Origin of the sequence: Silanimonas sp., assembly GCF_027531545.1 — a bacterium.
Lineage (GTDB): Bacteria > Pseudomonadota > Gammaproteobacteria > Xanthomonadales > Xanthomonadaceae > Silanimonas.
The window spans coordinates 112085-168357 of record NZ_JAPZSC010000016.1; the positions used below are offsets into that span (position 1 = coordinate 112085).

A 56273-nucleotide genomic window follows, 5' to 3' on the forward strand; every position below is an offset into this window, starting at 1 on the left:
ACCGAGGCCGCCGACCGCGTGCAGCATCGGCTTTGGGCGCTGCTGTTGGGCATGGCCGGCCTCTGGGGCGCTTTGTGCTGCTGGGCGTGGATCGATCCGGCCTTCGCGGCATCACGGATGATCACGGCGCTCGGCGTCGTGTCGCTCGCGACCGCCTACTCGCAGCTTTACGCGGTGCGTCGCGCCCAAGCCTTCACTGGCGTCGCGCTGATGATGCTGCCAACGATGACGGCGATCGCGCTCGAAGGGGGGAACAACGGCCTGTTGCTGATGATGGCCGTGAACCTGCTGTTCCTGGTCGCCGTGATCATCCGTTCGAACCGCGAATACGAAGCCAAGCTCGACCTCGAGATCGAGTTGCGCACCGAGCGCGACCGCTACGTGCGGCTGAGTCGCGTCGATGCACTCAGCGGCCTCGCCAACCGCGGCCATTTCCAGACCGTGTTCGATGCCGCCACCGCCAGCCGCGAGGCCGGCGTGGTGCTGCTGGTGCTCGACGTCGACCGCTTCAAGCAGGTGAACGACCGTTTCGGCCACGTGGCCGGCGACCGCGTGATCATCGGCGTCGCTGAGGCGCTGCGCGGCGCCGTCGAAGCCGTCCGCGGCATACCGGCGCGCTTGGGCGGCGAGGAATTCGGCGCGGTGCTGCGTGACATCGACGCCGCGCAGGCGCTCGCCGTGGCGGAAGACCTTCGCCGCCGCATCAATGCCCTGCGCTTTTCGCTGCCCGACGGCAGCGATTTCAACGTGACCGCGAGCATCGGCATCGGCGCCCTCGACCCGAAGAAGCATCGCGACGGCGACGCGCTGTACCGCGAGGTCGATGCCGCGCTCTACAAGGCCAAGGCGGGCGGCCGGAACCGCGTCGTCGCGATCCAGTAGCCGGGGCCGGAAACGACGACGGCGCCCGAAGGCGCCGTCGCGTGCATCGAATGCAGGCCCCGGCGAACCGGGGCGCGCGATCAGTAGCGGTAGTGCTCGGGCTTGTACGGGCCTTCGACGTCGACGCCGAGGTAGGCGGCCTGCTCGGCCGTCAGCGTGGTCAGCTTCACGCCGATCTTTTCGAGGTGCAGGCGCGCCACTTCCTCGTCCAGCTTCTTCGGCAGGATGTAGACCTTCTTCTCGTAGGTGTCCTTGTTGGCCCACAGGTCGATCTGAGCGAGGGTCTGGTTCGAGAACGAGTTCGACATGACGAAGCTCGGGTGGCCGGTGGCGCAGCCGAGGTTCACCAGGCGGCCTTCGGCCAGCATGAAGATCGCGTTGCCCTTGGCAAAGGTGTACTTGTCGACCTGCGGCTTGATGTTCAGGCGGACGGCGCCCGAGCTGTTCAGGCGGTCGATCTGGATCTCGTTGTCGAAGTGGCCGATGTTGCAGACGATGGCCTGGTCCTTCATCTGCTGCATGTGCTCGAGCGTGATGACGTCCTTGTTGCCGGTCGTCGTCACGTAGATGTCGCCGCGGCCGAGGGTGTTCTCGACGGTGTTGACCTCGAAGCCTTCCATCGCGGCCTGCAGGGCGTTGATCGGATCGATCTCGGTGACGACCACGCGGCAGCCGTAGGCGCGCAGCGAGTGGGCCGAGCCCTTGCCGACGTCGCCGTAGCCGCAAACGACCGCGACCTTGCCGGCCAGCATCACGTCCATCGCGCGCTTCAGGCCGTCGGCCAGCGACTCGCGGCAGCCGTAGAGGTTGTCGAACTTCGACTTGGTGACCGAGTCGTTGACGTTGATGGCCGGGACCAGCAGCTTGCCGGCCTCGAGCATCTGGTACAGGCGGTGCACGCCGGTGGTGGTCTCTTCCGAGACGCCCTTCCAGTCTTTGACCACGTTCGTCCAGAAGCCCGGGCGCTCCTTGGCGACTCGCTTCAGAAGGTCCTTGATCACCTGCTCCTCGTGCGAGCCCGAGGGCGAATTGACCCACGTGGTGTCGCCCTTCTCGAGCTCGTAGCCCTTGTGGATCAGCAGGGTGACGTCGCCGCCGTCATCGACGACCAGCTCCGGGCCCTTGCCGCCCGGGAAGGTGATGGCGTCGAGCGTGCAGTCCCAGTACTCCTCAAGCGTCTCGCCCTTCCACGCGAAGACCGGCGTGCCCGACTTGGCGATGGCGGCGGCGGCGTGGTCCTGCGTCGAGAAGATGTTGCACGAGGCCCAGCGCACGTCGGCGCCGAGGTCCTTCAGCGTCTCGATCAGCACGGCGGTCTGGATCGTCATGTGCAGCGAGCCGGTGACGCGAACGCCCTTCAGCGGCTTGGCCGAGGCGTACTTGTGGCGGATCGACATCAGGCCGGGCATTTCCTGCTCGGCGATGTCGATTTCCTTGCGGCCCCAATCGGCCAGCGAGATATCGGCGACCTTGTAGTCGACGGGGAGGTTCACGACAGCATTCATTTTGGATCTCCGGGATTTGCGTCCGCGCGGTGCGCGGGGCGGTGGTGGCAAATCGGGCGCGGTTTCGAGGGTGTCTGTCCCGTGGGACGTCCGCCGAGCCTGAGCCGGCGATGTGCCCGGCATGCAGCGCCCCTCGGCGGGAGCGGGTGGATTTTAGCGCCTTCGGGCGACGGTGGCATGAAACCCGCCTTGCCGGCCTGTGAGGCCCGCTACACTTCGCCCATGCGGATCGGTATTGATTTCGGCACCAGCTATTCCGCTGCGGCGGCATGCGTTGAAGGCAGGCTTCAGCCCGTGCGCTTCGGCGATGCGCATCAATTCCGCACGGCGGTGTATTTCCCCGAGCACATGCCCGATGGCGACAGTGTGCGGCGACACCGCGATGGCTCGGTGGCCACGGCCAGCCAAGTGGCCGAGGCGCTGTTCGGCGACGAGGCGATCGAGGCCTACCTGCTGGAAGGCGACGGCCACCTGGTGGAGTCACCGAAGTCCATGCTCGGCTACCAGTTGCACCCGCGCGCCAAGGACACCATCGCGGCGATTTGCGCGCGCATTCTCGGGCATATCCGCGAGCAGGCCAGCGCGCAGTTCGGCACCGAGGTGCGCGAAGCGGTGCTGGGCCGGCCGGTGCATTTCCGCAGTTCCATGGGCGAGGCCGGCGAAGTGCAGGCCCTCGCCCTGCTGCGGGAGGCGGCGGCGGTGGCCGGTTTCGAGGCCGTGGCGTTCCTCGAAGAGCCCGTGGCTGCGGCGCTCCAGCACCACGCAGCGAGTACGAAACGACACGCGGCCTTGGTGTTCGATATCGGCGGCGGCACCACCGACATTGCCTGGGGCGAGTTGGGCGGCGCGGAAGCGCCCCGCATCCTGGGCAGTTGGGGCGTGGGCCTGGGCGGCACCGATTTCGACCTAGCACTGAGCTTGGATCGCGCCATGCCGCTGTTCGGCCGCGGCGTGAGCCGCGTGCCCAATCATCATTTCGTCGAAGCGGCAATGGTGCAGGACCTGCCGCGCCAGCGCAGTTTTCGCAAGCACGATTACGACGAGGCGCCCGAGCCGTTTCGTTCGCGATTGATGGCCCTGCAGGCCGAGGGCGCGCCCACGCGCCTGCATCGCGACATCGAGGGCTTGAAGGTGCGCTTGAGTGACGCAGGCGCCGCAGCCTTCGCTCTCGATTGGATCGAGGCGGGCTTGGGCGTGGAGGCCACTCGAGAGCAGTTGGCCGAAGCTGCCGAAGCGCCGCTACGCCGCATGCGCGCGCTGTTGGAACAGATTCGCGACGAACGCGGCGTGCCCGATGCCATCGTGCTGACCGGCGGCATGTCGCGTTCGCCCTTGCTGCGTCTGTTGGCGAGCGAGGTGTTTGCCGGCGTGCCGCAGGTGGCGGGGGAAGCGTCGTTGGGCGTGGTGTCGGGGTTGGCGCGGGCGGCGGCCGAATAGCAAACGGCCCGCTTGCGCGGGCCGTTTGTTCTTTCAATGCACCGAAGACTTACTTCTTCTTCGACTTCGCCTTGGCGGCCTTGTTCAGGCCCGCCGCGTCCTTCAGCGCCTCGGCGCGGTCGGTCTTTTCCCACGAGAAGGCGGTGGCGGTCTTCTTCTTGCCGTCGGCGCCCGTGTAGGTCACTTCCTTCGGCTTGCGGCCGAAGTGGCCGTAGCTGGCGGTGGCCTGGTAGATCGGGTGCTCGAGGTCCAGCATCTTGGTGATGCCGTACGGGCGCAGGTCGAAGTTGGCGCGGATCAGCTTCTCGATGACGGCGTCATCGACCACGCCGGTGCCGAAGGTGGTCACCGAGATCGAGGTCGGCTCGGCCACGCCGATGGCGTACGAGACCTGCACTTCGCACTTGCGGGCGAGGCCGGCGGCCACGATGTTCTTGGCGACGTAGCGGGCAGCGTAAGCGGCCGAGCGGTCGACCTTCGACGGGTCCTTGCCCGAGAAGGCGCCGCCGCCGTGGCGGGCCATGCCACCGTAGGAGTCGACGATGATCTTGCGGCCGGTCAGGCCGCAGTCGCCCACCGGGCCGCCGATGACGAACTTGCCGGTCGGGTTGATGTGCATCTTCGACTTCGGCAGCTTCGCCAGCCACTCCTTCGGCAGCACCGGCTTGAAGATGTGCTCGATGACGCCTTCGATGATGTCCTTCTGCTTCACGCCCTCGTCGTGCTGCGTCGACAGCACCACGGCGTCGAGGCCGAGGATGGTGTTGCCGTCGTAGCGCAGGGTGACCTGCGACTTCGCGTCCGGGCGCAGCCACTTCAGCTTGCCGCTCTTGCGGACCTTGGCCTGCTGCTCGACCAGGCGGTGCGAGTAGTAGATCGGCGCCGGCATGAACTCCGGGGCTTCGTCGCAGGCGTAGCCGAACATCAGGCCCTGGTCGCCCGCGCCCTGTTCTTCCGGCTTCTTGCGGTCGACGCCCTGGTTGATGTCCGGCGACTGCTTGCCGAGCATGTTGATGATCGCGCAGGTGTGGCCGTCGAAGCCGACTTCGGAATTGTTGTAGCCGATGCCGTTGATGACGTTGCGCGCGAGCGCTTCGATGTCGACCCACGCGGAGGTGGTGACTTCGCCGGCGACGATGGCCGCACCGGTCTTCACCATCGTTTCGCAGGCGACGCGGGCGCGCGAATCCTGCGCGATGATCGCGTCGAGCACGGCATCGGAGATCTGGTCGGCGATCTTGTCCGGATGGCCTTCCGACACCGACTCGGACGTAAAGAGGTAGCTGCTCACTCGCTTATATCCCTTGATTCGGATGGAAAGATGGGCGGCGGATGATACACCCCCGCGCCCCGGGGTGCATCTTGGTCCCGGACGCGTTGCCGATGGTTAAGCGGGTGCGACGCGTCGGCCCCGGTGCGCCGTGGTTCGCCGGGGGCGAGTCACGCGGATGCAACCGCAGGGAAACGAGGGCGTCGCGAAGGGTCGCCAGCATTGGGCAAGCCACCGCGGAGCCCCCAGGGTGATCCAGCTCGAACAGCGCCTCGTTGAACGTTACCCCCACTGGTTCGAAGGGCCGAAGGCGGTCCTCGCGCAGGGCCTCGCACGCTCGATCGCGAAGTTCGGGAGGCTCGACGACATCAACGCCTGGCTGGCGGCGAATGGCCACCGCACCGGCTTCGATTTCGTCGAAGGCGTCCTCGACCACTTCGGCACCCGCTACACCGTCGACCAGGTCGAGCGCGGCCGGATCCCGCAGACGGGCCGCCTGATCATCGTGGCCAACCACCCGCTTGGGGCGCTCGACTCGCTGGCCCTGCTGCATCTCGTGGGCGGCGTCCGCCGCGACGTGCGCATCCTCGCCAACGATTTCCTGATGGAGTTCGAAGGCCTCCGCGAGCTGTTGCTTCCGCTGCGCATCCTCGGGGGCAAGCCGAGTGCGGAGAGCTTGAAGGCCGTCACGGCCGCGCTCGAGGCGGAGCAGGCGGTCATCGTCTTCCCGGCCGGCGAGGTGGCGCGCTTCGGTTGGCGCGGCGTGCAGGATGGCCGCTGGCGCGCCGGCTTCGTGAAGTTCGCTCGCGAGAGCGGCGCGCCGGTGCTGCCGGTGCGCATCAAGGCGAAGAACTCGGCGCTGTTCTACGGCCTCTCCAGCCTGTACAAGCCGGTCGGCACGGCCTTGCTGCCGCGCGAGATCTTCAAGGCGCGCGGCCTGCGCATCGACCTGCGCATCGGCCTGCCGCGGCGGATCGATGCGGAAGCCATCGAAGGTGGAGGCCTCGACACCGCCAAGGCGCTGGCGTCGATGCGGCAAGCCCTCCAGGCCATCGGCACCCGCAAGGAGACGGCGCCGCCCGGCCCGATGCCGCTCGCGCACGCGGTGGATCGCGGTGCGCTGCGGGCCGAGATCCTCGCCATGCGCGAGCTTGGCCGTACCCCGGACGGCAAGCAGATCCGCGTCGGCCGCCTGCGCGCCGACAGCCTGCTGCTGCGCGAACTGGGCCGCCTGCGCGAGCAAAGCTTCCGTGCGGTGGGCGAGGGCACGGGCCGCGCCGTCGATGTCGATGCCTACGACACCTGGTACGAGCACATCGTGCTGTGGGACGCCGACGCGCTGCAGATCGCCGGCGCCTACCGCGTGTGCCGCGGTGCGGACGTGCTCGCCACGCGCGGCCTGAAGGGCCTGTACACCGCCAGCCTGTTCGACTTCGGACCGGAGGCGCAGGCGCATGTCGCCCAAGGCATGGAGCTCGGCCGCAGCTTCGTGGCGCCGGCCTACTGGGGCTCGCGCAGCCTCGACGACCTGTGGATCGGCATCGGCGCCTACCTGCGCGCGCACCCGGACGTGCGCTACCTGTTCGGGCCGGTGTCGATCAGCGCCGAGCTGCCGATCGCGGCCCGCGAACAATTGGTGGCCTACTACGGCCAGCATTACGGCGCGCCGGGCGTGCTGGCCCCGGTCGAGGCCGCGCCGCCGGCACGCGCGCGGCGACCCTTCCAGTTCCTCGCCGACGCCCCCTGCTACCGCGGGCTGGACGCCGAACAGAGCTTCCGGGTGCTGCGGGCCAATCTCGACGCCCTCGGGGCCAAGGTGCCGGTGCTCTACAAGCAGTACACCGAGCTGTGCGAGCCGGGCGGCGCACGCTTCCTGGCCTTCGGTGTCGATCCGGATTTTGCCAACTGCGTGGACGGGCTGATCGAGGTCGACCTGCAGCGCATCAAGCCGAAGAAGTTCCAGCGCTACATCGCCGGGGAGATCGCCGCATGACGCGCCGTCGCGCCGCCTTCGTCTCCGACGTGCACCTCGGCTCGAAGCATTGCCACGCCGAAGAGCTGGCCGCCTTCCTGGGCACGCTGGACGTCGAGCGCCTGTACCTCGTCGGCGACATCGTCGACCTGTGGTGGATGTCGGCCAAGCGCGCGGCCTGGGGGCATGGGCAGAACCACGTCGTGGAAGCGCTGCACCGCCTCCGCGCCGCCGGCACCGAGCTGATCTACGTGCCCGGCAACCACGACCGGCCCATCCGCCGCTTCTGCGGCTTGATGCTGCCGCGCATGAGCGTGCGCCGGCGCGTGATCCATACCACCGCCGACGGCCGTCGCCTGCTGGTGGTGCATGGGGACGACTACGACAGCGCCACGCAGTTCGGCGGCTTCCAGGAGGAGCTCGGCGACTGGCTGTACGAGCGCATCCTCACCGGCAACCGCATCGCCAACGCGCTGCGTCGCCGTTTCGGCTTGCGCTACTGGTCGCTGGCGGATTTCCTGAAGCGCCAGAGCGGCGCGGCCGAGCGCTACATCGCGCGGTTCATCGAGGCGGGGCTCGATGACGTGCGTCGCCGCGGCCTCGACGGCATCGTCTGTGGCCACATCCATCGTCCGGCGCTGTTCGAGCGCGATGGCCTCGTGTACGCCAACGACGGCGACTGGGTGGAGAGCCTCACGGCCCTCGTGGAAGACCGCGACGGCACGCTGCGACTGCTCGACCATCGCGGCGAGACCTTGAAGCGTCTCGGTCCCAAGGTCTGCTGGATCGACGAGCGCCGCGAGGTTCCGGCCCGCGCGGCCGCGCCCGAGCCGCTGCACGAGGCCGCCTGAACCGGGCGAGGAACGCTGCTGGCTGAACCAAACGGCGCGGCGCTCACCCCGCGCCCACGGATCGTGCCTACGCTTGGCGCATGGATTCCTTGAGCCAACTCGTCCTCGGGGCTGCCGTCGCCGCGGCTTGCGTACCCGCCCGCCACCGCCGCAAGGCGCTCCTCGTCGGTGCGGCCTTGGGAACGCTGCCCGACCTCGACGTGCTGATCGACTACGGCGACGCGGTCAGCAACATGACCTTCCACCGCGGCTTCAGCCACTCGCTGTTCGTGCTGCCGGTCGTTGCGCTGCTGCTTTGGGCCGTGTTGCGCCGGTTCTGGGCGCCGGTGCGCGAAGCCCCCCGGGCTTGGGGCTGGGCGATCCTGTTGCCGCTGGTCACGCACCCGTTGCTCGATGCCCTCACCGTCTACGGGACGCAGCTGTTCTGGCCGCTCACGACGCCGCCGGTGATGGGCGGCAGCCTGTTCATCATCGACCCGCTCTACACCCTGCCGCTGCTGGTGGCCGTCCTTGTCGCCGCCCTCGCCGGTGAAGCGCGCCGCGCTGGTGCCGCGGTGGTGGTCGGCCTCGCGTTGAGCACCGGCTACGCCGGCTGGAGCCTTGTCGCACAGCGTCACGTCGATGCGATGGCCGAGGAAAGCCTGCGCGGGACGCCGCATGCCGATGCGCCGCGATTCGTCGTGGCGATGCCCTTCACCACGCTCGCGTGGCGGGTGGTGGTGGTGACGCCGGAGGGCTACCTCGAAGGCGAGCGCTCACTGGTGGCCGACCGCGGGCCCATCGACTTCGTCGAGCACCGTTTCGACCGCCGTCTGCTGGAGGAGGCGGGCGGGCTGTGGGCGGTGCAGCGGCTGCTGTGGTTCAGCCACGGCTTCCAGCGCGCGGACGTGGTGGATGGCGAGCTTCGCCTCGCCGACCTCCGCATGGGCCAGCACCCCACGTTCTTCTTCACCCACGTGGTCGGGCGTCGCGAGGGCGGGGCCTGGGTGCCGGCCGACAACCGGCAGATCGAACAGCCGCGCGTGCGCGAGGGCCAATTGGCCGGGCTGTGGCGCCGCGTGTGGTTTGGCGAGCCGATTCCCGGCACGCCCTTCGCCGAGCGTGCCTCGGCGCGTGCTCAGGCCGCGGAGGCGAAGTCCGGCGCGACGCCGGCGATCAACGCGTCGAAGTAGTCGCGCGTCAGGGCGATCTGCCGCTCGCCGGTCTCGGCGGCGTTGACGACCGTGCGGAACGCGGCCTGCTCCGGGTGGTCCTTGGCGTACCAGCCGAGGTGCTTGCGGGCGATGCGGACACCCTGCGGCGCGCCGTAGAACGCGTGCAGGTGCTCGAGGTGGCCGATCAGCACGTCGCGCACCTCGGCGAGCGTGACCGGCGGCAGCTCGGTGCCGGTGGCGAGGAAGTGGGCGATCTCGCGGAAGATCCACGGCCGGCCCTGCGCGGCGCGGCCCACCATCACCGCGTCGGCGCCGGTGGCCTCGAGCACCGCTTTCGCCTTGTGTGGGGAGCTGACGTCGCCGTTGGCGATCACCGGGATGCGCACGGCGGCCTTCACCGCGGCGATGGTGGCGTATTCGGCCTCGCCCTCGTAGAAATCGTTGCGCGTGCGGCCGTGGATGGTCAGCGCGGCGATGCCACTCTGTTCCGCGATGCGGGCGATCGTGAGCGCGTTGCGCGTCTCGCGGCACCAGCCGGTGCGGATCTTCAGCGTCACCGGCACGTCCACTGCGCCGACCACCGCCTCGAGGATGCGCGCCACCAGGGCTTCGTCGCGAAGCAGGGCCGAGCCCGCCGCGACGTTGCAGACCTTCTTCGCCGGGCAGCCCATGTTGATGTCGATGAGCTCGGCGCCGTGCGCCGCGTTGTAGCGCGCGGCCTCGGCAAGCTGGCTGGGCTCGGTGCCGGCGATCTGCACCGAGACGGGTTCCGGTTCGCCCACGTGGTCCATGCGCCGCAGCGACTTCGGCGTGTTCCAGAAGCGCGGATCGCTGGTGGTCATTTCGGAGACGCACAGGCCCGCGCCCAGACGCTTGCACAGCATCCGGAACGGCTTGTCGGTGACGCCGGCCATGGGGGCCAGCACCACGGGCGCGTCGATGCGGTAGGGGCCGATCTGCATGGGTGCATTCTCGCAGGCCGGCTCGTCCGGCGCAGGAACCCGGGCTGACCGTGGTCAAACGCCGGGGCGCGTTCCCGCGTCAGGATGGGGCATCGACGGAAAGGGAACCGACCCATGCGCATCGCCGTGTATTCGCACCGTGCCTACGAGGCCGACACCCTGGACAGCGCCCTGCGCGAAGCCGGGATCGACGCACTGACGCTCGAATCCCGGCTGGACGTGCGCACCGCCGCGCTCGCGGCCGGGACGGAGGCCGTCTGCGCTTTCGTGAACGACGACCTTTCCGCGCCCGTGCTCGAGGCCCTCGCCGCGAGCGGCGTACGCGGAATCGCCCTGCGCTGCGCCGGGTTCAACAACGTCGACCTCGACGCCGCGCGCCGGTTGCGGCTGAGGGTGCTGCGCGTGCCCGCCTATTCGCCCGCCGCGGTGGCCGAGCACGCGCTCGCGCTGATGCTCACCCTCAACCGGAAGACGCATCGGGCCTACCAGCGGGTGCGCGAAGGCAATCTGTCCCTCGACGGGCTGGTGGGCTTCGACCTCGAGCACAAGACCGTCGCCGTGGTGGGTGCGGGCCGCATCGGCACGGCGCTCGTGCGGATCCTCGCGGGGCTCGGCTGCCGGGTATTGGCCGTCGACCCCCAGCCCGAGCCGGCCCTGCGGGCTCGCGTCGAGGCCCTGGGCGGCGTGTTCCTGCCGCTCGACGAGGCGCTGCCTCAGGCCGATGTGGTCAGCCTGCATTGCCCGCTGACGGCCGCCACGAAGCATCTGGTCGATGCCCGCCGGCTCGCGGCCATGAAGCCCGGGGCCATGCTGATCAACACCAGTCGCGGTGGCCTCGTCGATACGAAGGCGCTGATCGCCACGCTGAAGCGCCGCCATCTCGGCGCCGTGGGGCTGGATGTCTACGAGGAGGAGGCCGGCCTGTTCGACCGTGACCTCTCGGAACGCGGCATCGACGACGATGTGTTCGCGCGCCTGCTCACCTTCCCGAACGTGTTGGTCACCGCGCACCAGGGCTTCCTGACGCGCGAGGCGCTCACGCAGATCGCCGCCACCACCGTGATGAACCTGCAGGCCATCGATCGCGGCGAGCCGGCCGCGGAGCGCGAGCTCGGCTGAGGCGGCCCGCGATCCTCACGGGCTCAGCCCGCGGGCGGTGCTTCCGCTGATGAATCGGCGGGCGCCTCGGCGGGTACCGCAGCGCCGTCGCCTGCGTCATCCGTAGCACCTTCCGCCGCGGCATCGGCTGGCGCTTCCCCAGCCTCGGCGTCGGCATCCGCTGGATCCTCGTTGCGGCCCAGCGCCGCATCTTCCGTCGCCTTGTTCATCACGATGATGCTGATGCGGCGGTTGATCGGGTTGGTGGGGTTCTCTTTGTCGAACAGCACTGAGTCGGAGACGCCGACCACGCGGGCCATTTTCTCCATCGACACGCCACCGCTCACGAGCGCGCGGCGCGCGGCGTTGGCCCGGTCGGCGGAGAGCTCCCAGTTGGTGTAGCCGCTGTCGCCGCCGCCGAAGGGCGTGGTGTCGGTGTGGCCGGTGATGCTCAGGCGGTTCGGCACGCCCTGCAGGTAGGGCGCCAGCTCGTTGAGGATGTTGATGGTGTAGCTCTGCAGGCGGAAGCTGCCCGAATCGAACATCGGCCGGTTCTGCTGGTCGACGATCTGGATGCGCAGGCCTTCCGGCGTGATGTCGAGCAGCAGCTGCTCCTTGAAGGCCGCCAGCGACGCGCTCTGTTCGATGGCTTCCTCGAGCTGTTCCTTGAGGTCTTCCAGCCGCGCCTTCTCGATCTCGCGCGCTTCGGCTTCGATCTCCTCGTCGGTCATCGGGGCCGCGCCGCCTTCGGCGGGGTCTTCCGTCTCGCCGTCGCCCGGATCGCCGTCCGGCGGCTTCACCGCGTCGAAGACCTGCACCGGCGCATCGCCGGCGCCGCCGGGGCCCATCGATCCCGGCACCGTCGATACCGACATGCCTTCGAGGATCGACGGGTTCTTGAAGTACGCGGCCATGCCGCCGAGCTGCTCCTGCGGCATTGTCGCCGAGAGCCACATCACCATGAAGAAGGCCATCATCGCGGTGACGAAGTCGGCGTAGGCCACCTTCCACGCGCCGCCATGGTGGCCGCCCGCGTTGATCTTCTTCTTGACGATGATGATCGGCTGTTCTTCTTTGCCGGCCATGGTCGAGCCTCCGCCGGAGCGCGCTTACTTCGCGCCTTTGAGTTCGGTTTCGAGGTCCGCGAAGCTCGGGCGGATGTCGGAGAACAGCTGCTTGCGCGCGAACTCGATCGCCACCGGCGGCGGGTAGCCGCGCACCGAGGCGAGAAGGGCGATCTTCACCAGCTCGAAGGGCTTGCTGTCCTCTTCCGCGCGCACCGCCATGGCCGAGGCCACCGGGCCGACGAAGCCGTAGCCGAGCAGGATGCCGAGGAAGGTGCCGACCAGCGCCGCGGCGACCTTCTGGCCGATGACTTCCGGCGGCGCATTGCCGACGTACTCCATCACCTTCACGATGCCGAGCACGGCCGCCACGATGCCGAAGGCCGGCAGGCCGTCGGCCACCACTTGCACCGAGTGCGAGGGGGCGTGGCCTTCCTTGTGGTGCGTGTCGAGCTCAGCCTCCAGCACGGCTTCGAGCTCGTGCGGATTCATGTTTCCGCCGATCATCAGGCGCAGGCAGTCGGTGATGAAGTCGAGCAGGTGGTGGTCGGCCAGCACCTTCGGGTATTTCTGGAAGATCGCGCTCGCCTCGGGGTTCTCCACGTGCGATTCGACGGCCATCAGGCCTTCCTTGCGGATCTTCATGAGCAGCTCGTAGAGCAGCTTGAGCAGCTCGACGTAGTCGGCCTTGCCGAACTTCGGGCCCTTCAGCAGGCCGAGCGCGCCGCTGATGCTGCCCTTGATGTTCTTCATCGTGTTGCCGGCGATGAAGGCACCGAGTGCGCCGCCGCCGATAATGAGCGTCTCGACCGCGGCGGCCTTCACGATGACCATGATGTTGCCACCCGCGAAGATGAAGCCGCCGAACACGCAAGCCAGGATCACGACGTAGCCGATCAGTACGAACACGGGCTCCCTCCAGGGTCGTTGGCGTCAGCGAGCGGCCATGCTAGCCGAAGGTCGAGGACGCTGTCGCTTCGACCATGGTGAAACGTGGGCCCACTTCACACGCCGGGCCTTGCGGCGCGTGTCAAGGGCCAAACCGGGCGACGACCTCGTCGCGGTTGGGCATGGCCGCCGCGGCTCCGGCACGCTCGGTGGACAAGCCTGCGAATCGGATGGCGAAGGGGAGCAGGGTGGCGGGATCGGCCTCGGCACGTTCGGCCCAGGCCGCGGCGAGCGCGCCGTTGAACGCGTCGCCAGCCCCGGTGGTGTCGATGGCCCGCACGAGGGCCGCTGGCGCGCGGGTGACCGTCGCCGGCCCATCGCCGCGAAGGCCGCCCGGGGCAAGGAAAGCGCCCGCGTCGCCCAGCGTGATCAGCACGGCCCGCACGGGCAGGCGGGCGCAGAGCGCTGCGAGCTCCGCATCGGCGAAGTCGCGCAGGGTCTTCGCCTCGACGTGCCCGGCGCCGAAGCGCGCGAGCAGCTCGGCCATTTCCGTCTCGTTGGGCGTGAGCAGGTCGATGTCGGCCAGCGTCGCCGCATCGAGCCCGGCATGCATGGGGGCCGGATTGAGGATGGTGCGGGCGCCGGCGGCGCGGCCGAGCCGCATCGCCGCACGCACGGCGTGAAGGGGAGACTCCAGCGGCGCGAGGACGACGGTCGCCCCGCGGAACGACTCCGCCTGCGCCTCGACGTGGGCGATGGTCAGGCGCGCGTTCGCGCCCAGCGCCACGACGATGCTGTTGCGGCCCTGCGCATCCACCAGGATGCCGGCGGTGCCCGTGGCGGCATCGGGGATGGTCTCGAATCGCGCGTCGATGCCTTCGGCCCGGGCCAGCGCGCGTGCGCCTTCGGCCAGCGTGTCATCGCCGAGCGCGCCGATGAGGGTGGTGGTGGCCCCAGCGCGTGCCGCGGCCACGGCCTGGTTGAAGCCCTTGCCGCCCGGGCCCGAGCGGAAGGCGAGGCCGGCGCGGGTCTCGCCCGGCGACGGCAGCGCATCGACCTCCCAGACGAGGTCCTGATTGTAGCTGCCGACGACGAGGACGCGGCCCATCGACGGATTAGAGCTGGCTGATCACGCCGGCAATGGTCGCCGTCATCATCGTCGCCAGCGAACCACCCAGCACGGCCTTGAGGCCGAAGCGGGCGAGGTCGCCGCGACGCTGCGGCGCGATGCTGCCGATGCCGCCCAGCTGGATGGCGATCGAGCTGAAGTTGGCGAAGCCGCACAGCGCGTAGGTCGCGATGAGCACCGAAGTGGCGGAAAGCGTCACGCCGGCGACGTTGCCGGCGAGGATGTCGGAGAGCTGGCCGTAGGCGATGAACTCATTCAGCACGATCTTGCTGCCGATGAGGCTGCCCACCGTGGTGGCTTCGCTCCAGGGCACGCCGATCACCCAAGCGAGTGGCGCCATGATCCAGCCAAGGATCATCGAGAGGCTCAGGCGCTGGACGGCGCAACCATTCGCGGCATCGGCGGCGAAGGCGCCATCGGCGAGGCAGCGCGGGTCGGCACCGGGGTTCATCCATGCCGTGAGGCCGGCAACGTCGGCGATGCCGCCGATCACGCCATTGAGCAGGGCGATGAGCGCGGTGAAGGCCAGCAGCATGGCGCCGACGTTCAGGGCCAGCATCAGGCCGTCCGAGGCGCCTGCGGCGGCGGCATCGATGACGTTGGCTGCGGTCTTTTCCACCGGCACGGTGACGCTGCCCGCCGTCTGCGGCGTTTCGGTTTCCGGCGCCATCACCTTCGCGACGAGCAGCGCGGCGGGAGCCGCCATGATCGAGGCGGTGAGCAGGTGCTTGGCGAACTGCCGCTGCGATTCGGGATCGGCACCGCCCAGCATCTGCACGTAGGCCGCCATCACGCCGCCGGCAATCGTCGCCATGCCGCCCACCATCAGGCAGAACAGCTCGGACTTCGTCATGCCTGCGACGTAGGGCTTGACCACCAGCGGCGCTTCGGTCTGGCCGATGAAGGCGTTCGCGCAGACGGACAGGGTCTCGGCGCCCGACACGCGCATTACCTTCATGATGACCCACGCCATGCCCTTGACCACGGCCTGCATCACCCCGAGGTGGTAGAGCACGCTCATGAAGGCGGCGAAGAAGATGATGGTGGGCAGCACCTGGAAGGCGAAGATGAAGCCGAACTTCTGCGGCGTGCCCATGTCGCCGAAGATGAGCGAAGCGCCGGCCCCGGTGAAGCCCAGCAGGGCCACGAAGCCCGCCGAGATCCAGCTGAACACCGTCTCGCCCCAGGGTGTCACCAGCACGAAAAGCGCAAACGCGATCTGTAGCGCGAGGCCGGTGCCGACCAGCCGCCAGTCCACCGCACGCCGGTTGCTGGAGAAGAGCCAGGCGATGCCGATGAGCACGGCGAGGCCGAACAGGCCGAAGAGGATCTGTGACATCGGGATGACCGGGTTGGGAACCGGGGCAGGGTAGGGGGTCGGGGCGGGGCGGGCAATGGGCGCTGCAGCTGCCCGGGGCTCAGCCGCCCAGTCCCTTCACCGCCACCCACACGGCCAGGACCGCGAACAGTGCCGCCGCGGTGTAGCGCGCCGCCTTCAGCGGCAGACGGTCCGAATAGCGGTGGCCCAACAGCACGACAGGCCCATTCGCCAGAAGCATGCCGAGGCTGGTGCCGGCCACGACCTGCCACAGCGGGTGGTACTTGGCGGCCAGCACGACCGTGGCGATCTGCGTCTTGTCGCCGATCTCGACGATGAAGAAGGCGACCGTCGTGGCGAGGAAGGCTCCGAAGCGCGAGGGCTTGGGGGCTTCGTCCTCGTCCATCTTGTCGGGGATCAGCGTCCATGCGGCGACCGCAGCGAAGCAGGCGACGACGCCCCACTTCAGCACCTCGGGCGAGACCATCGAGGCCACCCAGGCCCCGGCCCAGCCGGCGAGTGCGTGGTTGGCGAGCGTGGCCACGGCGATGCCGGCGACGATGGCCCAAGGCTGGCGATAGCGCGCCGCGAGGATCAGCGCGAGCAGCATGGTCTTGTCGCCGATCTCAGCGATCGCGACGGCGGCGGTGGAAACGAAGAGGGCGTCCATCGGGGGCTCCATTCGACCGGGCAACAGGGCGGAAGACAACGAAGACCGCGCAGGCGGCCCGGTCACAGGCGCCCGCGGGGTCTCCGGTCTTGCCCGCTGCCGCACGGTGTGGCCGTGGCGGAGGTCGCGCGCCATGGCCGGTGCAGGCCAAGCATGTTGACGCGCGGTGCCGATGGATTGGCAGGGCTACTCCCCGAAGGGATGCGTAGGCTACCGCTGGGGCACCGGGCTGTCGACCGCGGGTGGGGCGGCAGGCCGAGGCGTGCAGGGCGCGGGTTTGGTTTCGCCGTCGTGGATGCTCGATTGCATGATCCTTATCCCAGCGCTGAGGTAATAGCTCGGCTTGCCCATGGGGCGGCCCGCGTAATGCCGGGCGTAGAGCGCCTCCGCCTGCTGGCGGGCGCGAGCCTTGATGTCGGCGGGGACCTTGGCCAGCTGCTGCTCCGCGAACTCCGGCTTTCCCATCAATCGGGCGTTGAGGAGCAGGTAGGCTGTGGCCCGTTCGAGGTCGGTGTCGTACAGGCCGCCAAGCCACGTCTGGCCGCTGTAGGCACCGGCGAGCAGACCGGGCGCTTCTGGATGGCCCTCGTCGAGCATGCGGGCGACCACCATCGGTGCCTCGCGACGCCACTGCTCGAACTCCGGCCGGCCCATGCCACCGGGGATCGTCAGGAACCAGCCCTCGCCAGCGGCATACACGGCTTGGGCGTCGGGCTGGCCGGCGAGGGCGGCCGCGCGCAGCAGAGCGAGGGCTGTATGCGTGCGCTCTGGTGACAGTCCCTCGCAGTGTCGGGTGGCTGCATTCGTCCTTCGGTTCACGTCGTCGAGCGCTGCTCGGGTGTGCGGGCCTTCAGGTTCGGCAGCGCGCCCGAAGGATGACGGGGAGTATTCGAAACTCCTCAGGGCGTTCAGTTCGCCGGGCTCCCCTTGGGCTGAGTGGCTCAGCGCGGTGGTCATTCGTATCGCACCGACACAGCGAACGGTCTCGATGGCCAAACGACACGCGGCGCCGGCGTCACCCGCCTGCGCCGCGCCTTGCAAGGTGGGCCATAGTCGATCCAAGGCCATGTTCCGCGGCGGCAGTGCCACGGGCGTATCGGCGGCTTGGTCTGGTTCATCGAACGTCGAGGTCAATACCGATGCATCGGCCTGAGTCGTCGAAGCCTTGTCATCGCTCGATGAGGCTGTCGGCGCGGGGCTGCGTTGCAGCAACCACCACGCCAGGGCGGCGGCAACGAGCGCGGCAGCGGCTGGCAATGAGGCGCGAAGGATCAGTCGCATGCCAACTCTCTTCCCGTCAGCATTCCATCGGTGACGTCCTCCGCGCGCCGCCCGCGCTCGCGGGCCCGTGCCGCCCACGCGTCGGAGCGACGATCTGCCTCGGCAGCCTGTTCGAGCGGCAGGCCGAGGGCCGCCGTGCTCTCCGGCGCATGGCCGCCGATCACCGCGGCATAGGCGCGCAATGCCGCGGCCGAATCGATCGGATCGGCAGGCTCGATCAGTCGAAGGCCAGCACGGTCGGAAAATGCGAACTCGAACCAGAGCATTTCCGGATCGCCGCGCTCGAGCGCCGCGCGACGCACCGCGGCCGCTTCGCGACGCCATTGGTCGAACCCCGGCGAGCGCAGCCACCCCCCGCCCGGACCGCTTCCGCCGAAGCCGCTCACGAGATTGAAGATCGAGAAATCTCCCATCCAAAAGCCTGAGGCGTAACTCACCATTGATTCCGGCTCGCCGGCGAGCGCCGCCTGGCGCAGCGAGGCGAGGATTTCGTCGTGGGATATGGGTGGTATGTCGGCGCAACGCCGGCCCCAAGCGTTAAGGCTCTGGAATCGATCCATTTCCTGCAGGGCCTCGGTGTCGAGCCGCCGTTGCGCGTAGGCCCGATAGGGCTCGGGCAAGCCCTCCAGGGAGAGTTGGGCGTACTGCTCTCGAAGGTTGTCCTCCGCTTGACGCTCCATCGCTGCCGAGCGCTCGGGCGTCAAGCTCACGCTGAGCGCTCGCGCCCTGATGCACTGCGAGCCAATCACCGCCAGCCGGCAGGCCGCCGTCGCATTGCCGCGGGCGGCCGCATCGCGGAGGGCCGGGATCTGCGCGGCGAGCGGCGCGTCGATCGGTGGCAGGCCGCTGGTGTCGGCGCGGTACTCGCCGATGCTGAGCGCCGGCACGGGGTATTCCGCCGTGCCCACCATCGTGGCAGGCGCCACCGTTTCGGCCGCTGGCGGAAGACTTCCGTCGGCTTGTTCGATGTGGGTCGGCGTTGACGAGCGAACCATCCACCACCACGCGCCGCCTGCGGCAGCGCCCAGCAGCACGGCAGCGAGTGTGATGCGATGACCGGCCTTCATGGCGTCACTCCCGTTGCAGAGGCCGCGCACTCATCGACCTTGCCGGAAGGGATTGGACCGACACCGAGGTAGAGCGTGCCGAGCAGGGTCCTCCGGTACTGCACCGGCGGAATGACTCGGCCCGCGTAGTGCGCGGCATGCAGTTGCTCGGTCAACCGATTCACCTCGGCACGCTGCGACGCCGACAGTGCCGATCGGCGGATCTCGACGAAGTGGACCGCCAAGCCCTGCCTTTGCCCGATGCGCAGGGCGAGTTGTCCGTAGGCGACGGCCCGCATCGGGTCATACGGGTACAGCCAGCCGTGGAGTTGGTCGCGCCCGTAGGCCTCGGCGAGAAGGCTCGGTGCTTCGGGATGGCCTGCGTCGAGCATCCGCGTCAGCACGATCGGTGCTTCCTCCATCCAGCGCTCGAAGGTCGGGTCGGCCATCGTCCCCTGCATCACCGCGGTGGCGTAGCTGCCCCAGCCGACGTAGGCCGTTTGCGCATCCGGCACGCCGGCCAGCGCGGTCTGCCGCAACAGGGCTAGTGCTTCGCTTCGCCGTTCCGCGGTGATCGGCCCACAGAAGCGGTCGATGTCGTCATTGAGGCGCTCACTGCGCCGCTCCAACTCCGGTGACGTAGCGCGGTTGATCTCGGCGGCAAGGCCCACGGGATCAGCGACGAAGGCCTGTAGTGCCTCGAGTTCGGGCATGGCCGAGGTGATCGGCACCGGGCGCGCGTAGCGACGTGTGTCCGCCTGCGAGGCACAGGCGAGCGTGGTGAGCGCCAGACGGCAGGCCGACGGGGCGTGACCGGCGCGCGCGGCGGGGGCCAGGGCCTCCCACAGCGACGGCAGAGGCGTTCCGAGGGCGGGGGCATTGGGCACTGCCGTGGCGTCAGTCTCGGGTGGGGGCGGCGCCGATGTCGGCTTCGGAGCCGCTGTTGCGGTGGTGGAGGCGCCGACGTCGCGCACAGCATCGTTCATGCGGATCAGCCACCACGCAGCGGCGGCGAGCATGAGCAGCAGTGCGCCGCTGGCGAGTACTTCTCTTTTCTTCATTCGCATGTCGGCAGCCGGCCCAACATCATCATGGCGTTGGCCGGCAGGCGTCGCGGATCGATCGCCGCGTCGCGCTCCGCCGCAGCGGCAATCCAGCGCTCCGACAGCTGGTCGGCGTCACGGGCCTGCTCGACGTCCAAGCCGAGGGTGCTGGTACTCGGTGGCTCGCCGCTGCCCACGCGCGCGGCGAGGGTTCGCAGGGCCGCAGCCTGTCGGACGGGATCGTGCGCAACCAGTTGATCGAGCCATCCCACGCGGTTGGGCATGGCCGCCGATTCGATCACGGTCAGCAGTCCGGCCTCGAGCCCTGCGGTCTCGATCGCCGCAGCCTCGCGGCGCCACTCCCGGAACGTCGGATCCCGGAAGATCTCCAGCGGCGGTGGAGGCCGATCGGGTGTGCGCGCCGCATTCCACCCGACGATCGTCATGAGCCAGTCGCCCCGGGCGTAGGCCGCCACGGCATCCGGCTGCCCCGCAAGCGCTGCCTGCCTCAGAAGGGCCGCCACGTCGTTCGACCCGACGGAAGGCGCGCCCTCGCAGCGACGCGCCCGCTCACGGAGCGTTTCGCCTTCCATCGCACGCGCCAGCTCGAACGCCTCGATGCGTTCGCGGACGTAGTTGCGCAAGGCTGGCGGGGCCTCCGCGATGCGCCGTGCCGACAGGGATGTGATCGTTTGGTCACGCGAATAGTCGTTTTCGGCTTGCGCCGCAGCGGCGGCGGCGGCCGATGGATCCAGCGCCGTCCAGCAATCCATGGCAACGAACGCCAACCGGCACGCCGCGGTCGCGTTGCCGGCGGCGGCGGCCGCTGTCAGAGCCTGGTGGCTTTCGCGAAGTGGTGCGCTGCTTGGCGGCAGGCCGCGGGAGTCGGGCACGTAGATCGGCAGCGTGATCGGGGCGGCTTCTGGGACGTCGGCGACGCCCTTGGGTGTTGGCTGATCCGGCGCCGTAGCGACCGCGGAGGGCGACGGCGCAGCACGAATAGCAGCGGGCCGTGACGCCCAATGCCATGCGCCAGCGGCCAGAAGCAGGCCGAGCGCGGCGAGCAGGAGGGGCATTTGGCGGGGGCGGGGCATCGATCCTTCGATGGCATGCGGCGGGGGAGTCGCCACGCTAAGGCACTCACGCCCGCTTCGCTAGACTCCGCGGCCTCCGCACTGCTTCAACGAGGTTGCCCATGCTCTACCGCCGTCTCGGCCGCACCGGCCTGCAGGTCTCCGCGCTGTCCTTCGGCGCCTGGGTGACGTTTGGCACCTCGGTGGGCCGCGGCGAAGCGCGCCGGTTGATCACGCAGGCCTTCGACGCCGGCATCAACTTCTTCGACAACGCCGAGACCTACGCCAAGGGCGAGGCCGAGAAGATCATGGGCGACGTGCTCGCCGACATGCGCTTCCCGCGCGATGCCTTCGCGGTGTCGAGCAAGGTGTACTTCGGTGCGGCGGCCGAGCCCTCGCCGATGCAGAAGGGCCTGTCGCGCAAGCACGTGCGCGACGCCTGCGATGCCGCGCTCAAGCGTTTGCACGTCGACTACCTTGATCTCTTCTTCTGCCACCGCCCGGATGCGGAGACGCCGATCGACGAGACGGTGTGGGCGATGGACCAGCTCGTGCGCGCCGGCAAGGTGCTGTACTGGGGCACGTCGGAGTGGTCGGCCGAGGCCATCGCCGAAGCCGACCGCATCGCCAAGGCCCACCACCTCGTCGGCCCGAGCATGGAGCAGCCGCAATACAGCCTGCTGCACCGTGATCGCGTCGAACGCGAATACGCGCCGCTCTACGCGTCGATCGGTCTCGGCACGACGACATGGTCGCCGCTGGCCTCGGGCTTGCTCACCGGCAAGTACGCCGGCGGCATCCCGGCCGGTTCGCGACTTGCGACGCCTGGTTACGAGTGGCTGCAGAAGAAGGTGCAGGGCGAGGAGGGCGCGGCGACGCTGGCACGGGTTCAGCGCTTCATCGCGGTTGCGAATGAGCTCGGCGTCGAGCCGGCGCCGCTCGCCATCGCGTGGTGCTTGGCGAATCCGCAGGTGTCGAGCGTGATCCTCGGCGCGACGAAACCCGAACAGCTCACGCAGAACCTGCGCGCGCTCGACGTGCTGCCGAAGATCGACGCCGCGACGAAGGCGCGCCTCGAGGCCGCCGTCGGCTGAACCCCGGGAGGGCAGTGGCGGTTCCCCGCTCCATGAGGTGTTGACATCCAAATGCGAATCAGTAGCATTTGCATCGAAACACCCCCTGCCTTGGAGTGCGCCATGCCTTCCGTCGACGTTCCCCCGCTGCCCCCGAGCCCGGCGCGACTGTTGTCCACCGCCCGGCCCGCCTCCGCCGTCCACGCCCCGGCCGTGGACAGCCGCTTGTTGCTCAACGGCGCCCGCGAGATCGAGATCGTCCACGGCGACAAGGTGTACCGCCTTCGCCACACGCGGAACGACAAGCTGATCCTCGTGAAGTGATCGTTTCTCGGTAATCCCCCCGCCGTCGCTCGGCGGCCCGGTCGCCAGCCCCGGTTTCCACCGGACGCCCGCTCCACCGGTTCCTCATCGAACCCTTGGAGTTGTCCATGCGTCCCCGCAGCCTCGCGGTGGCGGTCGGCTTCGCGCTGTCCGCCCCGCTGTTCCCTTCGACGGTTTTCGCCGCGCCGTCGCCATCCCCCGCGCCCGAACCGGCCACGCTCGACGCCGTTATCGTCGTCGCCACCCGCAATGAAGGCGCCATGGGCGATGCCCCGGCCACGGTCGACGTCGTCGAGCGGTCGGCCATCGAACGCACCCAGGCGCAGGACCTGCGCGAACTGTTCCGCTACGAGCCCTCGGTGTCGGTCGTCGGCGGCTACGGCCGGTTCGGATTGGGCGATGTGCGCATCCGCGGCCTCGGCGGCAACCGCGTGCAGCTGCAGGTCGACGGGGTGAACGTGGCCGACGCCTTCAGCATCGGCAGCTTCGCCAATGCGGACCGCGATGCGGTCGATGTCGCCATCCTCAAGCAGGCGGAAGTGCTGCGCGGCCCCGCCAGCGCGCTGTACGGCTCCGATGCGCTCGGCGGCACCGTCCGCTTCGTCACCCTCGACCCGATCGACCTGCTCGATGGCGACGACGAGTTCACCGGCCGGGCGCGGGCGGGGACTTCCAGCGTCGACGACAGCAGGCGCCTCGGACTGACGATGGCCGCACGCGAGGGCGCGTGGTCGTGGCTGCTCCACGCGCAGGCCCGCGACGGCCACGAGGCCGAGAATTCCGGCACCAACCGCGCACCCGATGCCACGCGCACCGCGGCCAACCCCAGCGAACAGCAGCAGCGCGCGGTGCTCGGCAAGCTGCTTTACGACCTCGGCGATGGCGACCGGCTGCGGCTCACGCTGGATGCCGGCGAGACCGAGGCGACCACGAGTGTGCTTTCCGCCCGTGCCGACACCGTGGTGTTTGGCCATAGGACGCGCGTGCAGTCGTTGGATGCCGACGACCGCAAGACCCGCGCCCGGGTGTCGCTGGACGGCGTGCATGCGATCGACCGCGCGATGGTGGACACCCTCCGCTGGCAGTGGCATCGGCAGGACAGCGCGACGGAGCAGACCACGTTCGAGCAACGCGCCTCCATCATCGCGAACGCGGCGGTGAACCCCACGCGCCGCGAGCGCCTGTTCGACTTCTTCCAGCGGGAAGACGGTCTGGAACTGGTGGCCGACAAGGCACTTGGTGGGTTCGATCTTCTCTACGGCCTCCAGCTCACCGAGACGGACATCCGCCAGAAGCGCGATGGCCGCAGCACCAACCTGACGACTGGGGCGGTGAGCAACACGATCTTCCCCGATGCCTTCCCGGTCCGCGATTTCCCCGTCAGCCGGACGCGCGAGTGGGCGCTGTTCGCGCAGGCCGACGTTCCGCTGCTCGACGGTGCACTGCGACTGGTCCCCGCCCTGCGCTACGACAACTACCGCCTTGATCCGTTGATCGATGCCATCTTCGCCGGCGACAACCCCGGTTTCGTGCCGGTCGGGCTCGATGCGCAGCGCTGGAGCCCGAAGCTCGGCCTGGTGTGGTCGTTCACCGATGCGCTCTCGCTCTATGCGAATGCGGCGGCCGGCTTCCGCGCGCCGCCCTACGACGACGCCAACCTCGGGTTCACCAATGTCGCGTCGGGCTATGCGGCCCTGCCGAACCCCGATCTGAAGCCCGAAACCAGCCGCGGCGTGGACGTCGGCTTCCGCGGCGATCACGGCGCATGGCAATGGACCGTCACCGCGCACGCCACGCGCTATCGCGACTTCATCGATTCGCGTCGCAATGTCGGAATCGACCCGACGACCGGCCTGCTGCTGTTCCAGTCGGTGAACCGCTCGCGTGTCGACACCTGGGGTGCGGAGGCCAGCGCGCGCCTGGCCCTCGACGATCTCGGTTGGCGCGGCGGTTTCCTGCGCTTTGCGGCGAGCCGGACGCGGGGCGTGGACCGAACCGCCGATGCGTGGCTCGCCTCGATCGATCCGCTCCGTGCAGTGGTCGGCGTGGGCTGGCGTGGCGAGGCCGCTGGCCTTGAACTGGTGGCCAGCGCCGCGGCCCGGCAGCGCGACATCAGCGATGCAAGCGCCTTCATTGCGCCGGGCCATGCCGTGCTCGACCTGATCGCCGATTGGGATCTCTCGTCCACTTGGCGTGTCGAGGCGGCGGTTTTCAACCTCGCCGACCGTCGCGTTTGGGACGCCACGGACACCGCCGGCGTGCCGGCCACCTCGGCGCTGCTCGATCGCTACACCCGCGCGGGTCGCAACGCGCGCCTCACCGTCACCGCGTCGTTCTGACGCTCCTTTCGAAGCCTTTTTCAATCCTCAGGAGATCGCCATGCGCATCCCGTCGTCCCCGCTCGTCCCCTTGCTTCTCACCACCCTCGGCCTCGCCACCACCGCGGTGGCCGCACCGCCTGCGGAAGATCGCGCCGCCATCCTCGCCATGCAGGGCGAGTACGCCGTCACCTTCCAATTCGAGGAAACCGTGCCTCTCGCCGCCGGCTACGAGGCGCGCGAGTCGAAGGACAGCGGTGCCCGGGAAGTGGTGATCCTCGTCGAGGACTCGCCGTCGAAGATCGTGCTGCAGCACCTGCTCGTGGCGCCCAACGGCCATGTGACCAAGCACTGGCGACAGGACTGGACGTTCGAGGCGCCGTCGCGCTTCGAGTTCGTCGCCGACCAGACCTGGCGTGTCCGGGCGCTGTCGACGGAGGAAACGGCCGGCAAGTGGACGCAATGCGTGTTCGAAGTCTCCGACGCCCCGCGCTACTGCGGAACCGGCGCGTGGAACCACAAGTACGGCAATGCCACGTGGACCTCGGATCGTTCGTGGCGCCCGCTGCCGCGCCGCGAATACACGACGCGCGAGGACTACAACGCCCTGAACGTGGAGAACCGCCACACGATCACGCCCTTTGGCTGGACGCATGAGCAGGACAACACCAAGGCCGTCCGCGAGGGCGAGCGCACCTTGCGGACGCTGACGCGCGAGTTCGGCTTCAACGACTACCGCCGCACGACGGAAACCGACTTCGGTCCGGCCTACCGCTACTGGCAGGCGACGGCGCCGTTCTGGGCCGCGGTGCGCGCGCGCTGGCAGGCGGCGATGGACACGGGCGGCCTGGTGATCGACACCCAGGTCGACGGCATGCCGGTGATCGTTGGCCTGTTCAACCTCGCCGCGAAGGCCGAAAACGGCGACGCGGTCGAGGCCTCCGCCATCGACCGCGTCTTCGCGCGCCACATCGAGCCGCTGCCGCCGACCAACGAAGCGACGGCGGCGCGCTGATCGCGAGGCTCAGGCCATCGTCAGGCCGGCACCGGCGGGAGGTGCCGGCGGTGCCGGCGGCGGCGGGGGGGCACCGTTCGGCGGTGCCGGAGGCGAAGGAGGTGCCGGCGGGGCGGGCGGTGGCGGCGGCAGGAAGTCGATGGGACGGCCTTCCGGCACGGTGATTTCGACGTCCTGCGCCGCGCGGTTGCGCAGGATGCGCAGCTTCAGTTTCTCGCCCGATTCCTTGGCGCCGAGGGCGCGCATCACGTCGCGCGGCGACTCGACCGCCCGGCCTTCGACGGCGGTGATGACGTCGCCGGATTTGAGCCCCGGCAGGGCGGCGCTGGCCGAGATCAGCAGCGCGCCCTTGTCCGCGCCGAAGTAGCGCCCGAGGTCGGCATCGATGCTGCTCAGGTTCAGGCCGCGGAATCGGAAGGCGCGCGACATGGCCTCGCGATCGCAGTCGCCTTCGCCGTTGACGCAGGTGAGCACGCGGATGCCGGCCGGGCCGTCGTGGCGACCGTGCCGCCCGCCGTCGCCGTCCATCCGTTCGCGGACGATGTGCACTTCGCGATCCTGGCCACCGCGACCGGCGCCGAGGCCGCGAAGCTCCACGAGGCGTTCCATCGGCGCCTCGTTCCACTGCACCGTGCCGCGGCCGGGCAGCTCATCCGCCACGACCGCTGCAGCGGCCGAACGGCCTTCGCGCAGGTAGCCGACATTCACCGCCTGGCCTTTCTGGATGCCGCGCAGGGCGGCCAGCAGGTCGTCCGGCCCGGTGACGGTCTTGCCATGCGCGCTGCGGATGACGTCGCCGGCCTTCAGTCCGGCCTTGTCGGCCGGGCCACCGGGCGTCACCGCGGCAATGCGCGTGCCGCCGTCGACGGCTTCGCCCAGCACCACGCCGAGGCCGATGCGCGGCTGGCCCACGCGGTGCATGACGATGCGAGGTGTGGGCCCGCCGACGTCGCGGGCGAGTTCGGCCATGCGCTTGCCGAGTTCCGACATCTCGTCCTGCAAGCGGGCCATCTCGGCACGCTTCGCAGCGAGATCAGCCGGGGCGGGCGGGGCGCCGGATTGCGCGGCGCTGGCGCCGGCCAGCGCGAGCGCCAAGGCCGCCGCGAGGGCGTGCTTCAGCTTCGTGGTGTTCATTCGATGCTCCTGGGAGTTCGTTCGAGGTCAGTGCAAAGCGACCAGGGTGGTTTCAAAGGGCTGGCCCGCGGAAGCCAGCAGTCGTCGCGACGATTGCAGTTCGGCATAGCGCGACAGGGTGTCGATGCGCTGTTGCCAGAGTTCTTGGGCATCGCGCGAGCCGCGCGGTGCGGTGGCGAGGGCGTCGTCGATGCCGGCCAATTCATCCTCGAAGGCGAGCCCAAGCACCAGCGCGTCGGCCGGCTGCAGGGGGTCGTCGTTGACGGCCGCGATCAGCCGTTCGAGGCGCGCGGATTCCTGCATCAGCGCGGGCAGGTCGACGGGGGTGGTGGTGTCGCCCGCGGCATCCGTCGCGATGGCGTCCGTTTCCCCGCCCGGCACGTCGCCGGGCACCGGCAGCATCAGGGCCAGCGCGAGTGCCGCTGCGGTGGCGAACGCGTAGGGCCAGCGGGTCACGACCGGACGGCGCGGCTGATCGAGTTTGGCGGCCGCGGCGATGCCCGGCCACGCGCTGCGCGGCGGCGCCTCGAGGGGCAGGGCGCGCAGGGCCTCGGCGATCGGCAGGGCGCGCTCCGGGGGCGGGGTGTGGCCCACGTCAGGCATGGGAGGCCTCCGTCAGTTGCAGCAGGGTGCGCAGCTTTCGCGTGCCGCGCGCCAGTTGGGATTTTGAGAACGAGACACTCTGCCCAAGCAGCGCCGCGATCTCCTCATGGGTGTAGCCCTCGGCGTGGTAAAGCCACAGCACGCTGCGGGTTTTTTCCGGCAGTCGGCCGAGTGCCTCGGTGAGCGCCGCGGCGTCCGCCGCCTGCGGCGGCAGCAGGCCCTCGTGCTGGTGCAGGTCGGGCTCGAAGGCCTCGGCCTCCGCCGGTTCGTCGCGGCCGCGGCTGCGCAGACGCATCAGGCATTCGTTCACGGCCACCTGCCGCAACCAACCCCAGAACGGCGATTCGCCGCGGAAGCCGGGCAGCTTGTCGAACACCTTCAGGAAGGTGTCCTGCAGCACGTCCATCGCCGCGTCCGGGCAGCCGAGCATGCGCATGGCCAGGCCGTACACGGGGCGCTCGAACCAGCGGTACAACTGCTCGCAGGCCACGCCATCGCGCTTCCGCGCCCGGTCGAGCAGGGCGTCGGGCACGTCGATGGCGAAGGCGGAACTGCGGGTCATGGTTCCTAGGATGCGCCAGGGCCGGAAAGCGTCGCAGCGTCCTCGCGGGGCGGCGTGCCTATACTCGCGTCGCGTCCGGTGCTGCGTGGTCGCGCCCCCCACCCAAGGAGTCGTTCCGTGGAAATCCTGATTGGCGTCATCCTCGTCGCCGGCATCCTCTTCCTCTTCAAGATGGTCCGCATCGTGCCGCAGGGCTTCGAGTGGACGGTGGAGCGCTTCGGCAAGTACACGCACACGATGGAGCCCGGCCTGCACTTCCTGTTCCCGGTGGTGCAGGGCGTGGGCCGCAAGATCAACATGATGGAGCAGGTGCTGGACATCCCCAGCCAGGACGTCATCACCAAGGACAACGCGGTGGTGAAGGTGGACGGCGTGGTGTTCTTCCAGGTGCTCGACGCCGCCAAGGCCGCCTACGAGGTGTCCGACCTCGAGTCCGCCACCATCGCCCTGGTGATGACCAACATCCGTACCGCGATCGGCTCGATGGACCTCGACGAATCGCTCTCCAAGCGCGACGAGATCAACGCCAAGCTGCTCGGCGTCATCGACAGCGCCACCCATGCCTGGGGCATCAAGGTCAACCGCATCGAGCTGAAGGACATCCAGCCGCCGCAGAACCTGATCGACTCGATGGCCCGCCAGATGAAGGCCGAGCGCGAGAAGCGCGCCAACATCCTCGAAGCCGAGGGCCTGCGCGCCGCCGAGATCCTGCGCGCCGAGGGCGAGAAGCAGGGCGCCGTGCTCGAGGCCCAAGGCAAGAAGGAGGCCGCCTTCCTCGAGGCCGAAGCCCGCGAGCGTCTCGCCGAAGCCGAAGCCAATGCCACCCGCATGGTCTCCGAGGCCATTGCCAAGGGCGACGTGCAGGCGATCAACTATTTCGTGGCGCAGAAGTACGTCGAAGCCTTCCGCGAGCTCGCGCATTCGCCGAACAGCAAGTTCGTGATGATGCCGATGGAGACCACGGGCATCATTTCGTCGATCGCCGGCATCGCCGAGCTGGCGAAGGAAGGGCTCGGCAACCAGCAGGCCACGCAGGCCGCCAAGGCCGCCGCCCGCACCGCGCCGCCCGCCATCCCGCGCTGAACCCCATGGACCTCGACTTCCGCCCCATCGTCATCTTCTGGGCTTGCCTCGCGCTGGGCCTGATCGCGCTGGAAACCCTGGTGCCGGGCGCTGCCCTGATCTGGCTCGGCCTCGCCGCCGGCGCGATGCTGGTGCTCGTCGTGTTCGTGCCCGACCTGCCGATGTTCTGGCAGGCGGTGCTGTTCGTCGGTTCGTCGTTCGCGATCGTGGGCTTCTACTGGACGCGCATCCGCAAGACCGGCATCGCCAGCACGCAGCCGCTGCTCAACCGTCGCAGCGAGCAGTTGGTGGGGCAGGTGTATCCGCTGGAATCGGCCATCGAAAACGGCCGCGGCCGGGTCAAGATTGGCGATGCGTTCTGGATGGTCGTCGGCCCGGATCTGCCGCAGGGCGAGCGCGTGCGCATCGTCGCCGCGGAGTCGATGCAGCTGCGCGTCGAGCGCGCCTGAGCATCGACGGCGGCCGAAGCGCGATCACGCGGCCTTGTCTTTTTCGGGATGAGAACGGTTATCATTTGACCGTCTTCTCTGCCCCTGGAGTTTCCATGCGCCTCTCCGCTGTTCCTCGCCTCCTGCCGATCGCTGCGGGCCTCCTCGCCGCGCTGACGCTCGCCGCCTGCTCGGCGCCGGCCGAGCCCGAATCGGCCGCTGCCGACGCTGCAGCAAGCGCGGACAACGCGGCTGATTCCGCGACCGCCGCCACGCCGGAAGGCCCGCTGGTCATCTACTCCGAGCGCAAGCCGCCGCTGCTCGATCCGGTGCTGGCCGCCTACACCGCCGAAACCGGCGTGCAGATCGAAACCCGCATCGATGGCGCCGACGCGCTGATCGAACGACTCGCCGCCGAAGGCGCGAGCACGCCGGCCGACCTGCTGATCACGGTCGATGCGGGCAATCTCTGGCAAGCCGCCGAGCGCAACCTGCTCGCACCGGTGGTGTCGCCGGCGCTCGAGGCGAACGTGCCGGCCAATCTGCGCGACGCGCAGGGCCGCTGGTTCGGGCTGTCCGAGCGCGCGCGCACCATCATGTATGCCAAGGACCGCGTCGATCCCGCCACGCTCAGCACCTATGAAGCGCTGGCCGAGCCGCAGTGGAAGGGCAAGCTCTGCCTGCGCTCGTCGGCCAAGGTCTACAACCAGTCGCTGGTCGCCACGATGATCGAGCGCCTCGGCGCCGACGCCACGCGCGAGGTGCTGAAGGGCTGGGTGGCGAACCTCGCCGCGCCGCCGTTCGCCGACGACACGCTGCTGCTGCAGGCCATTGCTGCTGGGCAATGCGAGGTCGGCATCACCAACACGTACTACCTTGGTCGTTTGGTGAAGGAAGACGCCGCGTTCGCCGTGGCGCCGTTCTGGCCGAACCAGGCCGACGCCGGCGTGCACGTCAACATCTCCGGCGCGGGCGTGGTCGCCGCCAGCGATCGTCCGGAGCAGGCGCAGGCGCTGCTCGAGTGGCTGGCCAGCGATACGGTGCAGGCCAAGTTCGCCGGCCTGAACTTCGAGTACCCGGTGAAGCCCGGCATGGCGCTCGACCCGATCGTTTCGGCCTGGGGTGAGTTCAAGGCCGATCCGGTCGATATCGCCGTCGCGGGCCGTCGCCAGGCCGAAGCGGTGATGCTGATGAACGAGGCCGGATGGCGCTGACGCCAAGCCCGCTGTCCTTGTGGTCCACGCGCGGCGCCGTTCTCGGCGCCGCGCTGCTGTTGTGCGCGCCGCTGGCCTTCCTCGCGATCTCGCCGGGCGAGGTCGCTCCCGGCCTCTGGCCGCACGTGGCCTCGGTGATGCTGCCGCGCGCGCTGGGTCAGACCTTGGCCTTGCTCGTTGGCGTCGGCGCGGTCGCGCTGGTGCTCGGCATCGGCTTCGCGTGGGCGGTGACGCGCCATGAGTTTCCCGGACGGCGCTGGCTGGAATGGGCCTTGGCCCTGCCGCTTGCGTTTCCGGCCTATGTGCTGGCCTACGTGTATGTCGCCGGCCTGAGTTTCGACGCGGCGCCGGCCCGTGCGTGGCGAGCCCTCGGTTTGCCGGCCGATGCATTTCCCGAAGTGCGCAGTCTGCTGGGCGCCTGCGTGGTGCTCGGCCTCGCGCTCTTTCCTTATGTGTACCTCATGATGCGCGCCACCCTGCAGAGGCACGGCAGCGCGGCGTTCGACGCGGCGCGATTGCTGGGTGCTTCGCCGCGTCAGGCTTTCGTTCGCGTTGTTCTGCCGGCGACGCGCGTGGCTTGGCTCGGCGCGCTCGGCTTGGTGCTGCTGGAAACGCTGGCCGATTTCGGCGCGGTCAAGCTGCTTGGCCGCGACACGCTCACCACGCTGGTGATCCAGAGCTGGACTGGCCTGAACTCGCTGGCGCTTGCGGCGCAGTTGGCGCTGGCGATGCTCGGCGGCGTGCTTCTCGTCCTGCTGCTGGCGCATCGCGGCCGCCGCGCCCTGCCACCGCCGGGGCCGGAATTGCGCGCGCCCCAGCGAACCCGCCTGCCGCGTGGGGCCGGCTTCGCGGTGTCGCTCGCGGCCTTGCTCGTGGTGGCGCTTGGCGTGGTGTGGCCGATGGCGCAATTGCTGGCTTGGCTGCCGCCGACCCCCTGGGCTGCGATGCCCTGGGCGGCCTTGCGCGGCACCGTCATGATCGCTGCGCTTGCGGCGGTCGTCGCCGTGGCGCTTGGTGTGCTGATCGCCGCGGCGCGTCGGCGCTTCCCTGAGGATCGCTGGCTCGGTGCCGGTGCCTTCCTCGCCGGCCTCGGCTACGCGGTGCCGGGCGCGGTGATGGCGGTGGCGGTGTTCTGGTGCCTGCTCGCGATCGAGCGCGCGCTTGGCCTGTCCGGATGGTCGACCGGCCTGGTTGCACTCATCCTCGCGTTGGTGATGCGCTTCCAACGCGTCGGCCTGTCCGGTGCTTCGGCGGCGCTTGCGCTGCTGCGCCCGCACCTGATGGATTCGGCCGCGCTGCTCGGCCAGGGGCGTTTCCTCCGCTGGTGGCAGGTGGGCCTTCCGGTGCTGCGCCCCGGCCTGTTCGCCGCCGCGTTGCTGGTGTTCGTCGAGGCCATGAAGGAACTGCCGGCCACGCTGATGCTGCGTCCCTTCGGCTGGGACACGCTGGCGGTCGAGGTGTACTCGGCGACGTCGGAAGGGCTGTGGGACCGGGCCGCGCTGCCCGCGCTGCTGTTGGTGGTGGTGGGCCTCGTGCCGGTGGTTGCGCTGCTCCGCCAGCGTCACTGACGCCGCGGCACCGCGGCGGGCGCATCTGCGATACTTGGTTCCATCCGAAACCACCGCAGAGCGCGCGATGACGAAGTCCACGGTCCTCAATGCCACCCATCGCGCCCGCGGCGCCCGCATGGTCGATTTCGGCGGCTGGGACATGCCGCTGAACTACGGTTCGCAGATCGAGGAGCACCACCTCGTCCGCCGCGATGCCGGCATGTTCGACGTGTCGCACATGACCGTGGTCGACCTCCGCGGCGACCAGGTCCGTCCCTTCCTTCGCCAGCTCGTCGCCAATTCGGTCGACAAGCTCAAGGTGCCTGGCAAGGCCCTCTACGCCTGCATGCTGAATCCGCAGGGCGGCGTCATCGACGACCTGATCGTCTACTTCATGGGCGAATCGTGGTTCCGCGTCGTGGTCAACGCCGCCACCCGCGACAAGGATCTGCCGTGGATCGAAGCGCAGGCGAAGGCCTTCGGCGTTGCCGTGCAGGAGCGTCCGGAGCTTTCCATGATCGCGGTGCAGGGCCCGAACGCCCGCGCCAAGTTCGCCTCGCTGCTGTCGGCCGAAGCCTCGGCCAGCGTGCTGGCGCTTGGCCGCTTCGCCGCTGCGGAAGTGCCGGGGCCGCAGGGTCCGCTCTTCGTCGCGCGCACCGGCTACACCGGCGAAGACGGTTTCGAAGTCATCGTCCCGGAAGCCGACGCGGTCGCATTGTGGGAAGCGCTCGAAGGCGCAGGCGTTGGCCCTGCGGGCCTCGGCGCGCGCGACACGCTGCGCCTCGAGGCCGGCATGGCGCTGTACGGCCAGGACATGGACGACGGCGTCAGCCCGCTCGAAGCCGGCCTCGCCTGGACGGTGGCCTTCGACGAGGGCCGCGACTTCACCGGTCGCGCCGTCCTTGAAGCGCAGAAGGCCGCCGGCGTGCCGCGCCAGACGATCGGCCTCGTCATGGACGAGAAGGGCGTGCTGCGCCACGGCCAGCCCGTGCACACCGCCAGCGGCGTCGGCGAAATCCTCTCCGGCACCTTCTCGCCCACCCTCGGCCGCTCGATCGCATTGGCCCGCGTGCCGGGCGGCGAGCTCGGTGCGGTCGAGGTCGACATCCGCGGCAAGCGCATCCCGGTGCGCGTCGTGAAATATCCTTTCGTCCGCGACGGCCAGCCGCAGCCCGGCGCGCTGGCCTGATCCACACCGAATACCCCGGCCCCGTCCGCCCCGCATTCCACCGAACCCGGAGATCCCGATGAGCAACGTTCCCGCCGACCTGAAGTTCATGAAGTCCCACGAGTGGGTCCGCGCCGAGGGCGACGGCCGCTTCACCGTCGGCATCAGCGACGACGCGCAGGCTGCGCTGGGCGACCTCGTCTACGTCGAGCTGCCGTCGGAAGGCGACGAGCTCACCCAGGGCGCCGGCTGCGCCGTCGTCGAGTCGGTCAAGGCCGCTTCCGACGTCTACGCGCCGCTCTCCGGCAAGGTCGTCGCCGTCAACGCTGCGCTCGCCGACGCCCCGGAGACGATCAACGGCGACGCCTACGGCGCCGGTTGGATGTTCGTCGTCGAGGCCAGCGATGCCTCGCAGCTCGGATCGTTGCTCTCGGCCGCCGACTACGGCGCGACGCTCGAAGACTGAGGGAATCGCCATCGCGGCGGCGCCGGTCGGCGCCTCGCGACGCTCGCGAAGGCCGCGCCGAAGGGTGCGGCCTTCGTCGTTCCAGGCCTCCGAAAGCGCGCATCGACGCTCCGGAATCGCGTCGCGGAGGAAAAAAGTTCGCGCAGTTTTGATTTGTGCGCTGCACCAAACGTCGACTTGGGCACTTTCGGCGTCGCATCGTCGGCATGGCGGTTGCGTCTGGAACGAAGCGCTTCGCCGATGTCCGGAACGCTCCCGAGGCGAGTGCGCGTTTTCGATATCGCGGTTTATTCCCGCGTTTTGTGCATTCTTCGCGAATGCGCCTCCGCGTCGCGAGGCATTGGCGCGGAGCGAAGCGAGCTCATCGCGCGCGCTCGGCGTCGGAGCGGCGGAAAAAAAATTCGCAAAGTTGTTGACACAAAAAAAATGCGTGGCTAGTTTCCGCCGCAACGCAAGTCACATCACGACGAGTGATCCGAACGCACCTCCATCCGCATTGCGAACACGACGATCTCGCCCGAACGGCTCCGGCCCGGGGCGTGCGGTCCGACTCCCTCTCTCGCAATGCCGAGGTCCCCTTTCCCGGAACTGTCCCGCAAGGCCGCGATGTCCGCGCCGGTGGGGTGCTTCCGCGCGCCGCGATCCAGCGGCCAACCGCATCCACGCCGACGATCCCGTCGGCGCGGGTTTGCCGCGACGCCCAGCGTCGTGGCTCTGCCTTTGCTACTGGGCAAGTGACACAAGGCACTACGCCAAACCACTGACGAGGAGTGAACCATGGCTGTCAAGAAAGCTGCGAAGAAAGCCGCTAAGAAAGCGGTGAAGAAGGTTGCCAAGAAGGCCGCCGCCAAGAAGACCGTGAAGAAGGCCGCCAAGAAGGCCACCAAGAAGGTCGCCAAGAAGGCCGCCAAGAAGGTCGTCAAGAAGGCTGCCAAGAAGGCCGCCCCGAAGAAGGCCGCCAAGAAGGCCGTGAAAAAGGCTGCCCCGAAGAAGGCCGTCAAGAAGGCTGCGAAGAAGAAGGCTGCCCCGAAGAAGGCCGCCAAGAAGGCTGCCCCGAAGAAGGCTGCGAAGAAGAAGGCTGCTCCCAAGAAGAAGTCGGCCCCGAAGGCCGCTCCGGCTCCGGCCGCGCCCGTTGCGGCGATGTAAGCCAAAGCCGTACCCGATTGCTGTAATCACCCCCGGTCCGTTGCCCAGGCGGCCGGGGGACTTTGCAAAGGCCATAACGCCCCGAGAGGGGCGTTAGCTTTTTCCGGGGCTGTGACGCGTCAGCGGCCGTTGACGAGGTCGACCCACTTGCCGTCGGGCTTGCCGAGCACGGTGTCGAGGAAGGTCGGCATGAGGCCCGAGGGCAGGGCAGATTCGCTGTTCCAGAGCACCACGATGCCGACGTCGCGGCGCGGCAGCAGGCCGATCATCCCGCGATACCCCTGCACGGCGCCCGCGTGGTAGACGAGCGGCTCACCGTCGTAATCGAACACGCGCCAGCCAGTGCCGTAGTGGGCGTTGCGAAGGCGTGTGCGGCGCCAGGGCGAGCCCGAGAGCTGGTCGGGCGTCCGCACCAGCGGTGCGTGCAGGTCGTCGAGCATCGCCGTGGAGAGCACCTCGGGATGGTGTCCGAGCTGCGCCTTTGCCCAGATGGCCATGTCGTGGATCGAGGCATTGATGCCCGCCGCTGGGGGCACGCGGTAGTAGTTCTCGCGCGGGCGCACCGGCGTCCAGCCACGGCCCGCGCGCACGTGCGGGCGCGCCCAGCGAGCGCTGCCCTCGAGCCCGTCGCGGCCGAACGTGGTGTCCTCCATGCCGAGCGGGGCGAACAGCCGGAGCTCGACCTGGCGGGTGTAGAAGTCGCCCGTCACCGCGAACACCACGTCGCCGATCAGGCTGAAGGCGACGTTCTGGTAGCCGAAGCACTCGCCCGGCGCGCACAGCAGTGGCGCCTGGTTGAGTCGTGCGGCCAGCAGCGGATAGGGCGTGTCGCCCTCGAGGTCGCGATCGTACGTGTGGTACTTGAGGCCCATGCGATGGGCCAGCGCGTCGCGCACGGTGAGGCGCGTCGAACCGGCGGCATCCGCGAGCTGGAAGGTCGGCAACTGCTGGTCGAGCGGCATGTCCCAGCGCAGGGCGCCGTCCTCCACGAGCAGCCCGGCCAGGGTGCCGGCGAAGCCCTTGGACAGCGAGGCGATGCGGAAGACCGTGCGGTCGTCGATGCGCTCGCCGTTGGCGCCGCCGGTGCGGCCGTAGCCCTTCGCCAATCGGGTGTGATCGCCATGGACCACGGCCACCGCCACGCCGGGAACACCGCGGCCGATGATCGCCTGCGCCAGCGCATCGATGTCGGCCGTGGCCTTGGCGACCGTCGCCTCGTCCACGGGGATCGTCGAGGGTGCGGGCGTCGAGAGGCTGGCCGCAGCCTGCGGAGCGGGCGGCGTCGCGAGGGCGGGCAGGGTGGCGGTCGCGATCAGGAGCGACAGGAGAAGCTTGCGGGGACGCATGGGCGACGTATGCTGGAACTGCGTCGATTCTAGCGCTTCGACGCGCCCCCCTCGTTCAAGGAGTGTTCGCGGATGCTGCTTTTCCTGCTCATCGTCATCGGCGCCGTCGCCGCGTTCGTGGTTTGGGTGGTGGGGGCCTACAACGGCCTCGTCGGAGCGCGGAACGCCTTCCGCAACGCTTTCGCCCAGATCGACGTCCAGCTCACCCGCCGCCACGACCTCATTCCGAACCTGGTCGAAACCGCCAAGGCCTACATGGCGCATGAGAAGGGCACGCTCGAAGCCGTGATCCAGGCCCGGAACGCCGCGGTGTCCGGCCTCGGGGCCGCCAAGGCCGCGCCCGGCGATGCCGCGGCGATCGCCCAGCTCGGCGGCGCGGAAGGCCAGCTCTCCGGCGCGCTCTCGCGCCTTCTGGTCACCGTCGAGGCCTATCCGGAGCTCAAGGCCAGCGCCAACATGCAGCAGCTCACCGAGGAGCTCACCTCCACGGAGAACCGCATCGCCTTCGCGCGGCAGGCCTACAACGACGCCGTGATGGGCTACAACAACCGGCGCGAGATGTTCCCCGGCAGCCTGGTGGCCACCCGCTTCGACTTCAAGCCTGCGTCGCTGCTGGAGATCCCGGAAGCGGAGAGCCACAAGCGCGACGCGCCCCGCGTCCAGTTCTGAGCGCCGCGATGAACCTCTTCGAGCGCCAGGAGGCGGTGCGCCGCCGTTCGCGCAGGCTGTTCCTGCTGTTCGCACTCGCGGTGCTGGGCATCGTCGCGGCGGTGAACCTCGTGGTGTGGCTGTCCCTTGCCTACGTCGGCGCGGCCTCGTTCGCGACGATCGGCCAGGTCATGGCGATGACCACCGTCGGCACGCTGCTGCTGATCGGCGGTGCGAGCCTCTACCGCACGATGACCCTGCGAAAGGGCGGCGGCGCGGTGGCCATGGCGCTGGGCGGCACGCCGGTGCCCGTGGACACGCACGATCCCGGCCTGCGCCGCCTGCTCAACGTCGTCGAGGAGATGGCGATCGCGTCGGGCAGCGCACTGCCGCAGGTGTTCGTGCTGGAGGACGAACCCCGCATCAATGCGTTCGCGGCCGGCTTCGGCGGTCCGGACGCCGCCATCGCGGTCACCCGCGGTGCGCTCGACCGCTTGAACCGGCAGGAGTTGCAGGGCGTGGTCGCCCACGAGATCGGGCACATCATCAACGCCGACATCCGCCTGAACCTGCGCCTCGTCGGGCTGCTTTTCGGCATCACCATGCTCGGCGTGGTCGGGCGCTTCCTCGTCAGCACCCGCAACCGGTCCGGAGATCGCGAGGCGGGCGGGTTGATCCCTCTTGGCCTCGCGCTGATGGCGCTCGGTGCGATCGGCTTGTGGTTCGCCCGCTTGATCAAGGCCGGCATCAGCCGCCAGCGCGAGTACCTCGCCGACGCCTCGGCCCTGCAGTACACGCGGGATCCGGAGGGGCTCGTGGGCGCCTTCCTGAAGATCGCCGGCGTGCCCGGCCAGGGCCGCATGCTGGCGCCCGAGGCCGAAGAGATCAGCCACATGCTGTTCGAGGATGGCCTCGGTTTCTCGGGCTGGATGGCCACCCATCCGCCGCTGTTGGATCGCATCCGTGCGATCCGCCCGGGATTCAAGCCGGAGAAGTTCAACGAGGCGCTGTCCCGGCAGCAGTTGGCACCGCCCTCGGGTCTCGACGAAGACCACGCCAAGGCGATGGCCGAGCCGCCGCCGCTGCCGCCGGAGGCCACCGCCATCCGCGTTTCCCCGGCCGCCGTCGCCGAGGGGCTCGGGGGCTGGCGTCCCGACGATGTGCAGCGCGCGCAGGCGGTGATCGCCGCCATCCCCGGCGTGCTCGACCGCGCCGCGCGTGATCGCGAGGAAGCGATGCCCCTGCTGTTCGGCCTGCTGTTCTCCGCCGAGCCCACGGTGCAGAAGAAGCAGCGCTTCGAACTGAAGGCGCGGATGGGCGAACGGATGACCGGGCAGTCGGCCGACTACGCCGAGCGCGTCCATGGCCTGCACGCGGCCCTGCGCCTGCCCCTGGCGATGCTGGCGCTGGCGACCTTGAAGCGACGCTCGAAGGCGGATGTCGCCGCCGTGGCGGATGTGTGCACGGCGCTCTCGCATGCCGATGGCCGCATCACCCTGCTCGAGTACGGCTTGGCGCAGCTGCTGCATGCCGAGCTGCAGGCCTCCGCCGATCCGGCGACGGCGTGGCGCCAGCCGCGGGTCAAGCTGGCCGATGTCGAGGCCGACGTGGTGCAACTGCTGGCCGTGCTCGCCCATGCCGGCCATGCCCAGCCGGCGGAAGCGCAGCGCGCCTTCATGGCCGGCCTGCCTCACGTGTTTCCGCAGTCCAGCGCCCGATACGCCCCGCCGGCGCATGGCGTGGCGGTGCTCGACGACGCCTGGCCGCGGCTCGACGCGCTGCTGCCGAAGGCCAAGCTGATGCTGGTGGAGGCATTGGTCGCCACGGCCGCGCACGACGGCCGCATGACGATCCCCGAGGCCGAGCTGCTGCGCATCGTCTGCGCCATCCTGCACGCGCCCCTGCCGGCCGCGCTGGAGCCGGTGCGGGCCGCCTGAGGCGGCAAGGCCCGCTCCTGGAGAGCGGGCTCAGGCGAGGAGCAGGTCCGCGGCGCGCTCGGCGATCATGATGGTCGGTGCGTTGGTGTTGCCGCCAATCAGCTTCGGCATCACCGAGGCGTCCACTACACGCAGGCCCTCGACGCCGCGCACGCGCAGCTGCGGGTCGACCACCGCGTTCGGATCCCCGTCGCGGCCGATCGCGCAGGTGCCGATCGGGTGGTAGATCGACTCCGCCTTGCGGCGGATGAAGGCGTCGATGGCGGCCTCGTCCTGTGCCTTGGCGCCTGGCAGCAGTTCGTCGCCGCAATACGGGGCGAAGGCCGGCTGGGCGAGGATCTCGCGCGAGAGCCGCACGCACTCGCGCATGACCTTGAGGTCGAAGCCTTCCGCGTCGCCGAGATAATTCGCCTCGATACGCGGCTTGCTGGCGGCGTCGGTGCCGGCGAGGTACAGGCGCCCGCGGCTCTTCGGCCGCAGGAAACAGGCGTGGACGGTGAAGCCGTAGCCGGGCAGCTTGTTGCGGCCGTGGTCGTCGAGCTGGGCCGGCACGAAGTGGAACTGAAGGTCGGGGCGTTCGTCCTCGGCGAGGCGCGAACGCAGGAAGCCGCCGGCCTCGGCGATGTTGCTGGTTCCCGGGCCCTGCTTGCGCAGGTAGTAGTCCCACGCGATCTTCGCTTCGTTGAGCAGCGTGTCGGAGTCGTCGTAGGTGACGGCCTGCGTCGAGCGCTGCAGCGTGCAGATATCCAAATGATCCTGCAGGTTGCCGCCCACGCCCGGCAGGTCGACGCGGACCTCCACGCCTTGCTGGCGAAGGTGCGCCGCCGGGCCGATGCCGGAGAGCATCAGCAGCTGCGGGCTGTTGATGGCGCCGCCACAGAGGATCACCTCGCGCGCCGCGCCCTCGGCGAAGGCCGCGCCACCGACGGTGTAAAGCACGCCGCTGGCGCGTCCACCCTCGAACAGCACCTTGCGCGCCATCGCGCCGGTGATGACCTTGAGGTTCGGGCGCTGGCCACGGATCGGGTCGAGGTAGGCGGTGGCCGACGAGCAGCGCGAGCCGCCGCGCGTGGTGGTCTGGTAGAAGCCGAAGCCTTCCTGCACGCCGCCGTTGAAATCGGGATTCGCCGGGAAGCCCGCCTGCGTCGCCGCATCGACGAACACCGCCGAGAGGGGATTGCGGTAGCGGTGGTCGCTGACGCCGAGCGGGCCGTCGCCGCCGTGCAGCGCATCCGTGCCGCGCTCGTTGCCTTCCGACTTGCGGAAGTAGGGCAGAACGTTGTTCCAATCCCATCCGGTGGCACCGAGTTCGGCCCATTCGTCGTAATCGCGGCGCTCGCCTCGGATGTAGCACATCGCGTTGATCGAGCTGCTGCCGCCGAGCACCTTGCCGCGCGGCCACCACAGCATGCGGCCGTCGAGGTTCGGCTCGGGCGCGGTGCTGTAATCCCAGTTCACGCCTTTCTTGCCGACCAGCTTCGCGAGGCCGGCGGGCATGTGCACGAAGGGATGCCAGTCGCGCGGACCGGCCTCCAGCAGCAGGACCTTGACCTTGGGATCGGCGCTGAGCCGGTTGGCGAGGACGCAGCCGGCGGAGCCGGCACCCACGATGATGTAGTCGAACACGTACCGACTGCCGCTGAAGCGATGGGCGATGCTGGTCCGCACGTCTAGAGTGAATGCTCTAGCTCGGCGGCTGGCGGCGACTCCGCTAAAGTACGGGGCATCCATTGCCACGGAGTGACGATGCAGGCCCAAGGCCCCCAGCGACTCCGCTGGTCCGATCTGAAGCAGGCGCTGGCCGACGTGCCGGCCCTCGCGCTGTCGTTCGGCTACTTCTTCTGCCTGCTGTGCGGCTACTTCATGCTGCGCTCGATCCGCGACGCCTTCGGGGCGACGGACGACGCCTCGGCCGTGTTCCCTCCGGCGATGATCGCCTTCTTCGCGGAGCGGGGCATCGCCCTCGGGACGTTGACGCTGCAGGTGCTGTTCACCGGCACCTTCGTGTCGATGCTGGTGCTGCAGCCCTTCTACGGCGCGCTGGTAAGCCGCTACCCGCGGCGGGTGTTCCTGCCCTTCGTCTATGGCCTGCTGGTGACCGCGCTCGGCGTGTTCTACCTGGCCTTCGCCAACGACGTGCCGGGCCGCGGCGCGGCCTTCTTCATCTTCCTCGCGGTCGTGAATCTCTTCGCCGTCACGGTGTTCTGGAGCTTCATGTCCGACATCTACAGCTCGGCGCAGTCGCGGCTGTTCTACGGCTTCATCGGCGTGGGCGGCACGCTCGGGGCCCTGGCCGGCCCGGCGCTGACCAAGCTGATCGTCAAGGACGTCGGCGTCGAGACGATCATGCTCATCAGCACCGGCTTCATGGGCCTGTGCCTCGCCTTCGTCATCGCGCTGGCGCCCTGGGCCCGGCGTCGCGAGGTGGAGCGGGGCGGCCCGCGCTTCGACGAGGCCATGGGCGGGCGCTTCCTCGAAGGCCTGCGCATCGTCGCGCGCGACCCCCTGATGCGCGGCATGGCGCTGGTGATGTTCTTCGGCGTCGCGGTGGGCACGCTGCTCTACAACGAGCAGGCCGCCGTGGCGCGCCAGATCGCCGACGACGAAGCCCGGACGGCCTTCTTCGCGACCATCGACCTCTGGATCAACGGCCTGACGCTGGCCATCCAGCTGTTCATCACGCCGTTCCTGCTCGCCCGCTTCGGCGTGGCGCCCCTGCTGCTGATCCCCGGCCTGGCCATCACCCTCGGCTTCGCCGTGCTCGCGGGTAACCCGCTGCCGATGCTGTTGATGGCGGTGCAGATCGCCACGCGCACTGGCGAGTTCGCGCTGGCCAAGCCGGCCCGCGAAACCATCTACACGCGCGTGGACGCGGAGACCCGCTACAAGGCCAAGGCCTTCATCGACACGGCGATCTACCGCGGCGGCGACTTCACCTTCGTCTGGGTGCACAAGGCCATCGCGTCCTTCGGCTCGTCGGTGGTGTTCCTGCTCGGCACCGGCATGGCGATGGCGCTGTTCCTGTCGGCCTGGGGCGTCGTGCGCGCGCAGAAGGCGCTGTCGAGGGGCTGATGCCGAAGGCGCCGGGCGCGCGCGGGGCTCAGCCCTTGCGCGCCGGCTTCGGCGACAGCCACATCACGACTTCGGCGCGGAAGGTCGGGTCGCCGCTGGCGTCGTGCACCTCCACTTGCACGGGCAGCTCGTAGCCCGCGCTGGCCGACACGATCGGAATGCGCGGCTGGGCGATGCCGGTCTGCGGGCCCATCGCCTTCTTCAGGTACTGCACCGTCATGCCCTTCGGGATCCAGCGCATGTCGGCGGGGATGGAGGCATCGGTCATCACGCCGGCGCAGAGCTCGGCGAGGTTGCACAGGGCGATCGCGTGGACGCTGCCGATGTGGTTCCGCATGCCGCGGCGGTGCGGGATGCGCGCCTCGCAGCGGCCCGGCTCCAGCGCGACGAAGGTGGGATGGATCGTGCCGAAGTACGGCGCCTTGAAGCACACTGCGCGTGAGAACAGCCAGCGTCCCAGCGGCAGGCGCTCGAAGCGGCGGTACAGGGCGAGGAGGGGCGTGGTCGTGCTCATCGGTGGCTCACGGTCGGTGGCGCGCAGGGTGTCGGATAGCAGAACGGCGGGCCGAGGCCCGCCGTTCCATGGTGACGCGACGCGAGGCGCTCAGGCCGCGCGACGGGTGTCGCCGGACTTGGCGCCGCGGTACAGCGACGCGGCGACGAGGTCCTCGTGGTCGAAATCGTCCACGCTGATCGCGTCCCAGGTGAGGCGGCGCAGCTCTTCGAGCTGGGCGCGCTCCTCGCCGGTGATCAGGCCCTTCTGCACGGCCTCGGCGAGCTGGGCGGCGTAATCCAGCGCGGCGATCTCGCCGCCCTTCACCGCCTTCATGAACTTGCGCTCCACCGGCTCGGCGAGGATCACCTTGGCCAGCGCCGCGTTGACGCGGCCGGCCGGGTTGTTCTCGCAGGGCGTCAGGAACACGCCGCTCACCAGACGGTCGCGGGCGTCGGAGGGCGACATCAGCAGCGCCGCGGCACGGCGGCCGAGGCGGTCGCTCGGGGCCTGCGCACGACGGCCGAACGGGAACACCAGCAGCCACAGCAGCCAGCCGACCGGACGGATCGGGTAGTTGCGCAGCGCGCCGGACAGCGCGTTCTCGATCTTGAACACGCTGTCGTGGAAGGCCCAGGCCAGCAGCGGCTGTTCGGAGGCCGGACGGCCCTCGTCCTCGTAGCGCTTCAGCATCGCGCTGGCGATGTAGAGCTGCGAGAGCACGTCGCCGAGGCGGCCCGACAGCTTTTCCTTGAACTTCAGCTTGCCGCCCAGCGTCAGCATCGACGTGTCGGCGACCAGCGCGAGGTTCGCGGAATAGCGGTTGAGGCGGCGGTAGAAGCGCTTGGTGTAGTCGTCGCCCGGCGCCGAGCCGAAGGCGGCGAAGGTCATGCCCATCCACAGGCTGCGGACGGCATTGCTGATGGCGAAGCCGATGTGGCCGAACAGGTTGGTGTCGAACTCGCGCAGGCGCACGACCGGGTCCGGATGCGTGGCGGCCTGCATTTCCTTCAGCACCCACGGATGGCAGCGGATGGCGCCCTGGCCGAAGATCATCAGCGAGCGCGTCATGATGTTCGCGCCTTCCACCGTGATCGAGATCGGGGCGGCCTGCCAGCCGCGGCCGAGGTAGTTCGATGGGCCGAGGATGACGCCCTTGCCGCCGTGGACGTCCATCGCGTCCTTGCCGACTTCTCGGGCCATTTCGGTGGCGTGGTACTTGGCGATGGCCGAGGGCACCGCCGGCTTTTCGCCGCGGTCGACGGCGGCGGCGGTGGCCTGCGACAGCGCGGCGGCGGCGTAGGTGTTGCCGGCGATGCGGGCCAGCGCTTCCTCGACGCCCTCGAAGCGGCCGATGGACAGGCCGAACTGCTTGCGGATGCGCGAGTAGGCGCCGGTCGCCGCGGCGGCGAGCTTGGCCGCGCCACTCGAAGTGGAGGGCAGGGTGATGGCGCGGCCCACCGAGAGGCACTCGACCAGCATGCGCCAGCCGTGGCCGATGTACTCCTCGCCACCGATCAGCTGCGACAGCGGGAGGAACATTTCCTTGCCGTGCAGCGGGCCGTTCATGAAGGTGCAGTTGAGCGGGAAGTGGCGGCGGCCGACGCTCAGGCCCGGCGTCTCGCGCGGGATCAGCGCGAGCGTGATGCCGCGGTCGGCGTCATCGCCGAGCAGCTTGTTCGGGTCGTACAGGCGGAAGGCCAGGCCGATCACCGTCGCCACCGGGGCCAACGTGATGTAGCGCTTGTCGAAGGTGAGCTTGACGCCGAGCACCTTGGCGCCGTTCCAGTCGCCTTCGCAGACGATGCCGAAGTCCGGCAGCGAGGTGGCGTCGGAGCCGGCCGTCGGGCCGGTCAGCGCGAAGCAGGGGATCTCGCGGCCATCCGCGAGGCGCGGCAGGTAGTGGCGCTTCTGGTCTTCGGTGCCGTAGTGCAGCAGCAATTCCGCCGGGCCGAGCGAGTTTGGCACGCCGACGGTCGAGCTCAGCGTGGCCGAGATCGAGGCCAGCTTCTGGATCACCTTGTGGTGGGCCAGTGCGGAGAAGCCGAGGCCGCCGTACTCCTTCGGAATGATCATCCCGAAGAACTTGTTCTTCTTCAGGTATTCCCACACCTGCGGCTCGAGGTCCGCGTGGACGTGCGTGGTTTCCCAGTCGTTCGTCATCTTGCAGACCTCCTCGACCGGGCCGTCGAGGAAGGCTTGCTCCTCGGCGGTCAGCGTGGGCTTCGGCTGCGACAGCAGCTCGTTCCACTTCGGCGCGCCGGAGAACAGCTCGCCCTCGAAGCCAACGGTGCCGGCTTCCAGCGCGGTCTTCTCGGTCTCCGAGAGGGGCGGCAGGATCTTGGTGTAGAACTTCAGCAGCGGCGCGGTGATCAGGTTCTGGCGGATCGGCGTGATCAGCAGCGGCAGCGCGACGACCGCCAGCAGCGAACCGGCGACGATGGTCGCGATCGGCGCCACGCCGGTGAGGCCGACCAGCACGAGGCCGGCGCCGGCGACGGCGGTGAATACCGCCAGCGACCAGCGGTGATACGCCGCGATGGCGACCACCAGCAGAAGGACGAGGAAGGGCAACACAGCGGTCATGGCTCAGGCTCCGCGGAGGGTCTGGAAGGATCCCGCGTGGGGGCGGGCGAAAGGAATTCGATGACGGCCCGGGTGAAGGCGTCGTTGTCGTCGCCGGCCACCATATGCGTGGCCTCCGGCAGGTGCACGTGTTCGGCGTGCGGCACGAGATCGAGGAAATGCGCGACCGTCTCTTTCGAGACGAGGTCGCTGCGCCCGCCGCTCACCAGCAGCACGGGCACGTCGATGCCGCGCGCGGCATCGGCGAGTTCGTCCTGATGCTTGGCGGAATCGGCGAGGTCGTGAAGCAGGCGCGGGTCCCAGTGCCAGCGCAGGCGGCCGTCGTCGCCGCGCACGAGCAGGTGGGCGAGGTCGGCGGAGGATTTGCGCTCGCGACGATGCGGCAGGTACGCCGCGATCTCGCTCGCCGCGTGCTCGTGGTCGTCGAAGCCGTCCGGATGCGCGCCCATGAAGGCGAGGATGCGCTGCATTCCGGCGATTTCCCACTTCGGCGTGACGTCGACCAGAACCAGGCCGGCGAACCCGGCACCCCGCGACTGCGCGGCGAGGCCCACGAGGCCGCCCATCGAGGCGCCGACCAGCACCGGCGGCTTCGCCAGCGTTGAGCGCACGGCGAGGGCGTCATCGATGAACTGCTCGACGTCGTAACGCTCGTCCGCGGCATTGCGCCCGGACTGGCCATGGCCGCGCAGGTCGTAGGCCGCACTGGCGATGCCGGCCTGGCCCAGCGCGAGCATCGAGCGCGTCCACGCCTGGCGCGTCTGGCCGAAGCCGTGGGCGAACAGCACGCCGATGTCCGCACCCAGCGGACCGGCGGCGCTGGCGGCCAGCGGCACGCCGCCCGATCCCGTCCATTCGAACGAGGCTAGGGAAGCGGGCAGGGGTGCGGCGGAAACCATACGGCCGAGTATGGGTGGCGTTTTTCGCGCTTGTCAATACGTATGCGTATGGTGAAAGCGCGCCCGACACATTATTGTGTCGCTTCCATTGCCGTGAATGCCGCCCGCCCGCTGCCCATGCCCGCCGCCGCCAAGACCGAACGACCGATGCGTCTCTCCGCCGAAGACTGGGCCAATGCCGCCCTTGACGTCATCGCGGACGACGGCGTGGCCGCGGTCGCCGTGGAGCCCCTGGCGCGCCGCCTCGGCGTGACGAAGGGCAGTTTCTACTGGCATTTCCCCTCGCGCGAGGCGCTGCTCGCCGCCGCCCTCGAGCGCTGGGAGGCCATGGAGCAGGAGACCGTCTTCGGCAAGCTCGAGGCCTTCCCCGAGCCGCGCGAGCGCCTCAAGGCGCTGTTCCAGCTCGTCGCGCACGAGTTGAAGCCGCACAAGATCTACAGCGAGCTGCTGAAGGCGCTCGACCATCCGGTCGTGCAGCCGGTGCTGGCACGCGTGTCGCAGCGGCGCATGGACTACCTCGCCGCCAGCTTCCGCCAGGCCGGAATGCCGCGGCTCGAGGCCATCAACCGTGCGCGCCTGACCTACGCCGCCTACGTCGGCTTCCTGCAGCTGTCCCTGCAGCTCGGCCAGCCGCGCCTGAACCACGATGAGTTCGAGGCCTACGTCACCCACGTGATGGACGTGCTGATTCCGTGACCCTCCGCGTCCAGCTCGTCGAGGCCCTGAAGCGCGTGCTGAAGGCGCAGGGGCTGACCTACGCGAACCTCGCCGAGCGCATCGGCATGTCCGAGGCCTCGGTGAAGCGGATGTTCTCCGAGCAGTCGATCCGGCTCGAACGCCTCGAGCAGATCTGCGAGGCGCTCGACATGGGCCTCGCCGAACTCGCCGCCGAAGCGGAGCAGCGCCGGCCGGCCTTGGCCGAGTTGTCCGAGGCGCAGGAGCAGGCCCTGGTCGATGACCCGCTGCTGATGCTGGCGCTGTACCTCGCCGTGAACCGCTGGACACAGGACGAGGTGCTGGCGAACTACCAGATCAGCCTCCCGGACTGGATCGGGCGGCTGGTGAAGCTGGACCGCCTTGGCATCATCGAATTGCTGCCCGGCAACCGGGCCCGGGTACTGACCGCCCGGAACTTCCGCTGGCGGACCGACGGCCCCATGCAGCGCTTCTTCCAGCAGCGCCTGCTGCCGGAGTTCTTCAAGAGCCGCTTCGCCGGTGGCGAGGAGACCCTGCTGCTGCTCTCGGGCATGGTCTCCCGGCGCTCGGCCGCGACCATCCGCGAAAAGCTCCGGGAGGCCGCCGGCCAGTTCGATCTCATGCTGGCGCAAGACGCCCACCTTCCCGCTGCGGAGCGGGTGGGCGTGAGCCTGGTGCTGGCCCAGCGGCCCTGGAGCCTGGGCCTGTTCGACCCCCTGCGGAAAGCCTCGGCGGACCCCGCCCCGACGCTATAGAATACGTATGCATTGAGGCGGGTCCCGGTCGCTGGCCGGTGGCGAGCGTCACGGGAGTGGTCCCGGCCTCCGACGATTTCCCTTCCGGAGTTCTCCCGATGAGCAGCAGCTCGCCGAGCCGTTTCGCGGCCCTCAATGATTGGGTCGCGTCCGTCGCCGCCCTCACCACGCCTGACCGCATCCACTGGTGCGATGGCTCCGAGGCCGAGGACGCCGCGCTCAAGGCCGCGATGCTTGCCGACGGCACCCTGCATGCGCTGAATGCGGAAACGCATCCGGGCTGCACGCTGCACCGCTCGCACCCCGGCGACGTGGCCCGCGTCGAGCACCTCACCTTCGTCTGCACCTCCGAGAAGGACGACGCCGGTCCGAACAACCACTGGATGTCGCCCGCCGACGGCCACGCGAAGATGGACGCGCTGTTCGCCGGCTGCATGAAGGGCCGCACGCTTTACGTGATTCCCTACTGCATGGGCCCGATCGACTCGCCGCTGTCGCGCTGCGGCGTCGAGATCACCGACTCGCCCTACGTCGTCGCCAACATGCGGATCATGACGCGCATGGGCTCGGCGGCCCTGGCGCGCATCGAGCGCGAAGGCTCGTTCGTGCGCGGCCTGCATTCCACCGGCGAACTCGACCCGGATCGCCGCTTCATCATGCATTTCCCCGAAGAGCTGGCGATCAAGAGCTACGGCTCGGGCTACGGCGGCAACGCCCTGCTCGGCAAGAAGTGCCACGCATTGCGCATCGCCAGCTACCAGGCGCGCACCGAGGGCTGGCTCGCCGAGCACATGCTGATCGTCGGCATCGAGAATCCGCAGGGCGAGACGCACTACGTCGCCGCGGCCTTCCCGAGTGCCTGCGGCAAGACCAACCTCGCCATGCTGATCCCGCCGCAGGGCTACCGCGAGAAGGGTTGGAAGGTCTGGACGGTCGGCGACGACATCTGCTGGATGCGTCCCGGCGCCGACGGTCGCCTCTACGCCATCAACCCGGAAGCCGGCTATTTCGGCGTCGCCCCGGGCACCGGCGCGAAGAGCAATCCGAACGCGCTGGCCATGCTGGACCGCGATGCCATCTTCACGAATGTGGGCGTGACGGCCGACAACCAGCCTTGGTGGGAAGGCCTCGACACCGGCACGCCGGTGACGGATTGGAAGGGTCAGCCCTTCGATGCCGCCAAGGGCCCCGCCGCGCACGCGAACGCGCGCTTCACCGTGTCGGCCAAGCAGTGCCCGTCGTACTCGCCGAAGGCCGAAGACCCGCAGGGCGTGCCGATCTCGGCGATCGTCTTCGGTGGTCGCCGTGCCTCGCTGGTGCCGCTGGTGTTCGAAGCCCGCGACTGGACGCACGGCGTGCTCGTCGGCGCCGGCATGGCCTCGGAAACGACCGCGGCGGCCACGGGCGCGGTGGGCGTCGTGCGCCGCGACTCGATGGCGATGAAGCCCTTCTGCGGCTACAACTTCGCCGACTATTTCAGCCACTGGCTCAGCTTCGGCGCGAAGGCCGACAAGCTGCCGAAGGTCTTCCACGTCAACTGGTTCCGCAAGGGCAGCGACGGCAAGTTCCTGTGGCCGGGCTTCGGCGACAACCTGCGTGTGCTCGAGTGGATGCTGAAGCGCTGCGAGGGCAAGGCGTCGGCGGTCGAGACGCCGGTGGGCCTGTTCCCGAAGCGCGAGGACCTGAACCTCGATGGCCTGAAGCTCAGCGACGAGGCGCGCGACGTGCTGTTCGGCTACGACCGCGACGGCTGGAAGGCCGAGATGGCCTCGATCGGCGAATACCTCGCCGAATTCGGTCCGCGCCTGCCTGCGGCCCTCGAAGCCGAGCGTCAGCGCGTGGCCGCCGCCCTCGAGGCTGAAGCCAAGAAGGCCGCGGCCTGAGGTCGCGGTATCGGCGGCGCGTGTTTCGAGCGCCGCCCGTTCTGCTCAAGGCCTTCATCGCTTCGGCTTAAGCTGGAGTGATGAAGGCCTTTTTCTGCCCGACGTTCGAGCTGCCGCTGCCGGAAGGCCACGCCTTCCCGATGGCGAAGTACCGCCGCCTTTACGAGCGCGTGCGCGAGCACGCCGAGCGCTGGGGCGTGACCTTGCACGAGCCGGTGTCCGCCAGCGACGAGGCGCTGCGCCGCGTCCACTGCCCCGACTACATCGAGCGCGTGCGGGGCGGCACCTTGAGCCCGCAGGAGCAGCGGCGCATCGGCTTCCCGTGGTCCGACGCGATGGCGAAGCGTGCGCGACGCACCGTGGGCGGCACGATCGCGGCGCTCGACGCGGCGCTTCGCGGCGACGGCGTCGCCGTGAACCTCGCCGGCGGTACGCACCATGCGGCCTTCGACCGCGGCGGCGGCTACTGCATCTTCAACGATGCGGTCGTGGCCGCGCGGCACGTGCAGGCCGAGGGCCTCGCGCAGAGGCTGCTGATCGTCGATCTCGATGTGCACCACGGCAACGGCACGGCCGAGCTGGTCGCTGGCGACGACACGCTGTTCGCCTTCTCGATGCATGACGCGAAGAACTACCCGGCGATCAAGCCGGCCTCCGACCTTGACGTGCCGCTGCCACCGGGCACCGACGACGCGCGCTACCTCGACCTGCTGGCTGCGCACCTGCCGAGGGCTGTCGACGCGGCGCGCCCCGAGGCGGTGATCTACCTCGCCGGTGCCGACCCCTTTGTCGGCGATCGGCTCGGCCAGTTGGCGCTCACCAAAGCCGGCCTCGCCCAGCGCGACCGTGCCGTATTCGAGGCCTGCCGTCGCCACGGCCTGCCGCTTTCGGTCGCGATGGCCGGCGGCTATGCCCCCGATGTCGACGACATCGTCGACATCCACGCCGAGACCGTGCGCTTGGCAGCGCGCGCCGCGTGTGCTGCGATAGCCGCATGCGCTGCCACGTCCTGACAAGCGCCTGCCTCGCCCTCCTCGGCCTGTCGGCCGAAGCCTCGGTGGTGCGCGTCGCGGAGGAGCGGCCCTTGGCCGTCGGCCAGGCGCTCCATCTGCGCGTGGAGGCCGGCTCGCTCGAGGTGCGCCCCGGGGAGGCCGGGAAGGTGGGCCTGGACGCCACGCTGGCGCCGGGCCAGCGCGTGGTCTGGCGCGAGTCGGTGGACCGCCGCGTGCTCATCGTCGACGACCCGGAGCGCCTCTCGCCGCGACGGTCCGAGCTCCGCGTCGCCGTCCCGGCTGGTGCCCCCCTCGTCATCCATCTTGGTGCCGCCTCGCTTGACCTCCAGGGTGCGGAAGCGCCACGCCTCGTGGTCCGCGGCGGGTCGGGAGCCCGCATTGCCGGTACGTTCGATGCTGCGGACGTCCGGGTCGACGGCGCGCTCGACCTGCAGCTCGAGGGCCCCACCGGCGATGTCCGGGCGGAGGGCCGCGAGGTCGAGGTCGTGTCGCGGGGGGCCATCGGCTCGGTCGCCGTCGACGCGCTGGGCGGGCCGTCCACACTCGCGCTGGATAGCCCGCGCCGTGTCCGCGCGACCTCGGTGTCCGGGCCGATCACGCTCCGTCTCGGGTCGGCGTCGGGCGCCGACGTCGTTCTGGAGAGCCTCTCCGGCGATCTTCGCGTCGATCTCGTCGGAGCGTGGCCTCGCGCCATCGTCCCGCAGTTGGCGACCGGTGACCTGAGCCTGCCTGTGGTGGAGACTCCGCGCGTTGCTGCCGGTGCCGCGGTGGGCGAGGGGGGTAGACTCGTCTTGCGAAGCTTCTCCGGCGATGCCCGGGTGGAAGGCGTCGCTCCGCCCGCCGGTGAACCGGCTCCGGTGCCGGGCCGGAATTGATGCGATGCAGCAGCAATCGCCGCGAAACGGCGCTCTTCATCTGGGCGCCCGCCCTCGCTCTCAGCGGATTTGCATAACGTAAACATTGCGTTATGCTCGGGAAGTCGCGGAACGCCCCCTCGGTACCGTCGGCATATCACTGGATTCCCGAATCCGCTCAAACGTTGGAGACAAACTCAATGTCGGACATCAAGCAGCTGTCGCGTGCAATTCGCTTTGCACTCTTCGCTGGCGCCACCCTGGCCGTCGCGCCCGCCTTCTCGCAAACCGCGGACTCGGCGGAGTCGTCCTCCGAGGAAACGCAGCGCCTCGACGTGGTCCAGGTCACCGGTACCCGCCTTTCCTCGCCTGGCATCGTCGCCAGCAGCCCGATCACGGAAGTGACCGCCGAGGAGCTTGAGATCAAGCAGGTCGTCGCGATCGAGGACTTCCTCCGCGAGCTGCCGGCCCTTGTGCCCGCCATCGGCCCGGGCACCAACAACGGCAGCGGCGGTGGTGCCACCATCGACCTGCGCGGCCTCGGCGCGAACCGCACCCTGGTGCTGGTCAACGGCCGCCGCCTGACCCCGTTCGACCTGGCTGGCGTGGTCGACACCAACGCGATCCCGGTCGCCCTGATCGAGCGCGTCGAGATCATCTCGGGCGGCGCCTCGGCCGTGTATGGCGCCGACGCCGTTTCGGGTGTCGTCAACTTCATCCTGAAGCGTGACTACGAAGGTGCGGAGATCTCCGCCCAGTGGGGCCAGTCGGCCGATAAGGACGGCGATCGCCAGCGTATCGACGTCACCGTCGGCGGCAACTTCGCCGAAGGCCGCGGCAACGCGGTACTGAGCGTCGGCCACACGGATACCGACGAAGTGCTTCAGGGCAACCGCCCGTTCGGCCTGCGTGCGCTCTCGTCGGTCACGGGCAGCCCGCAGGGTTCGGGCACCGGCGTGCCGGTCACCGAGCTGACCCTCGGCGGCCTGTGCCCGGACGGCGCCTTCCGCGCCACCTGCAACAACGCCTTCAACTTCAACCCGCCGAACCTCTTCCAGACCCCGCTGAACCGCCTGCAGGCCACGGGTCTCGCCAGCTTCCTGATCAATGACGATCACGAAGCCTACGCCGAGATCATGTACGTCCGCAGCGACGTATTCACCCAGCTGGCGTCTTCGGGCACGTTCTTCAACAACTACCGCGTGCCGGTCGGCAACCCCTACCTGCCTGCCGCCGCCCGCCAGCAGCTCTGCACCATTGCGGGCGTCGCCGCTGCCGATTGCGTGGTTGGCAACCCCACGGAAGCCACGGTCTCGCTCGGCCGCCGCTTCACCGAGCTTGGCCCGCGTCTCAACAGCTTCGAGAACAAGCTGTTCCAGGGCACCGTCGGCGTGAAGGGTTACGTGTTCGACACCTGGCGCTACGACGCGTACTACTCGTTCGGCGAAGCCGACCAGCTGCAGTCGCGCGTGAACTGGGGCTCCAACTCGCGCGTCCAGCAGGCGCTGCGTGCGCTCAGCACCACGGCCTGCACCGACGCCCGCAACGGCTGCGTGCCGCTCAACGTGTTCGGCCCCGAGGGCTCGATCACGCCGGCGATGCTGCGCTTCATCAACCTCGACTCGCTGCTGCAGCAGACGGTCACGCAGGACGTGCTCGCCGGTTCGCTGGTTGGCGACCTTGGTGACGCCATCATGAGCCCGTGGGCGACCTTCCCGATCAATGTCGCCGTGGGTGCCGAGCACCGCTCGGTGACGGCCGGCACGAAGTCGGACCAGGCCTCGCAGATCCAGGGTGAAGTGCTCGGCACCGGCGCCCCGACCCCGGACCGCCGCGGCGGCTTCGAGCTGACGGAAGGCTACTTCGAGCTGATCGCCCCGATCGTCAACGACGCGGCTTGGGCCTACTCGCTGTCGTTCGAGGGTGGCTTCCGCCGCAGCACCTTCGAAACCGCGGGCAACTCCACCTCGTACAACACCTACAAGTACGGCGGCGAGTGGACCCCGGTCGAGGGCATCCGTTTCCGCGCCCTGCAGCAGCGCGCCACCCGCGCCCCGAACGTGGGCGAGCTGTTCAACCCGCAGGTCACCGGCCTCAGCAACCTGGCCGTCGACCCCTGCGGCGGCGCCACCCCGACCGCCTCGCGCGAACGCTGCCTCGCGACCGGCGTTCCGGCCGCGGCGTACGGCTCGCTGCCGCAGCCGTCGGCGGGTCAGGTCAACGTCCTGACGGGCGGCAACCCGAACCTCGGTCCGGAAATCGCCGACACCCGCACCATCGGCATCGTGTGGACCCCGTCGTTCGTCGAGAACCTGGCGATCACGCTCGACCACTACGACATCGAAGTGACCGGCGCCGTCTCCAGCCCCTCGGTCAACGACATCCTCACGGGCTGCTACACCAACGGTAACGCCGCCGACTGCGCCCTGATCGGCCGCAACCCGCTGAACGGCACGTTCAACGGCACGGAGGCGCGTGGCATCGCGCTGGTCTCGTCGAACCTGGGCGTCATCCAGACCGACGGTATCGACCTCGGTGTCACCTACCTGTGGGACCTCGGCGACTTCGGCCGCTTGGACTTCGGTCTGAACGCCACCAAGGTCAACGACTGGTTCTTCCAGGCCACCCCGACCTCGGTCAACCGCGACTGCAAGGGCTACTACAGCGTCGCGTGCAACAACGCGGCGAGCAACGGGGCGGGCATCGTGCATGACTTCAAGGCGAACTTCCGCACCACGTGGGTCTACAGCGACTTCTCGGTCAGCGCCAACATCCGCCACCTCGGCAGCATCACCGAGGAGCCGGGTGGCACGGCCTTCCTGCCGGCCTACTCGAGCATCGGGTCGTTCAACTACCTCGACCTCGGCGCTTCGTGGCAGGCCACCGACCAGATCCGTCTGAACCTGTCGATCGCCAATGTGACCGACCGCCAGCCGCCGATCGTGGGCAACACCATTGGCAACACCGGTGTGAACAGCGGCAACACGTTCCCGCAGTACTACGACACCATCGGCCGTTACTACACCTTCGGTGCGACGGTGAAGTTCTGACCTAGGGCACATCGGTCACCCGCTCCCTCCGGCATCATGTCGGGGGGCATCGGGCCCGCAACCTGATGGATTCGTGCCCGCGACCCGTTCGCGGGCACTTTTTTTTGGAGGTCGTGACAATGCGTAACCTGTGCTTCGCGGGTCTGCTGTCGGCGGGCCTTCTGTTGGGCGCGCCGGTGTCGGCGGCGGAGGCCGCCGCGGTGCCCGCACCCGCCGCGCTGAGCTTCTGCTACGAGGCCAAGCGGGACTCCCATTGGCTCGGGCCGGACGGCCGGGGCGAGGCCATCGCCCGGATGCGTTCGGTCGCCGAGGCCTTGGACGTCCGTTTCGATTTCGTCGCGATGGCTGCCTCGGACTGCCAACTCGCCGTCGCCAACGGCCGGCATGACGGCATGCTCGGCGTGCCGTTCGACGAGACCGTCGCCTGGGTCGGGGCGTTTCCGCCGGAGGCGTCCGAAAGCGGACGCCGTGCGCTGTTCGTCGAAGGCGTGGCCTTGGTCCGCGAGCGCGATGTCGTGCAGGGCGGAACAGTGGCTGAGGTGCTCCGCAATCTGCGCAGCCCGATCGCGGCCGTTCCCGGTTCGGAGGCAGCGAGGGAACTCCGTTCGCTGGGCCTGCGGATCGACGACCGGACGCGGAACCCGCGGGGCTTGCTTGACCGCGTGCTGCGGAGTCCCGTCGAGGCTGCGGCGATGAGCTACGGCGACGCGGCTTTCCGTCTCGCTGCCGACCAAGCGCTGTCCGCACGGCTCGAGCTCATGCCGCAGCTGCTCACGCGGCGCGCCCACCACGTCCAGTTTTCGGCACAGCGCGTGGCGCAGGATCCGGCCCTCGTCGAGTCGGTGTGGGAGGCACTTGCGTCGCCCGCGCCCGCCGACAATGCTGGCGGCTGATCGCCGGCCCCAAGTGCTGGCAACCTCCCCCGCGGCCTTCGATCCTAGGAGTTCCTATGCGTCGCCTCCTTCTCGCCGTACTTGCGGCGTTCCTGTGCAGCCCTCTCCTCGCGGGCGCTCCCGTTGGGGAGTCCGGGTCTCCCGATGTCGGTGAGGACGCGCTCGACGCCGTCGACGTCGAGGATTACCTCGCGCAGCGTCGCGAGATCATGCTGCAGGTGAACGCGGGCGATCTCGGCCGCCTGTCCCGCGCCCGGCGCAACGAGCTCGAGGATTCGTGGTCGACCTTGCGTCGGCTGCTGGATGGCAAGCGATCCATCGCCGACCTCTCCACGCCGCAGCGCATCGAGTTCTTCAACGCCCAGTCGACGTTCACCGCGATCATCGAGCGTCAGCGCGAGAACGGCTTGATCTGCCGCGACGACGCGCCCACCGGATCGCGCATCCCCCAAGTGGTTTGCGAGCGGGTGAGGGACCGCGAGGCTCGGCGCGGCCGTGCGCGCGAGGCGGTCGATCGCCTGCAGGCTCCGACCTGCGTCCAAGTCAACGGCGTGGGGAACTGCTGACCCCGTAGTTCGCATCGCGTGGCCCGCGGGCCGCGCGGGCGATCAGAGATCTTGCTGGTAGCGGACGTAGGGCACGCGGCCCTCTTGGCGTTCGTCGGCCTTGGCGCGTGGCGCGACCGGGTTCTCCCCGGTGCTCATCAGGTTCTGTGCGCCAACGGTCAGGCGGCCGGACCACGGCGTGCGCCAGGTCAGGCCGAGACCGAGCGTGCCGTAGCTTTCGGTTTCTCCTGGAACGCGGACGACACGGCCGACCACTTCGCCGCCGATCGCGCCGTAGCCGCCGCCCACGCTCAGCGTGCGGCTGTTCCAGCGTGGCGCGACGCCGCCGAGCAGCATGCTGTTGGCCGGCAGCAGGCGCGCGCGGGCGACGCTGCCGCCGAGGCGGATCCAGCCCTGCTCGCCGATCTTGAGATCACCGACGATGCCGAGGTCGTTCTGTTCGAAGCCCACGCTCGGCAGGCCGGCGAGCGGCGCGAGTTCCGGCGTAGCGAGGGAGAGCGAGGTGCCCGGAAGCAGGCTGTCCGTGCTGCTGCGGCGGATCGAGCTGAAGCCCGTCCAGTCGCTGCGGCCGATACGGGTGCCGAGCTGGGCAGTGATCAGCCCTTGGGTCGGGGCCGCGGGGCGCGCCAACTGGGTGACCAGGCAATGATCGTCGAGGGTGCCGGCGTCGCCGCCACGGTCGCCGGCGTCGCCGCACAGCAGCCCATAACGCGGCTCGGCGCTCGCCGACAGGCCGGCCGTCAGGCTGCCTTCGCGTCGCGACCAGCGCGTGCCCAGCGAGGCTGCGGCGCTGTCATGGCCCGGCAGGGTCGACGTGTCGATCCAGAGCACGGCTTGCAGTTCGCCACTGTCGCG

The 56273-nt window shown here is 69.3% G+C and carries 49 protein-coding genes and 1 riboswitch (2 of these 50 running past the window's edge); of the genes, 28 read left to right on the forward strand and 21 right to left on the reverse strand.

Annotated features, from left to right (window positions below; translation table 11 throughout):
• Positions 1-882 carry the 3' portion of a diguanylate cyclase gene (locus O9280_RS09480; RefSeq protein ID WP_298341636.1) on the forward strand. Its footprint begins 234 nt before the window's first position, so only the last 882 of its 1116 coding nucleotides appear in the window; the start codon falls outside the window, past its left edge; the stop codon is at positions 880-882.
• 80 nt (positions 883-962) lie between these two features.
• Here O9280_RS09480 and ahcY read toward each other — a convergent pair whose 3' ends face one another.
• On the reverse strand, positions 963-2387 hold the full coding sequence (ahcY, locus tag O9280_RS09485) for an adenosylhomocysteinase (RefSeq protein ID WP_298341639.1): 1425 nt from the start codon (positions 2385-2387) through the stop codon (positions 963-965).
• A 47-nt stretch (positions 2388-2434) separates the two neighbouring features.
• Positions 2435-2528: riboswitch (S-adenosyl-L-homocysteine riboswitch) on the reverse strand.
• 81 nt (positions 2529-2609) lie between these two features.
• On the opposite strand from ahcY, the gene O9280_RS09490 reads away from it, so the two are divergent.
• Positions 2610-3824, forward strand: coding sequence for an Hsp70 family protein (locus tag O9280_RS09490; protein WP_298341642.1), 1215 nt, complete (start codon positions 2610-2612; stop codon positions 3822-3824).
• A gap of 49 nt (positions 3825-3873) precedes the next feature.
• Here O9280_RS09490 and metK read toward each other — a convergent pair whose 3' ends face one another.
• Positions 3874-5115, reverse strand: a complete 1242-nt coding sequence (gene metK, locus O9280_RS09495; protein ID WP_298341645.1) for a methionine adenosyltransferase — start codon at positions 5113-5115, stop codon at positions 3874-3876.
• Between the two features lie 229 nt (positions 5116-5344).
• On the opposite strand from metK, the gene O9280_RS09500 reads away from it, so the two are divergent.
• The 3 genes from O9280_RS09500 to O9280_RS09510 all read left to right on the forward strand — a co-directional run bounded on the left by O9280_RS09500 (position 5345) and on the right by O9280_RS09510 (position 9089).
• Positions 5345-7087, forward strand: coding sequence for a lysophospholipid acyltransferase family protein (locus O9280_RS09500; protein ID WP_298341649.1), 1743 nt, complete (start codon positions 5345-5347; stop codon positions 7085-7087).
• Positions 7084-7917 (forward strand): UDP-2,3-diacylglucosamine diphosphatase, encoded by an 834-nt coding sequence (locus tag O9280_RS09505; protein ID WP_298341652.1) that lies wholly within the window; start codon positions 7084-7086, stop codon positions 7915-7917. The genes O9280_RS09500 and O9280_RS09505 overlap by 4 nt, the downstream gene beginning before the upstream one ends.
• 80 nt (positions 7918-7997) lie before the next feature.
• A complete protein-coding gene (locus O9280_RS09510) occupies positions 7998-9089 on the forward strand; it encodes a metal-dependent hydrolase (protein WP_298341654.1) in 1092 nt (363 codons plus the stop codon).
• Here the strand turns inward: O9280_RS09510 and dusB are convergent.
• Positions 9035-10033, reverse strand: a complete 999-nt coding sequence (dusB, locus tag O9280_RS09515; RefSeq protein WP_298341657.1) for a tRNA dihydrouridine synthase DusB — start codon at positions 10031-10033, stop codon at positions 9035-9037. The two genes, O9280_RS09510 and dusB, sit on opposite strands and share 55 nt — an antisense overlap.
• A gap of 114 nt (positions 10034-10147) precedes the next feature.
• Here dusB and O9280_RS09520 point away from each other — a divergent pair, with 114 nt between their 5' ends.
• Complete coding sequence (locus O9280_RS09520) at positions 10148-11152, forward strand: 2-hydroxyacid dehydrogenase (protein WP_298341659.1); 1005 nt, start codon at positions 10148-10150, stop codon at positions 11150-11152.
• Positions 11153-11175: 23 nt separating this feature from the next.
• Here O9280_RS09520 and motB read toward each other — a convergent pair whose 3' ends face one another.
• From motB to O9280_RS09565, 9 genes are all read right to left on the reverse strand, one after another.
• Positions 11176-12216, reverse strand: coding sequence for a flagellar motor protein MotB (motB, locus tag O9280_RS09525; RefSeq protein WP_298341661.1), 1041 nt, complete (start codon positions 12214-12216; stop codon positions 11176-11178).
• 24 nt (positions 12217-12240) lie between these two features.
• Positions 12241-13104, reverse strand: a complete 864-nt coding sequence (motA, locus tag O9280_RS09530) for a flagellar motor stator protein MotA (protein WP_298341666.1) — start codon at positions 13102-13104, stop codon at positions 12241-12243.
• Positions 13105-13225: 121 nt separating this feature from the next.
• Complete coding sequence (locus tag O9280_RS09535; protein ID WP_298341669.1) at positions 13226-14191, reverse strand: ribokinase; 966 nt, start codon at positions 14189-14191, stop codon at positions 13226-13228.
• Between the two features lie 7 nt (positions 14192-14198).
• Positions 14199-15551, reverse strand: a complete 1353-nt coding sequence (locus O9280_RS09540) for a nucleoside transporter C-terminal domain-containing protein (RefSeq protein ID WP_298341672.1) — start codon at positions 15549-15551, stop codon at positions 14199-14201.
• A 79-nt stretch (positions 15552-15630) separates the two neighbouring features.
• The gene (locus O9280_RS09545) at positions 15631-16200 is read right to left on the reverse strand and encodes a TMEM165/GDT1 family protein (protein ID WP_298341675.1); all 570 of its coding nucleotides are present in this window, start codon (positions 16198-16200) and stop codon (positions 15631-15633) included.
• 210 nt (positions 16201-16410) lie between these two features.
• Positions 16411-17412 carry a hypothetical protein gene (locus O9280_RS09550; RefSeq protein WP_298341677.1) on the reverse strand — a complete coding sequence of 334 codons (1002 nt, stop codon included), beginning with the start codon at positions 17410-17412 and terminating at the stop codon, positions 16411-16413.
• Positions 17413-17471: 59 nt separating this feature from the next.
• The gene (locus tag O9280_RS09555) at positions 17472-18548 is read right to left on the reverse strand and encodes a hypothetical protein (protein ID WP_298341680.1); all 1077 of its coding nucleotides are present in this window, start codon (positions 18546-18548) and stop codon (positions 17472-17474) included.
• Positions 18545-19588 carry a hypothetical protein gene (locus O9280_RS09560; RefSeq protein WP_298341683.1) on the reverse strand — a complete coding sequence of 348 codons (1044 nt, stop codon included), beginning with the start codon at positions 19586-19588 and terminating at the stop codon, positions 18545-18547. The genes O9280_RS09555 and O9280_RS09560 overlap by 4 nt, the downstream gene beginning before the upstream one ends.
• Positions 19585-20646 carry a hypothetical protein gene (locus O9280_RS09565; RefSeq protein WP_298341686.1) on the reverse strand — a complete coding sequence of 354 codons (1062 nt, stop codon included), beginning with the start codon at positions 20644-20646 and terminating at the stop codon, positions 19585-19587. The genes O9280_RS09560 and O9280_RS09565 overlap by 4 nt, the downstream gene beginning before the upstream one ends.
• Positions 20647-20765: 119 nt before the next feature.
• Here O9280_RS09565 and O9280_RS09570 point away from each other — a divergent pair, with 119 nt between their 5' ends.
• The 4 genes from O9280_RS09570 to O9280_RS09585 all read left to right on the forward strand — a co-directional run bounded on the left by O9280_RS09570 (position 20766) and on the right by O9280_RS09585 (position 25373).
• Positions 20766-21737 carry an aldo/keto reductase gene (locus O9280_RS09570; RefSeq protein ID WP_298341688.1) on the forward strand — a complete coding sequence of 324 codons (972 nt, stop codon included), beginning with the start codon at positions 20766-20768 and terminating at the stop codon, positions 21735-21737.
• A gap of 102 nt (positions 21738-21839) precedes the next feature.
• Positions 21840-22040, forward strand: coding sequence for a hemin uptake protein HemP (locus O9280_RS17495; RefSeq protein ID WP_343228744.1), 201 nt, complete (start codon positions 21840-21842; stop codon positions 22038-22040).
• A gap of 107 nt (positions 22041-22147) precedes the next feature.
• Positions 22148-24379 (forward strand): TonB-dependent hemoglobin/transferrin/lactoferrin family receptor, encoded by a 2232-nt coding sequence (locus O9280_RS09580; protein WP_298341691.1) that lies wholly within the window; start codon positions 22148-22150, stop codon positions 24377-24379.
• A 40-nt stretch (positions 24380-24419) separates the two neighbouring features.
• Positions 24420-25373, forward strand: a complete 954-nt coding sequence (locus O9280_RS09585) for a DUF6607 family protein (protein ID WP_298341693.1) — start codon at positions 24420-24422, stop codon at positions 25371-25373.
• Positions 25374-25382: 9 nt separating this feature from the next.
• Here the strand turns inward: O9280_RS09585 and O9280_RS09590 are convergent, their stop codons facing one another.
• From O9280_RS09590 to O9280_RS09600, 3 genes are read right to left on the reverse strand one after another with little or no spacing between them, the layout of a single operon-like run.
• Complete coding sequence (locus O9280_RS09590) at positions 25383-26507, reverse strand: PDZ domain-containing protein (protein WP_298341696.1); 1125 nt, start codon at positions 26505-26507, stop codon at positions 25383-25385.
• Between the two features lie 27 nt (positions 26508-26534).
• Positions 26535-27110 carry a hypothetical protein gene (locus O9280_RS09595; protein ID WP_298341699.1) on the reverse strand — a complete coding sequence of 192 codons (576 nt, stop codon included), beginning with the start codon at positions 27108-27110 and terminating at the stop codon, positions 26535-26537.
• A complete protein-coding gene (locus O9280_RS09600; RefSeq protein WP_298341701.1) occupies positions 27103-27672 on the reverse strand; it encodes a sigma-70 family RNA polymerase sigma factor in 570 nt (189 codons plus the stop codon). Before O9280_RS09600 ends, O9280_RS09595 begins: the two co-directional genes overlap by 8 nt.
• Before the next feature lie 171 nt (positions 27673-27843).
• On the opposite strand from O9280_RS09600, the gene O9280_RS09605 reads away from it, so the two are divergent.
• The 7 genes from O9280_RS09605 (at position 27844) to O9280_RS09635 (ending at position 34727) form a co-directional block, all read left to right on the forward strand.
• Positions 27844-28755 carry an SPFH domain-containing protein gene (locus O9280_RS09605; protein ID WP_298342474.1) on the forward strand — a complete coding sequence of 304 codons (912 nt, stop codon included), beginning with the start codon at positions 27844-27846 and terminating at the stop codon, positions 28753-28755.
• Positions 28756-28760: 5 nt separating this feature from the next.
• Complete coding sequence (locus O9280_RS09610) at positions 28761-29204, forward strand: NfeD family protein (RefSeq protein ID WP_298341703.1); 444 nt, start codon at positions 28761-28763, stop codon at positions 29202-29204.
• A 95-nt stretch (positions 29205-29299) separates the two neighbouring features.
• On the forward strand, positions 29300-30397 hold the full coding sequence (locus tag O9280_RS09615; RefSeq protein ID WP_298341705.1) for an extracellular solute-binding protein: 1098 nt from the start codon (positions 29300-29302) through the stop codon (positions 30395-30397).
• Positions 30388-31965 carry an iron ABC transporter permease gene (locus tag O9280_RS09620; RefSeq protein ID WP_298341708.1) on the forward strand — a complete coding sequence of 526 codons (1578 nt, stop codon included), beginning with the start codon at positions 30388-30390 and terminating at the stop codon, positions 31963-31965. Before O9280_RS09615 ends, O9280_RS09620 begins: the two co-directional genes overlap by 10 nt.
• Before the next feature lie 67 nt (positions 31966-32032).
• Positions 32033-33136: a glycine cleavage system aminomethyltransferase GcvT gene (gcvT, locus tag O9280_RS09625; RefSeq protein ID WP_298341711.1), complete on the forward strand. Its 1104-nt coding sequence runs from the start codon at positions 32033-32035 to the stop codon at positions 33134-33136.
• A gap of 58 nt (positions 33137-33194) precedes the next feature.
• Positions 33195-33581 (forward strand): glycine cleavage system protein GcvH, encoded by a 387-nt coding sequence (gene gcvH, locus O9280_RS09630; RefSeq protein WP_298341714.1) that lies wholly within the window; start codon positions 33195-33197, stop codon positions 33579-33581.
• A 777-nt stretch (positions 33582-34358) separates the two neighbouring features.
• Positions 34359-34727 (forward strand): hypothetical protein, encoded by a 369-nt coding sequence (locus tag O9280_RS09635; protein WP_297864979.1) that lies wholly within the window; start codon positions 34359-34361, stop codon positions 34725-34727.
• Positions 34728-34846: 119 nt separating this feature from the next.
• On the opposite strand, the gene O9280_RS09640 is transcribed toward O9280_RS09635, so the two are convergent.
• Positions 34847-36073, reverse strand: a complete 1227-nt coding sequence (locus O9280_RS09640; RefSeq protein ID WP_298341717.1) for a serine hydrolase domain-containing protein — start codon at positions 36071-36073, stop codon at positions 34847-34849.
• A 72-nt stretch (positions 36074-36145) separates the two neighbouring features.
• Here O9280_RS09640 and O9280_RS09645 point away from each other — a divergent pair, with 72 nt between their 5' ends.
• Positions 36146-36742, forward strand: a complete 597-nt coding sequence (locus O9280_RS09645) for a LemA family protein (protein WP_298341720.1) — start codon at positions 36146-36148, stop codon at positions 36740-36742.
• Positions 36743-36750: 8 nt separating this feature from the next.
• Complete coding sequence (locus O9280_RS09650; protein WP_298341722.1) at positions 36751-38658, forward strand: M48 family metallopeptidase; 1908 nt, start codon at positions 36751-36753, stop codon at positions 38656-38658.
• Between the two features lie 30 nt (positions 38659-38688).
• On the opposite strand, the gene O9280_RS09655 is transcribed toward O9280_RS09650, so the two are convergent.
• Positions 38689-40284 (reverse strand): choline dehydrogenase, encoded by a 1596-nt coding sequence (locus O9280_RS09655; protein WP_298342477.1) that lies wholly within the window; start codon positions 40282-40284, stop codon positions 38689-38691.
• 120 nt (positions 40285-40404) lie between these two features.
• On the opposite strand from O9280_RS09655, the gene O9280_RS09660 reads away from it, so the two are divergent.
• A complete protein-coding gene (locus O9280_RS09660; protein WP_298341726.1) occupies positions 40405-41730 on the forward strand; it encodes an MFS transporter in 1326 nt (441 codons plus the stop codon).
• 28 nt (positions 41731-41758) lie between these two features.
• Here the strand turns inward: O9280_RS09660 and O9280_RS09665 are convergent, their stop codons facing one another.
• The 3 genes from O9280_RS09665 to O9280_RS09675 form a co-directional block, all read right to left on the reverse strand.
• Positions 41759-42244 (reverse strand): hotdog fold domain-containing protein, encoded by a 486-nt coding sequence (locus tag O9280_RS09665; protein ID WP_298341728.1) that lies wholly within the window; start codon positions 42242-42244, stop codon positions 41759-41761.
• A 90-nt stretch (positions 42245-42334) separates the two neighbouring features.
• The gene (locus tag O9280_RS09670) at positions 42335-44809 is read right to left on the reverse strand and encodes an acyl-CoA dehydrogenase (RefSeq protein WP_298341731.1); all 2475 of its coding nucleotides are present in this window, start codon (positions 44807-44809) and stop codon (positions 42335-42337) included.
• Complete coding sequence (locus tag O9280_RS09675) at positions 44806-45708, reverse strand: alpha/beta hydrolase (RefSeq protein ID WP_298341734.1); 903 nt, start codon at positions 45706-45708, stop codon at positions 44806-44808. The genes O9280_RS09670 and O9280_RS09675 overlap by 4 nt, the downstream gene beginning before the upstream one ends.
• 117 nt (positions 45709-45825) lie before the next feature.
• Here O9280_RS09675 and O9280_RS09680 point away from each other — a divergent pair, with 117 nt between their 5' ends.
• From O9280_RS09680 to O9280_RS09715, 8 genes are all read left to right on the forward strand, one after another.
• Positions 45826-46404, forward strand: a complete 579-nt coding sequence (locus O9280_RS09680) for a TetR/AcrR family transcriptional regulator (protein ID WP_298341737.1) — start codon at positions 45826-45828, stop codon at positions 46402-46404.
• Positions 46401-47159: a helix-turn-helix transcriptional regulator gene (locus tag O9280_RS09685; protein WP_298341740.1), complete on the forward strand. Its 759-nt coding sequence runs from the start codon at positions 46401-46403 to the stop codon at positions 47157-47159. Before O9280_RS09680 ends, O9280_RS09685 begins: the two co-directional genes overlap by 4 nt.
• Before the next feature lie 98 nt (positions 47160-47257).
• Positions 47258-49042, forward strand: a complete 1785-nt coding sequence (locus tag O9280_RS09690; protein ID WP_298341743.1) for a phosphoenolpyruvate carboxykinase (GTP) — start codon at positions 47258-47260, stop codon at positions 49040-49042.
• Positions 49043-49122: 80 nt separating this feature from the next.
• Complete coding sequence (locus O9280_RS09695; protein WP_298341745.1) at positions 49123-50055, forward strand: histone deacetylase; 933 nt, start codon at positions 49123-49125, stop codon at positions 50053-50055.
• Complete coding sequence (locus O9280_RS09700; protein ID WP_298341748.1) at positions 50037-50930, forward strand: hypothetical protein; 894 nt, start codon at positions 50037-50039, stop codon at positions 50928-50930. Before O9280_RS09695 ends, O9280_RS09700 begins: the two co-directional genes overlap by 19 nt.
• A 179-nt stretch (positions 50931-51109) precedes the next feature.
• Positions 51110-53959 (forward strand): TonB-dependent receptor, encoded by a 2850-nt coding sequence (locus O9280_RS09705; RefSeq protein WP_298341751.1) that lies wholly within the window; start codon positions 51110-51112, stop codon positions 53957-53959.
• A gap of 119 nt (positions 53960-54078) precedes the next feature.
• Positions 54079-54852, forward strand: coding sequence for a hypothetical protein (locus O9280_RS09710; RefSeq protein ID WP_298341754.1), 774 nt, complete (start codon positions 54079-54081; stop codon positions 54850-54852).
• Positions 54853-54908: 56 nt separating this feature from the next.
• Entirely contained in the window at positions 54909-55418 is a 510-nt protein-coding gene (locus O9280_RS09715; RefSeq protein ID WP_298341757.1) for a hypothetical protein, read from the forward strand.
• Between the two features lie 42 nt (positions 55419-55460).
• Here O9280_RS09715 and O9280_RS09720 read toward each other — a convergent pair whose 3' ends face one another.
• Positions 55461-56273, reverse strand: partial view of a hypothetical protein gene (locus tag O9280_RS09720; protein WP_298341760.1) — the 3' portion only. It continues 144 nt past the right edge of the window; only the last 813 of its 957 coding nucleotides appear in the window; its start codon lies beyond the right edge, outside the window; its stop codon occupies positions 55461-55463.

Excerpts from the sequence above, each read along its gene's own strand:
- ahcY (WP_298341639.1), bottom strand. The coding sequence starts at position 2,387 with ATGAATGCTGTCGTGAACCTCCCCGTCGACTACAAGGTCGCCGATATC.
- O9280_RS09490 (WP_298341642.1), top strand. The coding sequence starts at position 2,610 with ATGCGGATCGGTATTGATTTCGGCACCAGCTATTCCGCTGCGGCGGCA.
- O9280_RS09505 (WP_298341652.1), top strand. The coding sequence starts at position 7,084 with ATGACGCGCCGTCGCGCCGCCTTCGTCTCCGACGTGCACCTCGGCTCG.
- O9280_RS09510 (WP_298341654.1), top strand. The coding sequence starts at position 7,998 with ATGGATTCCTTGAGCCAACTCGTCCTCGGGGCTGCCGTCGCCGCGGCT.
- dusB (WP_298341657.1), bottom strand. The coding sequence starts at position 10,033 with ATGCAGATCGGCCCCTACCGCATCGACGCGCCCGTGGTGCTGGCCCCC.
- O9280_RS09520 (WP_298341659.1), top strand. The coding sequence starts at position 10,148 with ATGCGCATCGCCGTGTATTCGCACCGTGCCTACGAGGCCGACACCCTG.
- motB (WP_298341661.1), bottom strand. The coding sequence starts at position 12,216 with ATGGCCGGCAAAGAAGAACAGCCGATCATCATCGTCAAGAAGAAGATC.
- O9280_RS09535 (WP_298341669.1), bottom strand. The coding sequence starts at position 14,191 with ATGGGCCGCGTCCTCGTCGTCGGCAGCTACAATCAGGACCTCGTCTGG.
- O9280_RS09540 (WP_298341672.1), bottom strand. The coding sequence starts at position 15,551 with ATGTCACAGATCCTCTTCGGCCTGTTCGGCCTCGCCGTGCTCATCGGC.
- O9280_RS09545 (WP_298341675.1), bottom strand. The coding sequence starts at position 16,200 with ATGGACGCCCTCTTCGTTTCCACCGCCGCCGTCGCGATCGCTGAGATC.
- O9280_RS09555 (WP_298341680.1), bottom strand. The coding sequence starts at position 18,548 with ATGAAGGCCGGTCATCGCATCACACTCGCTGCCGTGCTGCTGGGCGCT.
- O9280_RS09560 (WP_298341683.1), bottom strand. The coding sequence starts at position 19,588 with ATGAAGAAAAGAGAAGTACTCGCCAGCGGCGCACTGCTGCTCATGCTC.
- O9280_RS09565 (WP_298341686.1), bottom strand. The coding sequence starts at position 20,646 with ATGCCCCTCCTGCTCGCCGCGCTCGGCCTGCTTCTGGCCGCTGGCGCA.
- O9280_RS09570 (WP_298341688.1), top strand. The coding sequence starts at position 20,766 with ATGCTCTACCGCCGTCTCGGCCGCACCGGCCTGCAGGTCTCCGCGCTG.
- O9280_RS17495 (WP_343228744.1), top strand. The coding sequence starts at position 21,840 with ATGCCTTCCGTCGACGTTCCCCCGCTGCCCCCGAGCCCGGCGCGACTG.
- O9280_RS09580 (WP_298341691.1), top strand. The coding sequence starts at position 22,148 with ATGCGTCCCCGCAGCCTCGCGGTGGCGGTCGGCTTCGCGCTGTCCGCC.
- O9280_RS09585 (WP_298341693.1), top strand. The coding sequence starts at position 24,420 with ATGCGCATCCCGTCGTCCCCGCTCGTCCCCTTGCTTCTCACCACCCTC.
- O9280_RS09590 (WP_298341696.1), bottom strand. The coding sequence starts at position 26,507 with ATGAACACCACGAAGCTGAAGCACGCCCTCGCGGCGGCCTTGGCGCTC.
- O9280_RS09595 (WP_298341699.1), bottom strand. The coding sequence starts at position 27,110 with ATGCCTGACGTGGGCCACACCCCGCCCCCGGAGCGCGCCCTGCCGATC.
- O9280_RS09600 (WP_298341701.1), bottom strand. The coding sequence starts at position 27,672 with ATGACCCGCAGTTCCGCCTTCGCCATCGACGTGCCCGACGCCCTGCTC.
- O9280_RS09605 (WP_298342474.1), top strand. The coding sequence starts at position 27,844 with ATGGTCCGCATCGTGCCGCAGGGCTTCGAGTGGACGGTGGAGCGCTTC.
- O9280_RS09610 (WP_298341703.1), top strand. The coding sequence starts at position 28,761 with ATGGACCTCGACTTCCGCCCCATCGTCATCTTCTGGGCTTGCCTCGCG.
- O9280_RS09615 (WP_298341705.1), top strand. The coding sequence starts at position 29,300 with ATGCGCCTCTCCGCTGTTCCTCGCCTCCTGCCGATCGCTGCGGGCCTC.
- O9280_RS09620 (WP_298341708.1), top strand. The coding sequence starts at position 30,388 with ATGGCGCTGACGCCAAGCCCGCTGTCCTTGTGGTCCACGCGCGGCGCC.
- gcvT (WP_298341711.1), top strand. The coding sequence starts at position 32,033 with ATGACGAAGTCCACGGTCCTCAATGCCACCCATCGCGCCCGCGGCGCC.
- gcvH (WP_298341714.1), top strand. The coding sequence starts at position 33,195 with ATGAGCAACGTTCCCGCCGACCTGAAGTTCATGAAGTCCCACGAGTGG.
- O9280_RS09635 (WP_297864979.1), top strand. The coding sequence starts at position 34,359 with ATGGCTGTCAAGAAAGCTGCGAAGAAAGCCGCTAAGAAAGCGGTGAAG.
- O9280_RS09640 (WP_298341717.1), bottom strand. The coding sequence starts at position 36,073 with ATGCGTCCCCGCAAGCTTCTCCTGTCGCTCCTGATCGCGACCGCCACC.
- O9280_RS09645 (WP_298341720.1), top strand. The coding sequence starts at position 36,146 with ATGCTGCTTTTCCTGCTCATCGTCATCGGCGCCGTCGCCGCGTTCGTG.
- O9280_RS09650 (WP_298341722.1), top strand. The coding sequence starts at position 36,751 with ATGAACCTCTTCGAGCGCCAGGAGGCGGTGCGCCGCCGTTCGCGCAGG.
- O9280_RS09660 (WP_298341726.1), top strand. The coding sequence starts at position 40,405 with ATGCAGGCCCAAGGCCCCCAGCGACTCCGCTGGTCCGATCTGAAGCAG.
- O9280_RS09665 (WP_298341728.1), bottom strand. The coding sequence starts at position 42,244 with ATGAGCACGACCACGCCCCTCCTCGCCCTGTACCGCCGCTTCGAGCGC.
- O9280_RS09670 (WP_298341731.1), bottom strand. The coding sequence starts at position 44,809 with ATGACCGCTGTGTTGCCCTTCCTCGTCCTTCTGCTGGTGGTCGCCATC.
- O9280_RS09675 (WP_298341734.1), bottom strand. The coding sequence starts at position 45,708 with ATGGTTTCCGCCGCACCCCTGCCCGCTTCCCTAGCCTCGTTCGAATGG.
- O9280_RS09680 (WP_298341737.1), top strand. The coding sequence starts at position 45,826 with ATGCCCGCCGCCGCCAAGACCGAACGACCGATGCGTCTCTCCGCCGAA.
- O9280_RS09690 (WP_298341743.1), top strand. The coding sequence starts at position 47,258 with ATGAGCAGCAGCTCGCCGAGCCGTTTCGCGGCCCTCAATGATTGGGTC.
- O9280_RS09695 (WP_298341745.1), top strand. The coding sequence starts at position 49,123 with ATGAAGGCCTTTTTCTGCCCGACGTTCGAGCTGCCGCTGCCGGAAGGC.
- O9280_RS09700 (WP_298341748.1), top strand. The coding sequence starts at position 50,037 with ATGCGCTGCCACGTCCTGACAAGCGCCTGCCTCGCCCTCCTCGGCCTG.
- O9280_RS09705 (WP_298341751.1), top strand. The coding sequence starts at position 51,110 with ATGTCGGACATCAAGCAGCTGTCGCGTGCAATTCGCTTTGCACTCTTC.
- O9280_RS09710 (WP_298341754.1), top strand. The coding sequence starts at position 54,079 with ATGCGTAACCTGTGCTTCGCGGGTCTGCTGTCGGCGGGCCTTCTGTTG.
- O9280_RS09715 (WP_298341757.1), top strand. The coding sequence starts at position 54,909 with ATGCGTCGCCTCCTTCTCGCCGTACTTGCGGCGTTCCTGTGCAGCCCT.